The organism is Marisediminitalea alba, from assembly GCF_002993365.1.
In the GTDB taxonomy this organism is placed as follows: Bacteria; Pseudomonadota; Gammaproteobacteria; order Enterobacterales; family Alteromonadaceae; genus Alteromonas; species Alteromonas alba.
In genome coordinates this window covers 1,261-58,788 of sequence record NZ_PVNP01000220.1, presented here as the reverse complement: position 1 = coordinate 58,788, position 57,528 = coordinate 1,261, and the positions used below count along the sequence as shown (strand labels likewise).

The 57,528-nt window shown below is 49.5% G+C and carries 56 protein-coding genes; 30 read left to right on the top strand and 26 right to left on the bottom strand.

The annotated features are described in order from the left end of the window. Positions 1-343: 343 nt before the first annotated feature. Entirely contained in the window at positions 344-622 is a 279-nt protein-coding gene (locus tag C6Y40_RS24365) for a PfkB family carbohydrate kinase (protein ID WP_105936980.1), read from the bottom strand. Positions 623-772: 150 nt separating this feature from the next. On the opposite strand from C6Y40_RS24365, the gene C6Y40_RS24360 reads away from it, so the two are divergent. From C6Y40_RS24360 to C6Y40_RS24340, 5 genes are all read left to right on the top strand, one after another. Then, positions 773-1,708: a bile acid:sodium symporter family protein gene (locus tag C6Y40_RS24360; RefSeq protein WP_105937002.1), complete on the top strand. Its 936-nt coding sequence runs from the start codon at positions 773-775 to the stop codon at positions 1,706-1,708. A 134-nt stretch (positions 1,709-1,842) separates the two neighbouring features. Next, positions 1,843-2,721, top strand: a complete 879-nt coding sequence (locus C6Y40_RS24355) for a mechanosensitive ion channel family protein (RefSeq protein ID WP_240622072.1) — start codon at positions 1,843-1,845, stop codon at positions 2,719-2,721. Then, complete coding sequence (locus tag C6Y40_RS24350) at positions 2,721-3,692, top strand: zinc transporter ZntB (RefSeq protein ID WP_105936979.1); 972 nt, start codon at positions 2,721-2,723, stop codon at positions 3,690-3,692. Before C6Y40_RS24355 ends, C6Y40_RS24350 begins: the two co-directional genes overlap by 1 nt. A 114-nt stretch (positions 3,693-3,806) precedes the next feature. Beyond that, positions 3,807-5,285 (top strand): methyl-accepting chemotaxis protein, encoded by a 1,479-nt coding sequence (locus C6Y40_RS24345; protein ID WP_105936978.1) that lies wholly within the window; start codon positions 3,807-3,809, stop codon positions 5,283-5,285. After that, the gene (locus C6Y40_RS24340; RefSeq protein WP_105936977.1) at positions 5,285-5,812 is read left to right on the top strand and encodes a DUF6436 domain-containing protein; all 528 of its coding nucleotides are present in this window, start codon (positions 5,285-5,287) and stop codon (positions 5,810-5,812) included. Before C6Y40_RS24345 ends, C6Y40_RS24340 begins: the two co-directional genes overlap by 1 nt. An 8-nt stretch (positions 5,813-5,820) precedes the next feature. Here C6Y40_RS24340 and C6Y40_RS24335 read toward each other — a convergent pair whose 3' ends face one another. From C6Y40_RS24335 to C6Y40_RS24320, 4 genes are all read right to left on the bottom strand, one after another. Next, positions 5,821-6,753 carry a histone deacetylase family protein gene (locus C6Y40_RS24335; protein ID WP_105936976.1) on the bottom strand — a complete coding sequence of 311 codons (933 nt, stop codon included), beginning with the start codon at positions 6,751-6,753 and terminating at the stop codon, positions 5,821-5,823. Continuing rightward, entirely contained in the window at positions 6,743-8,623 is a 1,881-nt protein-coding gene (locus tag C6Y40_RS24330) for a bifunctional acetyl-CoA hydrolase/transferase family protein/GNAT family N-acetyltransferase (RefSeq protein WP_105936975.1), read from the bottom strand. The genes C6Y40_RS24335 and C6Y40_RS24330 overlap by 11 nt, the downstream gene beginning before the upstream one ends. Before the next feature lie 181 nt (positions 8,624-8,804). Further along, the gene (locus C6Y40_RS24325; RefSeq protein WP_105936974.1) at positions 8,805-11,930 is read right to left on the bottom strand and encodes an efflux RND transporter permease subunit; all 3,126 of its coding nucleotides are present in this window, start codon (positions 11,928-11,930) and stop codon (positions 8,805-8,807) included. A gap of 32 nt (positions 11,931-11,962) precedes the next feature. Then, positions 11,963-13,087 carry an efflux RND transporter periplasmic adaptor subunit gene (locus C6Y40_RS24320; protein WP_105936973.1) on the bottom strand — a complete coding sequence of 375 codons (1,125 nt, stop codon included), beginning with the start codon at positions 13,085-13,087 and terminating at the stop codon, positions 11,963-11,965. Between the two features lie 125 nt (positions 13,088-13,212). On the opposite strand from C6Y40_RS24320, the gene C6Y40_RS24315 reads away from it, so the two are divergent. After that, on the top strand, positions 13,213-13,821 hold the full coding sequence (locus tag C6Y40_RS24315; RefSeq protein WP_105936972.1) for a TetR family transcriptional regulator: 609 nt from the start codon (positions 13,213-13,215) through the stop codon (positions 13,819-13,821). Positions 13,822-13,868: 47 nt separating this feature from the next. Here the strand turns inward: C6Y40_RS24315 and C6Y40_RS24310 are convergent, their stop codons facing one another. The 4 genes from C6Y40_RS24310 to C6Y40_RS24295 form a co-directional block, all read right to left on the bottom strand. Then, positions 13,869-14,309 carry a hypothetical protein gene (locus C6Y40_RS24310; protein ID WP_105936971.1) on the bottom strand — a complete coding sequence of 147 codons (441 nt, stop codon included), beginning with the start codon at positions 14,307-14,309 and terminating at the stop codon, positions 13,869-13,871. An 87-nt stretch (positions 14,310-14,396) separates the two neighbouring features. Beyond that, complete coding sequence (locus tag C6Y40_RS24305) at positions 14,397-14,960, bottom strand: CBS domain-containing protein (protein ID WP_105936970.1); 564 nt, start codon at positions 14,958-14,960, stop codon at positions 14,397-14,399. A gap of 70 nt (positions 14,961-15,030) precedes the next feature. Continuing rightward, positions 15,031-15,339 (bottom strand): hypothetical protein, encoded by a 309-nt coding sequence (locus C6Y40_RS24300; protein ID WP_105936969.1) that lies wholly within the window; start codon positions 15,337-15,339, stop codon positions 15,031-15,033. A 199-nt stretch (positions 15,340-15,538) separates the two neighbouring features. Continuing rightward, positions 15,539-16,111, bottom strand: a complete 573-nt coding sequence (locus C6Y40_RS24295) for a YceI family protein (RefSeq protein WP_105936968.1) — start codon at positions 16,109-16,111, stop codon at positions 15,539-15,541. A gap of 472 nt (positions 16,112-16,583) precedes the next feature. Here C6Y40_RS24295 and C6Y40_RS24290 point away from each other — a divergent pair, with 472 nt between their 5' ends. The 3 genes from C6Y40_RS24290 (at position 16,584) to C6Y40_RS24280 (ending at position 19,381) form a co-directional block, all read left to right on the top strand. Further along, a complete protein-coding gene (locus tag C6Y40_RS24290; protein WP_105936967.1) occupies positions 16,584-16,862 on the top strand; it encodes a hypothetical protein in 279 nt (92 codons plus the stop codon). Continuing rightward, on the top strand, positions 16,841-17,887 hold the full coding sequence (locus C6Y40_RS25645) for a methyl-accepting chemotaxis protein (RefSeq protein WP_146129644.1): 1,047 nt from the start codon (positions 16,841-16,843) through the stop codon (positions 17,885-17,887). The genes C6Y40_RS24290 and C6Y40_RS25645 overlap by 22 nt, the downstream gene beginning before the upstream one ends. A gap of 135 nt (positions 17,888-18,022) precedes the next feature. Then, complete coding sequence (locus C6Y40_RS24280) at positions 18,023-19,381, top strand: 8-oxoguanine deaminase (RefSeq protein WP_105936965.1); 1,359 nt, start codon at positions 18,023-18,025, stop codon at positions 19,379-19,381. Between the two features lie 319 nt (positions 19,382-19,700). Here the strand turns inward: C6Y40_RS24280 and C6Y40_RS24275 are convergent, their stop codons facing one another. Beyond that, positions 19,701-20,993 (bottom strand): NAD(P)/FAD-dependent oxidoreductase, encoded by a 1,293-nt coding sequence (locus C6Y40_RS24275; protein WP_105936964.1) that lies wholly within the window; start codon positions 20,991-20,993, stop codon positions 19,701-19,703. A gap of 455 nt (positions 20,994-21,448) precedes the next feature. On the opposite strand from C6Y40_RS24275, the gene C6Y40_RS24270 reads away from it, so the two are divergent. The 8 genes from C6Y40_RS24270 to C6Y40_RS24235 all read left to right on the top strand — a co-directional run bounded on the left by C6Y40_RS24270 (position 21,449) and on the right by C6Y40_RS24235 (position 31,171). Further along, positions 21,449-22,612, top strand: a complete 1,164-nt coding sequence (locus tag C6Y40_RS24270; protein WP_105936963.1) for a porin — start codon at positions 21,449-21,451, stop codon at positions 22,610-22,612. 132 nt (positions 22,613-22,744) lie between these two features. Then, positions 22,745-24,262, top strand: coding sequence for an acetaldehyde dehydrogenase ExaC (gene exaC, locus C6Y40_RS24265; RefSeq protein ID WP_105936962.1), 1,518 nt, complete (start codon positions 22,745-22,747; stop codon positions 24,260-24,262). 98 nt (positions 24,263-24,360) lie between these two features. Beyond that, complete coding sequence (locus C6Y40_RS24260; RefSeq protein ID WP_105936961.1) at positions 24,361-24,633, top strand: DUF4242 domain-containing protein; 273 nt, start codon at positions 24,361-24,363, stop codon at positions 24,631-24,633. A gap of 13 nt (positions 24,634-24,646) precedes the next feature. Beyond that, complete coding sequence (locus C6Y40_RS24255; RefSeq protein WP_105936960.1) at positions 24,647-25,642, top strand: ABC transporter substrate-binding protein; 996 nt, start codon at positions 24,647-24,649, stop codon at positions 25,640-25,642. 6 nt (positions 25,643-25,648) lie between these two features. After that, positions 25,649-26,392 carry an ABC transporter permease gene (locus tag C6Y40_RS24250; protein ID WP_105936959.1) on the top strand — a complete coding sequence of 248 codons (744 nt, stop codon included), beginning with the start codon at positions 25,649-25,651 and terminating at the stop codon, positions 26,390-26,392. After that, positions 26,389-27,123: an ABC transporter ATP-binding protein gene (locus tag C6Y40_RS24245; protein WP_105936958.1), complete on the top strand. Its 735-nt coding sequence runs from the start codon at positions 26,389-26,391 to the stop codon at positions 27,121-27,123. Before C6Y40_RS24250 ends, C6Y40_RS24245 begins: the two co-directional genes overlap by 4 nt. A gap of 180 nt (positions 27,124-27,303) precedes the next feature. After that, entirely contained in the window at positions 27,304-28,512 is a 1,209-nt protein-coding gene (gene nosP, locus C6Y40_RS24240) for a nitric oxide-sensing protein NosP (protein ID WP_105936957.1), read from the top strand. Beyond that, a complete protein-coding gene (locus C6Y40_RS24235) occupies positions 28,481-31,171 on the top strand; it encodes a NahK/ErcS family hybrid sensor histidine kinase/response regulator (protein ID WP_105936956.1) in 2,691 nt (896 codons plus the stop codon). Before nosP ends, C6Y40_RS24235 begins: the two co-directional genes overlap by 32 nt. A 13-nt stretch (positions 31,172-31,184) precedes the next feature. Here C6Y40_RS24235 and C6Y40_RS24230 read toward each other — a convergent pair whose 3' ends face one another. The 9 genes from C6Y40_RS24230 to C6Y40_RS24185 form a co-directional block, all read right to left on the bottom strand. After that, positions 31,185-31,592: a hypothetical protein gene (locus C6Y40_RS24230; RefSeq protein ID WP_105936955.1), complete on the bottom strand. Its 408-nt coding sequence runs from the start codon at positions 31,590-31,592 to the stop codon at positions 31,185-31,187. Between the two features lie 320 nt (positions 31,593-31,912). Continuing rightward, positions 31,913-32,215 carry a type II toxin-antitoxin system RelE/ParE family toxin gene (locus tag C6Y40_RS24220; protein WP_105936954.1) on the bottom strand — a complete coding sequence of 101 codons (303 nt, stop codon included), beginning with the start codon at positions 32,213-32,215 and terminating at the stop codon, positions 31,913-31,915. Then, a complete protein-coding gene (locus C6Y40_RS24215) occupies positions 32,203-32,460 on the bottom strand; it encodes a type II toxin-antitoxin system Phd/YefM family antitoxin (protein WP_012841716.1) in 258 nt (85 codons plus the stop codon). The genes C6Y40_RS24220 and C6Y40_RS24215 overlap by 13 nt, the downstream gene beginning before the upstream one ends. 220 nt (positions 32,461-32,680) lie before the next feature. Then, entirely contained in the window at positions 32,681-32,989 is a 309-nt protein-coding gene (locus C6Y40_RS24210) for a hypothetical protein (protein ID WP_105936953.1), read from the bottom strand. A 176-nt stretch (positions 32,990-33,165) separates the two neighbouring features. Next, positions 33,166-33,834, bottom strand: a complete 669-nt coding sequence (locus C6Y40_RS24205; protein ID WP_105936952.1) for a response regulator — start codon at positions 33,832-33,834, stop codon at positions 33,166-33,168. A 113-nt stretch (positions 33,835-33,947) separates the two neighbouring features. Further along, entirely contained in the window at positions 33,948-34,739 is a 792-nt protein-coding gene (locus C6Y40_RS24200; RefSeq protein ID WP_105936951.1) for an ABC transporter permease, read from the bottom strand. Beyond that, the gene (locus tag C6Y40_RS24195; protein WP_105936950.1) at positions 34,740-35,477 is read right to left on the bottom strand and encodes an ABC transporter ATP-binding protein; all 738 of its coding nucleotides are present in this window, start codon (positions 35,475-35,477) and stop codon (positions 34,740-34,742) included. Continuing rightward, complete coding sequence (locus C6Y40_RS24190; protein ID WP_105936949.1) at positions 35,474-36,430, bottom strand: YVTN family beta-propeller repeat protein; 957 nt, start codon at positions 36,428-36,430, stop codon at positions 35,474-35,476. Before C6Y40_RS24190 ends, C6Y40_RS24195 begins: the two co-directional genes overlap by 4 nt. Before the next feature lie 16 nt (positions 36,431-36,446). After that, positions 36,447-37,565, bottom strand: a complete 1,119-nt coding sequence (locus C6Y40_RS24185) for an ABC transporter substrate-binding protein (protein ID WP_170308584.1) — start codon at positions 37,563-37,565, stop codon at positions 36,447-36,449. 348 nt (positions 37,566-37,913) lie between these two features. Between C6Y40_RS24185 and pedF the strand changes: the two genes are divergently transcribed. The 4 genes from pedF to C6Y40_RS24165 all read left to right on the top strand — a co-directional run bounded on the left by pedF (position 37,914) and on the right by C6Y40_RS24165 (position 43,624). Continuing rightward, positions 37,914-38,360 carry a cytochrome c-550 PedF gene (pedF, locus tag C6Y40_RS24180; RefSeq protein ID WP_105936947.1) on the top strand — a complete coding sequence of 149 codons (447 nt, stop codon included), beginning with the start codon at positions 37,914-37,916 and terminating at the stop codon, positions 38,358-38,360. A gap of 88 nt (positions 38,361-38,448) precedes the next feature. Further along, complete coding sequence (locus C6Y40_RS24175; RefSeq protein ID WP_170308583.1) at positions 38,449-39,297, top strand: substrate-binding periplasmic protein; 849 nt, start codon at positions 38,449-38,451, stop codon at positions 39,295-39,297. Between the two features lie 412 nt (positions 39,298-39,709). Continuing rightward, positions 39,710-41,404: a PQQ-dependent methanol/ethanol family dehydrogenase gene (locus tag C6Y40_RS24170; protein WP_240622073.1), complete on the top strand. Its 1,695-nt coding sequence runs from the start codon at positions 39,710-39,712 to the stop codon at positions 41,402-41,404. 108 nt (positions 41,405-41,512) lie between these two features. Further along, a complete protein-coding gene (locus tag C6Y40_RS24165) occupies positions 41,513-43,624 on the top strand; it encodes a NosR/NirI family protein (RefSeq protein WP_105936944.1) in 2,112 nt (703 codons plus the stop codon). A gap of 26 nt (positions 43,625-43,650) precedes the next feature. Here the strand turns inward: C6Y40_RS24165 and C6Y40_RS24160 are convergent, their stop codons facing one another. Continuing rightward, on the bottom strand, positions 43,651-44,664 hold the full coding sequence (locus C6Y40_RS24160; RefSeq protein WP_105936943.1) for a cytochrome-c peroxidase: 1,014 nt from the start codon (positions 44,662-44,664) through the stop codon (positions 43,651-43,653). Between the two features lie 20 nt (positions 44,665-44,684). Between C6Y40_RS24160 and C6Y40_RS24665 the strand changes: the two genes are divergently transcribed. Continuing rightward, a complete protein-coding gene (locus C6Y40_RS24665; protein ID WP_146129642.1) occupies positions 44,685-44,990 on the top strand; it encodes a hypothetical protein in 306 nt (101 codons plus the stop codon). Here the strand turns inward: C6Y40_RS24665 and C6Y40_RS24155 are convergent. The 3 genes from C6Y40_RS24155 to C6Y40_RS24145 all read right to left on the bottom strand — a co-directional run bounded on the left by C6Y40_RS24155 (position 44,968) and on the right by C6Y40_RS24145 (position 46,370). Further along, a complete protein-coding gene (locus C6Y40_RS24155; RefSeq protein WP_105936942.1) occupies positions 44,968-45,390 on the bottom strand; it encodes a GNAT family N-acetyltransferase in 423 nt (140 codons plus the stop codon). The genes C6Y40_RS24665 and C6Y40_RS24155 overlap by 23 nt on opposite strands. 3 nt (positions 45,391-45,393) lie before the next feature. Then, the gene (locus C6Y40_RS24150) at positions 45,394-45,681 is read right to left on the bottom strand and encodes a peptidylprolyl isomerase (RefSeq protein ID WP_105936941.1); all 288 of its coding nucleotides are present in this window, start codon (positions 45,679-45,681) and stop codon (positions 45,394-45,396) included. Positions 45,682-45,770: 89 nt separating this feature from the next. Then, positions 45,771-46,370, bottom strand: coding sequence for a pentapeptide repeat-containing protein (locus C6Y40_RS24145; RefSeq protein ID WP_105936940.1), 600 nt, complete (start codon positions 46,368-46,370; stop codon positions 45,771-45,773). Between the two features lie 198 nt (positions 46,371-46,568). On the opposite strand from C6Y40_RS24145, the gene C6Y40_RS24140 reads away from it, so the two are divergent. Then, positions 46,569-47,012 (top strand): DUF2721 domain-containing protein, encoded by a 444-nt coding sequence (locus C6Y40_RS24140; RefSeq protein WP_105936939.1) that lies wholly within the window; start codon positions 46,569-46,571, stop codon positions 47,010-47,012. A gap of 22 nt (positions 47,013-47,034) precedes the next feature. Continuing rightward, positions 47,035-48,747, top strand: coding sequence for a GGDEF domain-containing protein (locus tag C6Y40_RS24135; protein WP_105936938.1), 1,713 nt, complete (start codon positions 47,035-47,037; stop codon positions 48,745-48,747). Here C6Y40_RS24135 and C6Y40_RS24130 read toward each other — a convergent pair. Genes C6Y40_RS24130 through C6Y40_RS24120 form a run of 3 tightly spaced genes read right to left on the bottom strand, consistent with a single transcriptional unit; the run spans position 48,744 to position 51,356 of the window. Continuing rightward, positions 48,744-49,361, bottom strand: coding sequence for a flavin reductase family protein (locus C6Y40_RS24130; protein WP_105936937.1), 618 nt, complete (start codon positions 49,359-49,361; stop codon positions 48,744-48,746). The genes C6Y40_RS24135 and C6Y40_RS24130 overlap by 4 nt on opposite strands. A gap of 13 nt (positions 49,362-49,374) precedes the next feature. Beyond that, positions 49,375-50,322, bottom strand: coding sequence for a hypothetical protein (locus C6Y40_RS24125; RefSeq protein ID WP_105936936.1), 948 nt, complete (start codon positions 50,320-50,322; stop codon positions 49,375-49,377). Beyond that, positions 50,322-51,356 carry a 5'-methylthioadenosine/S-adenosylhomocysteine nucleosidase family protein gene (locus C6Y40_RS24120; RefSeq protein WP_105936935.1) on the bottom strand — a complete coding sequence of 345 codons (1,035 nt, stop codon included), beginning with the start codon at positions 51,354-51,356 and terminating at the stop codon, positions 50,322-50,324. Before C6Y40_RS24120 ends, C6Y40_RS24125 begins: the two co-directional genes overlap by 1 nt. A gap of 251 nt (positions 51,357-51,607) precedes the next feature. Here C6Y40_RS24120 and C6Y40_RS24115 point away from each other — a divergent pair, with 251 nt between their 5' ends. The 6 genes from C6Y40_RS24115 (at position 51,608) to C6Y40_RS24090 (ending at position 57,289) form a co-directional block, all read left to right on the top strand. Further along, positions 51,608-52,051, top strand: coding sequence for an Hsp20 family protein (locus C6Y40_RS24115; protein WP_105936934.1), 444 nt, complete (start codon positions 51,608-51,610; stop codon positions 52,049-52,051). Positions 52,052-52,243: 192 nt separating this feature from the next. After that, positions 52,244-52,549, top strand: a complete 306-nt coding sequence (locus C6Y40_RS24110; protein WP_105936933.1) for a c-type cytochrome — start codon at positions 52,244-52,246, stop codon at positions 52,547-52,549. Between the two features lie 135 nt (positions 52,550-52,684). Beyond that, entirely contained in the window at positions 52,685-53,740 is a 1,056-nt protein-coding gene (locus C6Y40_RS24105; RefSeq protein WP_105936932.1) for a DNA topoisomerase IB, read from the top strand. Between the two features lie 305 nt (positions 53,741-54,045). Further along, the gene (locus C6Y40_RS24100; RefSeq protein ID WP_105936931.1) at positions 54,046-55,230 is read left to right on the top strand and encodes a pyridoxal phosphate-dependent aminotransferase; all 1,185 of its coding nucleotides are present in this window, start codon (positions 54,046-54,048) and stop codon (positions 55,228-55,230) included. A 122-nt stretch (positions 55,231-55,352) separates the two neighbouring features. Next, positions 55,353-55,757, top strand: coding sequence for a GFA family protein (locus C6Y40_RS24095; protein ID WP_105936930.1), 405 nt, complete (start codon positions 55,353-55,355; stop codon positions 55,755-55,757). Between the two features lie 80 nt (positions 55,758-55,837). After that, a complete protein-coding gene (locus tag C6Y40_RS24090) occupies positions 55,838-57,289 on the top strand; it encodes an NAD-dependent succinate-semialdehyde dehydrogenase (RefSeq protein WP_105936929.1) in 1,452 nt (483 codons plus the stop codon). Positions 57,290-57,528 lie beyond the last annotated feature (239 nt).

The following is a 57,528-nucleotide window of genomic DNA, read 5'->3' as shown; positions in this document are numbered from 1 at the left end:
AAACAGTGTTCGGGTTTAGTCTGCCACTACAAACCTCGAAGATTAAATGCATGAAATTACGAATAAAAGAAAATTTACGCTATGCACTACCCACTGTGTCAGCTTTATTTAAGGCTAGTTGCACGTGTGTCAAATGGATAGTTTTCAAAAGTCAATGAAGTAGTTGTCGTCAAGATAGGCAATTAAACTGGTCTTTGGTAGTGAAGTACACAATGAGATATGTGAAAAGCCCTGATCTCAACATTTTGCATATTCAAGTGATGGTATGTTTTTATGCTTCATGCGCCAAAATCGAAGTCGCGTTAAATGTCTCGAATTCAGATAATAAGTGTACCACTCATGGTTAAAGGGTAACGTTTGTTGAAAGGTAACAACCTTTACTTCCCATGGTGACAAATATGACTCCCGCTCCTAGCTGGTGTAAAGCACTACAACCGTCTGGTATATTCAACTCTCCGGTAAGAAGCGCCAATTCCTCTTCACTTACTTTTACCACATCAGCCAATGCAAAAAACGCGTTACATTTTGCTTTAAACTTATCCAGTCTGCTTTGCCAAAGATCAACACGGTAATTAGGGTCGAAACAAACAATACTGCCGTTGTTTTGACAGCGTTCAGCCATGCACGGCAGGTACAGCCCGTAATGAAAAAAGACAAATCCAGAGGCGGCGAAGAAACTTCATTAGGCGACAGCAAGGTGATCCTCTGTTATTAAATAATTGCCGCTTAGCAATGTTAAACTTAAACCAGTCTGTTTTTATTGAGAGTTACAGTGGCCATTTATTTGTTTCCGGTACTGGCATTGTTGATAAGCGTGTTTGCTTATCTTTTTCCTGCTTTATTGGTTGGTTTAAAGGCGTTTATTGTGCCCTTGCTGGTTGTGGTGATGCTGGCCATGGGGCTCACACTGCAGTGGCGGGATTTCACTAAAGTATGGCAGTACCGCCGCATAGTCGGGGCCGGCGTGGCTATTCAGTTCATTATTATGCCCTTTGCGGCCTGGCTCATTGCTTTGCTACTCGGGCTCTCAGAGGCATTGATGACCGGCATGATGCTGGTCGGCGCTACCGCCGGCGGTACCGCATCGAACGTGATGGCTTATTTAGCCAAAGGCAACGTAGCGCTATCGGTTAGTATGACCATGATATCGACCCTGGTGGCCGTAATCCTGCTGCCTTTACTCACCTGGTTATATTTAGGCCAAAGCATCGAGGTACCTGCCTTGTCGATGCTGGGTATGCTGGTTAAAGTCATTTTGCTGCCGGTGGCTGCTGGCATGCTGCTAAACCACTTTTTTAAACATAAGCTGGCCGGGATTGCGCCAGCCTGCTCGGTGTTTTCCATGGCTGCCATACTGCTCATCATCGCCATTGTGGTTGCGCTTAATAGTGACAACCTCAACACCGTGGCCTGGCAGGTAGTGAGTGCTGTTATCCTGCATAACCTTATTGGTCTTGGCTGTGGCTACGGGCTGTCCCGCAAACTGGGTTACGACTCGGTAATTGCCAGAACGGTAGCGATAGAAGTAGGTATGCAGAACTCCGGATTGAGCGTCGCCCTGGCTTTAAAGTACTTCTCGGCGGCGAGCGCCCTGCCCGGCGCAATATTCAGTATCTGGCACAACCTTTCAGGCGCTCTGTTTGCCAGTTTCTGGGCCAAACGCAGCAGCCCCGGAGAGGGCCAGAATCAGGATAAACAACCCGGATAGCGGCATGTCATTTTTTATATCAATATTTTTCATCGTAAGGACAAAATTAAAGCGGGCTTGTTTACGCCTAAGTTATTTGCATTAATCAATAGCACACTTATTATGTGCGCCACCGATAAATAGGGATAGAACCAGTGGAAGAAACCTTAACGCTAGTAAAAAACTTTCTGTCGAAAGACCTGTTTACGCTGTTTGATATTACTTTCACCAGCGGCGATTTAATCGCTATTCCACTGATTTATGTGGTGGGTATCTGGCTATTTAAAAAGCTCGCGCACATTGCCACTTACCGCTTGCGCTCCTCCGGTGCCAGTGCCGACACTATTCACTTATTTAAACGGCTGTTCTACATCGTCGCCGGGGCAATTTTAATTGTTACCACGCTGGATGTAATGAACGTGCCGCTAACCGCATTTGCGTTTTTATCTGGTGCGGTGGCCATTGGTGTGGGCTTTGGTGCGCAGAACATCATAAATAACTTTATCTCCGGCTGGATTTTAATGTGGGAGCGGCCTATCCGCATTGGCGACTTTCTGGAAGTCGATGGTGCCCGTGGCAGCGTTGAAACCATTAATACCCGGTCTACCCGTATTCGCCGGGTTGATGGTGTGCACATGCTGATCCCCAACAGCAAATTACTCGAGAACACCGTGGTGAACTGGACTCTCATTGACAACCTGACACGTACATCAGTGCGGGTTGGGGTGGCTTATGGTTCAGACTGTAAACTGGTTGCGCGCCTGATTGAAGAAGCCACCCAGCACCAGGAAGACATCCTCACCGAACCCAAACCGGTGGTTATTTTTGATGATTTTGGTGACAACGCCCTGATGTTTGAAACCTTCTTTTGGGTGAATGCCACCAAAGAGCGCGACCTGCGGGTGATCCGCAGTCAGGTACGTTTCACCATAGATGAGCTCTTTGCTGAGCATGACATAGTGATAGCCTTTCCGCAGCGTGACGTTCATCTTGATGGCACTCTGCAATTGGTTAAACCTTCCAGGAATTCGTAATGGCACAATTAAACGATGCCTTTTTATGGGCTTATGATGTTAAGCAAACGGGTGAAACTGAAACGCTTGATGCAAGCCAACTTGCCTCCCCCCTGCCAGAACAGGGCTATCGGTGGGTACATATGCAATCTGATGCGCCCGAAGCGGAAGGCATGCTGCAAGCTCTGGGGTTATCTGAAGAAGTCAGAGACAGTCTCATGGCCCAGCAAACCCGGCCCCGGGTGATCCCGGTGAACCGCGGTGCACTGGTATTTTTACGCGGCATTAATGTGAACCCGGGCGCAGATCCGGAAGACATGGTATCCCTGCGCCTGTGGATTTCTGGCTCCCTGATAGTCACCTTGCGTCGCCAGGACCGTAAATTAATGAGTGTGCAGGATACCCGGACCAGCCTCGAGCAGGGCGACGTACCCGCAACCACTACTGAATTACTGATTGCGCTGTTAACCCGCATTGCCGATCGCATTCACGATAAAGTGGAAGACATTGATGAATCTCTCGGCGATTACGAAGCTCAGGAATCACTCAACAAACACGATCGTAACCAACTGGCTATGTTACGCCGCCAAACCGCCAGCATTCGCCGTCACCTCGCGCCACAGCGCGACGCCCTGGAAACCCTGGTGCGCGTGCCGGGTTTAATTCCCGACACCATGGCATTTGATCTGCGCGACCAGTCAGACCGTATGACCCGATCGATTGAGGACTTGGATCTTGCCCGTGAGCGCGCCATTGTGTTGCAGGATGAACTGCGCAACCAGATAGCCGACAAGCAAAACATCCGCATGTACGTGCTATCTATGATAACCGCCATTTTTTTACCTTTATCATTCCTGACCGGAGTATTTGGTATGAACGTGGCCGGTTTGCCAGGCACCGAAACGCCAAATGCGTTTACCCTGTTGATGTCATCTATGGGCGTGCTGGCAGTGTTAATGCTAATCGCCATGCTCTGGAAAAAGTGGCTGTAAGATAAAGGGAATTTATACTCCGACCGGATTATCTATTGCACTAAAGATTGATCTGGTTTACTGGCATGATTTAGTTCCTCGCCTACACTTAACAAAAATTCCGGAGTTTTTGCTATGTATTCATGGGTGTCCGAGGGGCATAAAATATTTCGTGGTGTTTTAGTCGCCCAGTTGGTAGCAGCCATCATTATCGGTTTGGTCACCGGGGAACTATTTATAGCCTTCTGGTTAGGTATCCCCATCATCGCGCTGCCGCTGTTCCTCAGTTTTAACAAGCCTGAAGCCGAAATAAGCGCGCATGCAATGGGTATTGGTACCCAGCTAATGACCGCGCTGCATATTCATCAGGCTTTTGGTCTTATCGAAATTCACTTTGAGATTTTCTCCTTATTGGCCGTGTTGGCAGTGTTTCGCAACTGGAAGGTAATCGCCTCAGCCGTTGTGGTTATAGCTGTTCATCACATTGGCTTTTTCCTGCTCCAGGTGAATGAAGTAGCAGTGTACGCGTTTGAAGAAGGCCACGTCACCTTTACCATACTAGTGCTGCATGCATTATTTGCACTAGTAGAAGGCGGCATTCTGATGTACATGACCAAGCGCAGCCACGAGGAAGGCGTTGGCGGCGCGGCACTGGAAGTGGCTATCAATAAAATTCTGGCCGATCGGCAGCACATTGATTTGCGGGTGGACGTCGACAAATCCATCCCTATGCTAAAGCGCTTCGACGAACTGCTCGCCTCACTGCGTCAGCTGGTTCACGATGCTTCATCGCTGGCTAATGATGTAGCCAGCGCCAGTGAGTTTATGCAGTCCTCCACCAAAGAATTAAACGAACACGTGCAGCAAAGCAGCACAGAAATTGGCGCCATCTCGGTTGCTTCAGAGGAAATTGCAGTAACACTACAAGACTCCTCAGAACGCACTACCGCAGCCAACGACATCACTAAAGACGCGCGCCATACTACCGGTGAGTCCCGTGCTGCGGTGGAAAGTGCCACTGCCACTATTAACTCACTGCGCGACAGGCTGAATAACGCGGCAAAAACCAATCAGGAACTTAACGAACGTTGTGCCAACATATCTGATGCCATGCGCTCAATTACGGCGGTGGCGGAGCAAACCAACCTGCTAGCACTGAATGCGGCGATTGAATCGGCCCGTGCTGGCGAACATGGCCGTGGTTTCGCGGTTGTTGCCGATGAAGTGCGAACGCTCGCTATACGGTCCAAAGAAAGCGCGGATGAAATCACCACGATCACCGAGCAACTGGTATCGAGTACTGCCTCATCGGTTACGCAGATGAATCAGTGCATTGAGCTGGTTGATGAAGCGGTTAACACCTCTGACAATGCCGCCAGCTTTATGAACAGTATTGAAGAGAAAATCCAGGCCGCCAGCGACAACATGATGGAAGTAGCTACTTCAGCGGTTGAGCAGGAATCGGCTTCAAGCTCAATTGCCAAAAGTACCGCAACCATTCACGAGTTAGCCAACCTGGAGGCACATACTGCCGAGGCACTCGAAGCCAAGTCAGTACAGCTGGCAGAGATGTGTCAGCGTATGCTGCAAACCGTTAAGCGCTTTGTGGTGTAATGAGCCAACGCACTATCGTACTGATTGTTGTGGTATGGGCGCTCGGCATTCTGAGCCTGCTCGGCTTCGCCAGCGTTAATCAGATAAAACCCTTCGATCCATCCATGTTACTGGCCCAGGCGGCCAGTAACCCGCAATTTGATAACGACTTTGCCAACGCATTAAGTCAGGCTGGAGTAACGCCGGGCACGCTGGTGCATATGGTTTCCAGCGGCAAGTGCTATTGCGATAAGCTCACTGAACCCCATCGTGAGGAACTATCCGGTGAATTGGCACATGAAGGCTATCAGCTTAAGCAACTGTCGTTAGCTGAGCATCCGGCGCTGAGCCGATATGTGGATCATTATCCGGCCCTGGCCGTGGTCGATAACGCCGGGCAGCTGCGCTACCTTGGGCCCTATGCCGTTGGTTACGGCTGCTTTACCGGCGCAAACCTGGTGAGTCAGATTAAACAAGCCGCCACCTCAGCCGAATACTACGGCGCCAGTATCAACAGCGATGTAAAAGGCTGCTTCTGCGCCGTATAAGCCGTGCCTCAGTGACTCTGCTCGTCACCGTGTAAGCCTTTGATATGCGCCACCACACTGCGCCCTAGAGCACTCTGGTTGTAACCACCTTCCAGCATACTCACTATTCGTCCGTGGCAGACGTCATCGGCCACATTGCGAAGTTGCTTGCTTACCCAGTGATAGTCATCTTCGCGCAGGCGCAACTGCCCCATGGCATCCTCAGCGTGGGCGTCAAACCCGGCGCTGATTAAAATGAGCTCAGGCATAAAATTACGCAACGCATCAAACCAGTAATTTACTTTTTCGCGGAACTCTTCACCGGTTGCACCGGCTTTCAGTGGCGCACTGAGTATATTGCTGGCCGATACCGGATGACCGGAGTGCGGGTAAAACGGATGCTGAAAGGAGGAGCACATTAAAATTTGTTTGTCCCCGGCAATGATATTTTCGGTGCCGTTACCATGGTGTACATCAAAGTCGATAATGGCCACGCGCGACAGTTCATAGTGCTTGAGGGCATAGCGAGCCGCCACAGCAATATTGTTAAACAAACAAAAGCCCATGGCATTGTCGTATTCTGCGTGATGACCCGGCGGACGCACCGCACAAAAGGCCTGGCGATCTTCTCCTTCCATTACCCAGTCTACCGCATCGCAGCCTGCACCAGCCGCGTACAATGCAGCACTTAAGGTAATCGGCGTCATGCCGGTGTCTTGCTCCAGCCAGATCACGCCGGTGCGCGGCGAACGCTGGAAGATACTATCAACGTAATAAGGATCGTGAGCCAGTGCTAAATTTTCCCGTTTGACCTGTTTGGCATCACCGTGCTGGCAAATCATTTCCAGACCGGAGGACAACAACTGATCGTCTATAGCGTACAGGCGGTCGGGGTTTTCCGGGTGCTCAGAAGACACATCGTGATGCACGCAATCTCTACCGCGATAAATTTTAATGGTCATTTTCTGTCTCCTGTTCCGCCCCTTCCGCTGCTTCGGGTTCCTGCAGCGGCAATTCCAACTCCACCTCACTGGGGTCGCCACTAAACAGGCGCTTGAATCCGTGATGTTCGAAAATGGCAATCATGGGTTTATTATCGGCCCGGCAAAACGCCAGCATCTTATTGATTTTCCGCTTACGGGCAATGTCGATAAGCTTGATCAGCAAACGGCTGCCCATCCCTTTACCCTGCTGCGTTTCGCGGGTAACAAAGGCCGCCTCACAGGAGTTATCGTGCTCGTTATAATAAAAACGCCCCACCGCATGGATGGTGATCCGCGAGCCTTCCTGACGCACAATACACAGCGCCGCATCGGAGTTCTGATCGACACTGACCAGGTTACAGGACTTCTCCCGCGACATTTGTTTGGGGTCGTAGTTATAGCGTAAGCGCAGGGTTTCCTTGGTATGCGAATAGAAAAACTCCTGTAGGCGTCGCTCATCGGCCGGATTCAACGGCCGCAGGTAAAAGGTCTCGCCCTGAATAACCATTTTCTGCAGCTGGATAGCGCCCAGCTCCGGAATATCCGTGGGGTACTTTTGCTGAAAATGCGGAACCCAGTAGTTTTTACGCACCTCGGCAAGCAGGTGGGCGCGAAATTTAGGATGAGCCACGCGGATAAGCTCCAGCGCCCGCTCACGAATACTTTTGCCTCGTAGCGAGGCAATGCCATATTCCGTAACAATGTAATGTACATTGCCTCGGGAAGTGGTTACCCCGGCGCCTTCGGCAATGCACGGAACGATGCGCGACACGGTTTCATTCTGCGCCGTTGAAGGCATTGCAATAATGGGTTTGCCGCCTTTACTCATCGACGCGCCCGACACAAAGTCCACCTGCCCGCCAATGCCGCTGTAAAAATCGTAGCCCAGCGAGTCGGCTACCACCTGCCCGGTTAAATCCACCTCCAGCGCACTGTTAATGGAAATCATATTGTCGTTTTTGGCAATATTGGTGGGCTTGTTCACATAGCTGCTGGGGTAAAATTCAATATGCGGATTATTGTGGACAAACTTATACAGGCGCTCACTGCCCATACAAAAACTGGTCACGATTTTGCCGGGGTGAAAGGTTTTCTTGCGGTTAGTAATGGCCCCCGATGCAATGATATCCATAATACTGTCTGACAGCATTTCACTATGGATCCCCAAATCTTTATGACGCTGGAGGTACTTTAATGTGGCGCTGGGAATCTTACCTACGCCAAACTGCAACGTGGCGCCGTCTTCCACCAGCATCGCCACGTACTGGCCAATCCGTTCAGTCACGCTGTCGATAGCCGGTGCTTCAATAGCCTGCAAAGGTTCATCGGCTTCGATACAGGCAGTAAATTCGCTGATGTGTATAAAAGAGTGACCAGCCGTGCGCGGCATTTGCGGGTTTATCTGGGCAATAGCGATGGTGGCATTACGTACCGCCGACATGGAGATGTCTACCGACACGCCTAGCGAACAATAGCCAAACTCGTCCGGTGGACTTACCGTAACCAGCGCAGCATCCAGCGGCAAGGTACCATCGCTGAACAGACTCGACATTTCAGATAAAAACACGGGCGTATAATCGGCCCGGCCTTCATCCACTGCGCGGCGAATTTCATCGCCCTGAATAAAAAAGGTATTTACCTTAAACAGCTGCCGGTATTCTTCTTTTGCCCAGCGGGTATCGCCAAGCGCCAGCATATGCACCAGTTCAATATCGCTGAACCCTTTACTGTGCTTAATTAAATCATCAATGAGTGCATAGGGCACTCCGGCATTCCCACCAACAAATACCCGGCTACCTGACTTGATCAGATGCGACCAGTCCGGTCGCGGCGGCAGAGCAACGGTCATAGTTCCAACTCCCAATCTCAACTCACTTCATAATGCCACAGTTGCTGCCCAATCATATAAGCAAGTGGTCTAACTTTGATCTGGTTGGACTTTGCGGGCTGAATTTCACACTAATGCTACCTGGCGGCAAAAACAAAAAACCCCGCTCGGAGCGGGGTTTCTATCGTAACAAGCTGTAAGTTTAGCTTTCTTTGCTGTATTCCTCGTGTGGATGACGCTTAGCGCCAAACCACTTAACTACCATTACGTAGAACATAGGCACGAAGAAGATCGCCAGGAAAGTTGCGGCAAACATCCCGCCCATCACGGCGATACCAATAGCGTTCTGACTTTCAGAGCCAGCACCGGTAGCAATTGCCAGCGGCGTTACACCCAGAATAAACGCCATTGAGGTCATCAGTATCGGCCGGAAACGCTGTTCCGCCGCTGTGATCGCAGCTTCAAATATAGGTGTACCGTTGTCGTAGAGTTCTTTGGCGAATTCCACAATCAGAATAGCATTCTTAGAAGCCAGCCCCACGGTAGTCAGGAAGGCAACCTGTAAATACACGTCATTCGGCAAGCCAAAGATGTACGCAGCCACTACCGAACCGAAGATACCTAAAGGCACTACCAGTAATACGGCAAAAGGCACAACCCAACTTTCATAAAGCGCTGCCAGACACAGGAACACCACGATAATAGACAGTGCATAAAGCATCGGTGCTTGTGAACCAGCCGCCTGCTCTTCATAAGACATGCCAGACCATTCCAGACCAAAGCCCGGCGGTAGCTGACCCACTAAACGTTCGGCTTCGGCCATGGCTTCACCGGTAGAAATGCCTTCAGCCGGACTACCCTGAATGTTCACTGAGGAAATACCATTGAAACGCTCAAGCTTGGGTGAACCGTAGTTCCATTCAACGGTAGAGAACGCGCTGAACGCCACCATGTCGCCTTCGTTATTGCGCACAAACCACTTGTCCAGATCTTCCGGATCCATCCGGTACGGTGCATCAGCCTGCATGTAAACCCGCTTAATTCGGCCTCTGTCGATAAAGTCGTTTACGTATGCAGAACCCCAGGCAATGCTCAGTGTATTGTTGATATCACTCAGTGACAGCCCTAACGCAGACGCTTTCTCATTGTCGATATTAACCTTAAATTCCGGCACATCGCTCAGACCATTAGGACGCACACCCACCAGCTTCGGACTCTGTGCGGCCATGCCAAGGAATTGATTCCGCGCATTCATTAATGCCTCATGACCATTACCGGCGCGGTCAACTAACTGGAAGTCAAAACCAGTAGCGTTACCCAGCTCACGAATAGGCGGCGGTAAAATGGGGAAGACGCTGGCATCCTGAATTTGTGATAACGCACCAAAGGCCTGACCGATAATCGAGAACGCACTCTGTGATTCGTCACGTTTTTCCCAGTCAACCAGGTGCACAAAGCCCATACCTGAGTTCTGTGCCGCGCCGGCAAAACTGAAGCCAACAATGGTAAAGATATCTTTAACCGCTTCGCTTTTTTGCTCAAGGAAGAAGTCTTCGACCTTTTTCACTGATTCCAGCGTACGACCAGCAGTAGCACCGGCCGGCGCGTTAACCAGCACCATAATGTTGCCCTGATCTTCATCCGGCAGGAACGCGCCCGGCAGCTGGGTGAAAATAGCGCCCATGCCCGCAACCAACAGACCATAAACCAACAGCGAACGTTTTACGCGATGCGCAATACCGGTAGAAATATTGCCGTAGTTGTCGCGGCCTTTGTTAAACACCCGGTTGAACCAGCCAAAAAAGCCTTTGTCTTTTTTGTTCTCAACGTCTTCTCTGCGCAGCAGGGCCACACACAGGGTTGGCGAAAGGATAATCGCTACCAGTACCGAGAAGGTCATCGCTGATACAATAGTGATAGAGAACTGACGATAAATAGAACCGGCCGAGCCGCTAAAGAACGCCATAGGGACAAATACTGTAGACAGCACTACCGCTATCCCCACCAGCGCGCTGGAGATTTGCGTCATGGATTTCTTGGTAGCCTCTTTGGCGTCGAGGCCTTCTTCTTCCATCAGACGCTCTACGTTTTCAACCACCACAATGGCATCATCCACCAACAGGCCGATAGCCAGTACCATTGCAAACATGGTCAGTACGTTGATACTGAAACCAAAGGCATAAAGTACGGCAAAGGTACCCAACAGTACTACCGGTACGGCAATAGTGGGAACCAGCGTTGCACGCCAGTTTTGCAGGAATAACAGCATCACGAAGAATACCAGCACCACCGCTTCAACCAGGGTTTTCACCACCGAGGTAATCGACAGCTTGATAAACGGTGACGAGTCTACCGGATATACAATTTCAACGCTGTCAGGCAGGTTAACCGCCAGTTCTTCCACCCGCTTTTTAACCGCCTCAATGGTATCCAGCGCGTTGGCACCACTGGCCAGACTGACCGCCATACCCGATGCAGGACGGCGCTTGTAACGGGCAATATAACTGTAGTTCTCAGAACCAAGCTCAACCTTAGCTACGTCTCTTAAACGCACCTGAGAACCATCGGTATTTACTCTGAGTACTATATTCTCAAAGTCTTCAGCGGTTTTTAATAACGACTGAGCGGTGATGGTAGCGTTGATTTGCTGACCTTCAACTGCTGGCATTCCGCCGAGCTGGCCTGCTGAGATATCAGTATTCTGGGTTTGTACTGCCGCCCGCACATCTACCGGCGTCAGGTTATAGCTGTACAACTTGTCGGGATCCAGCCAGATACGCATGGAGCGCTGCGCACCAAACACCCGCAGGTTACCCACCCCATTTACCCGGGCAATCTGATCCTGAAACTGCGACACCAGCATATCACTCAGGTCAAACTGAGAGAGGCTGCCGTCTTTGGAATAAAAGCCAACGACCACCGCAAAGGCATCATTGGACTTGTTTACGGTTACGCCCTGCTGTTGCACCTGGGTTGGCAGCAACGACATGGACGACTGCAACTTGTTCTGCGTTTGTACCTGCGCAATATCGGGGTCGGTTCCGGGCTCGAAGGTCAGGGTAATCGACATCCGTGCATTTTCACTACTGGAAATGAAATAGCGTAAGTTGTCGATACCGGTCAGACTCTGTTCGATGACCTGGGTTACCGTATTTTCGATGGTTTCGGCCGAAGCCCCGGGATAAGCGGCGCTGATCGTCACCGACGGCGGCGCAACCTTGGGGTACTGCTCAATGGGAAGCCCGCTAATTGACAGAATACCCGCCATCATAACGATGATAGCAAGTACCCAGGCAAACACCGGGCGGTCTATAAAAAAACGTGCCATATAAGATGATTTCCTGAATTAGTTAACGCGCGTTAGCCCTGAGGCTGCCATGGCTTGGTATTGACCTGAGCACCCGGTTTTACCTTCTGGTAACCGGCAACAATCACTTTATCGCCAGCTGCGACACCACTGGTTACGATGTACTGATCGCCGTAACTACCGGCAATGGTAATGGTGCGCGCTTCAACTTTATTCTCAGCATTAACAACCATCACTGAAAGCGAGGTGTCAGGCTGGCGCGTAGCGGCACGCTGAGGCACCAGTATCTCCTGGGTATTGGAGATATTCACCCGGGCTTTCGTAAACATACCTGGCATTAACAGTGAGTCAGGGTTAGGGAACTCGGCACGCAGAGCAACTGCACCGGTGGTTTCATCAACAGTCACTTCTGAAAATTTCAGTTCGCCGGTGTGCTCATAACTTTCGCCGGTCATGTCATCTAGCACTAAAGTCACTGGCAACGTGCCACTTTCCTGCATGGCGCGACGCAGTTTTAGAACACCTTTACCGGATTGCTGCATATCCACATAAATGGGGTCTAACTGGGTAATAGTTGCCAGTTGCTGCGTCTGGTTAGAGGTCACCAATGCACCCACTGTCATGTATGAACGGCTAATCTGGCCGCTGATCGGTGCATACACCTTAGTGAAATCAAGGTCCACCTGAGCAAGTTCTACCGCCGCTTTCGCCACGCTGATTTGCGCATCGGCCTGCTCGGCCTGGGCAATGGCATCGTCATACTCCTGCTGACTTACTGCGTTTTTGTCCAACAGTCCTTTATAGCGTTCTGCCCGGGCTTCCAGCGTTTTACGATTGGCTTCGGCGCTTTTAACGTCGGCCTTAGCGCTGGCTAACTGAGCGGCGTAGCGTGAATCATCAATCTGATACAACTGCTGGCCTTTTTCCACAAACGCGCCTTCTTCAAACAAGCGTTCGGTGATAACACCTTCTACCTGTGGACGCACCTGCGACTGCCGCAGCGGGCTTACGCGACCCGGTAAAGTAACGGTATTTTCAACGGGCTGCAGGGCAACCTCGAGAACAGAAACAGTAGGAGGCGGCTGCTGGCCACCACCAGCGGCTTGAGGAGCAGGTTCCTGTGAACAACCTGATATTGCAATAATCGATATTGCTGCTATTACCAATTTTTTGATCATAAATACTTTTACTTTAATGGTTCCTGAGGACTACTTGACAGGAATACTGGACAAAAGGCTCTTTAAGTTATAGTTTAAAATACATTCATGTATGTATGTTGTCAATCAGTCCAAAAAGTCAGAATATGCGACGAACGAAAGAAGAAGCCGAACAAACCAGAAATGCCATTCTGGAAGCTGCAGTAGACGTCTTTACCGAAAAAGGCGTAGCGCGGGCAACGTTAGAACAAATTGCTAAAGCAGCAAATGTTACCCGGGGCGCCGTTTACTGGCATTTCAAAAACAAAACTGACATCTTTATGGCCCTTCACGATGAGCTTCATCGCCCGTTTATACAAGACTTAGTAGACGGGCTGGAGAATACCGACGATGACCCGCTCGAAAGTCTCAAAAGCTACTGCATTGAGATGGTCACCCGTATAGAAGATGACCTGTACCTGCGCCGTGTGCTTTCACTTTTCTTGCTAAAATGTGACTACACCGGCAGTCTGCAGGTATGCCAGGAACGAACCATTGACGCCCGTCGGGAAAAGAGTGAAGTCCTGTCAAAATTTTTCGAAAAAGCACAGTCCCGAGGCACCTTATCGGCTGACCTGGATCCTAAGACACTAACTCTGGCACTTAGTTGTTTCATACGCGGTATTGCCATGGAATATCTGGAAAACCCCGACAGCTTTTCTATACGTGAGGAAGCCCCGAAACTGTTCAATGTTTTTTTCAGAAAGTGGAATTAACCGGCTTAGCGGGTTTTAGATAATGCAGTTAGAGGTTGGTAATTGAGTCAGGCAAAAAACGCCCGGATCTGTTGTGCATCAGCCGCAAAATCTGCTTGGCCGGCAAGCTCAATCGCCATATCCAGTTCAGTGACATACTCCACACGGATATTATAGGGCTCGTAGAGTTTTTTGATTTGCCTTACGGAGGTGGCCGCCGTCCGTGACTTTTCGGTAACAATATAAACCTGCACGAGCCCGGCGGCTATTGCTCTGCCGATACGCTCAGTGAGCGCGCGCTCTGCTTCCGGCACTAACAGGCTTTCACCATCAAGCACAACAATGTCGGCCCAGCGTAGCATGCCACTTTTATACACCGTGCCGGCATAGGTCAGGCCGAAGTTTTCCACACACTCGGTGTTCCATGGACCCTTGGCATTCACCAACACAATGTCATTTACCATGGTTAAGGCAAAATCACCGTGCTGTTTAATGTACCTGATATCCATATTGTCACTCCGTAAGCGAACCTCCTTCCAGTTTAGCAAAAACATGCCTGCCGCGACACAGGGTTGTCGCGAACAGGTAAGGAATGATTAGGCGGCAATGATATGTGAAAGTGCCGCAAAGGAAGGCTGGAATTGAATATCCAGTGGGATCCGCAAGATGCGGGCGATGTCGCTCACGCTGATTACACCACGAATTTCATGGGCCACCTTATCAATCACGAGGCAATGCATCGCACCATTCTCGCGCAAGGCGTTCACTACGTCAGACACGCTCGACAGTTTAAGCTCGTTGTAGTCGAATGCCTGCAATAGGGATTTAGGTTGCATCATATCCACCACCAGCAGCTCCGACCGCGGTATTCCCAATTGAACTACCCGTTGTAGTATTTTCTGCTCTGTAATATCAGCAAACGTGACTATACCAACAAACTGTTCACGCTGGTCGAGCACCAGTTTCATTTTAACGTGAGACTGACGCATCAGTTTTTCCAGCTCTACGGCTTTTACGTTGCCATCAATCACCAGCGGTTGGTGATCATGAAAATCGGTAAAAATACTCAGCGCGGAAGATGCTAACTCAACATGCTCATAGATATCCGGATGAGCGAGCGTATCAATAGATTCGGTTTTGCACAGAGTTAAATTATGCATGGATTTATCCTCTTTAAATTAATTTCTATGCGCCTGAATGCACCATTGCACGACGCAGATATCGGTGAAATTAACTTATTGAGGGAGGCGCTCTGATACCGTGGTGGGAGCGATAGGCGTGCTTGTTTCGACTCTGATAAGTGAATGCAGAATGGAACAGATGAACTTCAGAAGTCGAAGCGGACTGTGGCAGGTAGCCATCAAAATCGGTATCACTTTCATCGCTGATTTCGATGCTGTCCGGGGCATTAGCATCAACGACAACGTCCTGTAAATCAACACGCTGAACTCCGACGCTGTGATCATCATGCAGCACAGTGCTAACAGCGGGACAGCCCACCATTGCCACCATCACTACTAACAATCTTAACCAGTTCATCTGAGTACCACGAGCTAAAGGATATACACTAATAGACCTACAATGGTTCGTATTGGTTCCAAAGGAAAGTCAGCTACCGACCAACTGATGCTATTTTACGCCGAACTGCCAGGCTGGCGGCAAAATGCGGTAGCGCAGATCACGCCTTTGCTACCGCCCAGAGTGCTGAGGATGTGATGAAAAAGCACTCTGCGAAAAACTACTTAGCCTGGGCTTCGGTAGTCAGGCGCAGCGTAATTTCATCACCTACATAGGGCACGTACTGGTCGATGCCGAAATCAGAACGCTTGATAACAGTTTCTGCATCAAAACCAATGGCCTGCTTCTTCGACATCGGGTGCTCACCCATACCGTTCAGAGTCGCGTCCATAGTAACTGTTTTGGTAGTGCCTTTAATCGTCAGATCGCCAGTAACAGCAAACTTGTTATCGCCTTTTGGCACGACTTTAGTGCTTACAAAAGTGGCCTTAGGATACATCGCCGCATTAAACCAGTCTTCGCCAAGAAACTCTTCAGTCAGCTTGTCCACAAAGGTATCAACCGTTTCGATGCTAACAGAAATGGCGATATCACTTTGAGCCGGCTTTTCGGCGTCGTAGGTAATGGTGCCTTCAGCTCCGGCGAATACGGCGGTAGGCGTTGAAAAGCCAAAGTGACTCCATGAAGCCACTGCAAAGGTATGCGTAGGGTCTACCGAATAGCTGGTCGGTGCTGCAAAAGCTGATACGCTGAAAAGCGCGCTAAGAAGAATAGTAGATATTCGTTTATTCATCACAGATTCCTTTTGTTGTCTGAAAGAGTCATTGAATTTCGACTATTCTTACGTGATTAAAGGAATTTAGCTTTATCTATTAATTAAACGTTTCGTTCTGATTTATAGAATATGGCGGATAAAAATAATAAAAAACCGTCTCAACGTCCTCTGTCTGGCAAAAAGTCCCCCCCTCAGATAGTTATATTAAAGAATTTTCGTTCCCTCAGGTTTTAACCCGAAAAAAATATACGTGAGTATCTTTTTTAATACGTTTGATTAATCAATATACGAAATTAAATACTACTATTTATAAAACCCCGCAATGAACAGGTTTAATACAAACGCTGAGTACAACGACATTACTTTCGTTGCCTGCCAGGAACTTGCCAGCCAGGCGAAAAGTTCCTGCCAAAAGCGTAAGCTCACGGATTCAATTAGATCCGTATTGATGACTGTGGATTGGATCAAGCAACACAATAGAGCAACAGCCATGTTAGTACGTAAATCAGTTTACACGCAGCAAATTGAAGCGCTTGAACGCCAGTTGGCGCTGAGTAAAAGTTCGGAAAAAGAATGTCTGGCCATTAAGCGCCAGACGAACTATCTAGCCATCTCTGCTGCCGGTATGATCCTCGAATCCAGTCCTCAATTTGAGGCGCTGAGCGGGTACAGTAAAGCGCAGTTGACGTGTGAGCACATTGATAATCTGCTGAGTGAGTCACTAACCCAAACCAGCTTTTTCAGAGCTTGCTCCAGTCTGGCGCCGTAGATACCATGGAGCAGCTCGAGGTCAACCTTAAGCAATCAGGCGGGGCGCTGCGTCATATCAGCGCACAGTTTGTTCCTATCGCAGATGACAATCAGGGCATTACCAAGGTAATTGCCTTAATTCAGGACCGCAGTGACGATTTTAGGCAGCAACAAAAAAATAAAGTTCTGGCCGATACGCTGAATGCCTCCATGGCAGTCATAGCCTTTACCCCTGAAGGCGAGATTCTTGAGGCCAACGAAAATTTTTTGCAGGTAATGCAATATCAGGCCGGGGACATCATTGGCCAGCACCATCGTATGTTTTGCGAACCCGACTTTTATGCTGAAAACCCCAACTTCTGGCAACAACTGGCTGGTGGCGAACGCTTCACCGGGCGCTTTACCCGGGTGGATGCCAAAGGCAATAAAGTGGCACTGGAAGCCACTTATAATCCGGTTAAAGACAGCAACGGTAATATAGTGAAGGTTATCAAGTTCGCCACCGACATTACCGAACGTATCAACAAGACCCAGCAAGTCATCAATATGGCGGCCGCTACCTCGGAACAAACCTCTACCATAACCCGCAGTGCCGTAGAAGTACTTAGCGAAGCCATTAACTCAGCGGTAAAAATTGCTGATGAATTAAAGCAAATCGCGGAAGACGGCCGCCGCTTGTCAGAGCAATCCACAAAAGTGACCGACATGGTGGTTACCATTCAGGGCATTGCAGAGCAAACCAACCTGCTGGCGTTAAATGCCGCCATCGAAGCAGCCCGGGCAGGAGAGCACGGACGAGGATTTTCTGTGGTCGCAGACGAGGTGCGCAACCTTGCCGAAAGTACCGCCACCGTAACCAAATCGATTACTGACATCGTTAATAAAAACAGTGAGCTTACCGAAACTATGGATGGCAAGTTAGGCGTGTTATCTGAACAGGCGCTGGCGGGTACGGATAAATTTACGCTGACCTCCGAGGGGCTCGAGGATATCAGTAACGGCGTTAAACAACTGGTTGAACTGATGACGCAACTGGAAATCTAGGAACCAGCCAGGTGCCCGGGCTTTTCATTTGTGAATGATAGGGTAGAATATTCGGCGAATTTACTTCTCCTGGATCAGCAGACAGGACATAACTGAGCTGGCATTACCATTAACTTTATTATTGGAGCCATTGCTATGTCTGCAGCACAGCGTATCTGGATAAAATCGCCGTTATATGTTTTTGCCCCCGACCAGTCTCAACCGGTCACCGGTCTGATAGTTAATCAGGGTAAAATTGAAACGCTTCTGTTTAATCATGACGCCCCTGCATCGCCCTGCGATGAAGTTTTTGACGCGTCCGGCCTGGTGATTTTGCCCGGGCTGATTAACACCCATCATCATTTTTACCAAACGCTCACGCGCGCCTGGGCACCGGTGGTAAATGAACCCTTGTTCCCCTGGCTAAAAACCTTATACCCGGTATGGGCACGACTCACACCGGATGCCTTGCATCTGGCTACCCAGGTCGCGATGGCAGAATTGCTGCTATCCGGCTGTACCACTGCCGCCGATCATCATTACTTGTTCCCCCAGGGGCTGGATAACGCTATCGATGTTCAGGTTGATGTAGTTAAGCAACTGGGCATGCGTGCCATGCTCACCCGCGGCTCAATGAGTCTTGGTGAAAAAGACGGCGGCTTGCCACCGCAGCACACCGTACAAACCGGTGAAGCCATTATTCGCGACAGCGAGCGCCTTATTAGCCAGTACCACGAACGTGAAGCAGGCGCGCAAATTCAGATTGCTCTGGCCCCCTGCTCGCCATTTTCTGTCACCCGGGAAATTATGCAGGAAAGCGCTCAGCTGGCTAAACGCGAGGATGTGCGCCTGCACACACATCTGGCCGAAACGCTGGATGAAGAAGACTTTTGCTTGCAAACCTTCGGCATGCGTACCGTGGACTACCTGGAAAGTGTGGGCTGGCTGAGCGACCGCACCTGGCTGGCGCATGGTATTCACTTTAATGAACAAGAAATTGCCCGGCTGGGTGCCGCCGGTACCGGTATTTGTCATTGCCCGGTGTCGAATATGCGTCTGGCTTCCGGGATCTGCCCTACGCTTGACCTTATTGAGGCCGGTGCACCGATTGGCTTAGGAGTAGATGGTTCAGCGTCTAACGATGCATCCAACATGATGTATGAAGCCCGTCAGGCGCTGTATCTGCAACGTTTAAAATACGGCGCAGAAAAAATCACGCCGGAAGTGGTATTGCGCTGGGCGACCGAAGGCTCTGCCAGCGTATTGGGGCGCACAGATATTGGCGTCATAGCTGAGGGCACGCAGGCCGACCTGGCTCTGTTCAGTCTGGATGACATCCGCTTCAGTGGCTCCCATGATCCGCTTGCTGCATTGATTCTGTGTGGCGCAGAAAGAGCCGAGCACGTTATGGTAGGGGGCCAGTGGCGGGTGAGTCATGGCCAGATAAACGGTCTTGACCTACCTGCTCTGCTAGCTCGCCACCGGGCTGCCGCCAGCAAACTTATCGCCGGGTAATCAGCCTTACCCAAGGCACTGTGGCGGCCCCCACCACCACCTACTACTTAGGCATCAATTAGACGGTACTTTGGTAGCAATAAGGCCGCTAATTTACACCTAAAAGCCTTTAAACGAGTGAAAATTGTTTGTTAAACAGTCTTTACTGAATTGGCAAATAAAGCACATTATTTGAGCAATCAAAGCCGCTGTTTTTCACTTTTCAGCAAGCCAGATCACCTGGCTGTTTGTTACAAAAATCACAATTTTTTAACTGTGGTCAGAACGACCAGAGGCAGGATTTACCCGGTAACGGTATGCCGCTACCGGGTACTATTTGTTAGTGAAGTTTTAATTTAGGGGTAACCAGGTTACTGACTTTGCGCATAAGCAGCATTAAAAAGCCCTTAAACCAGCCATGCACGGCAAACAAATGCATATTATACAGGGATACGTACACCATCTTTGCCAGACGTCCCTCAATAAACATGGTGCTGTTGCTGAGTTTCCCCATCAGGCTGCCTACCGTTGAGTATTTACTGAGATGCACCAGCGAGCCGTAATCGGTGTAGGTATAGGCCTGCATGGGTTTATGCATAAACAGGTTTTGCAGGTTTTTGGCCAGCAGACTTGCCATCTGGTGCGCCGACTGAGCCCGTGGTGGTACCCAGCTACCGTCTTTTTGCAGCACTCCACAACAGTCACCGATGGCAAAAATTTTATTATCCACAGTACTTTGCAGAGCAGGCGTTACCAGGATCTGATTAGCCTTGTTAAGTTCAAACAGGTTTAAATCGGTGAGAAACTCAGGCGCCTTAACCCCTGCTGACCACACCATTAAGTCGGCTTCAATCAATACGTCTTCCGCAGTGACAAACCCTTCTTTATCCACTCTTTGTACCCGCGTATTCTCGCGTACTTCAATACCAAGCTTGGTAAGTGCACGGCGCGCAGAACCGGCAATCCGCTCGGGTAATGCAGGCAATATCCGCGGCCCCGCCTCGAGTATTGACACCTGCAGTTTGTCGGCCGACATTTCAGGCATACCATAGGCTCTGGCCAGGTTACTCACGTGGTGTAACTGAGCCGCCAGTTCAGTGCCGGTTGCCCCGGCCCCCACAATCGCAACATGGATCTTTTGCTTGGTAATACCTTCCTGATTGATCTTCAGTAACTGATTTAGCAGCGCACGGTGAAAGCGCTCGGCCTGAATCAGTGAGTCCAGACAATAACAGTGCTCACTAACGCCAAGGGTACCGAAATCATTGGTTATGCTACCGATAGCCATAACCAGATAATCATACTCCACAGTACGCTCCGGGAGGATTTCCAGGCCGTCTTCGTCGTATAACGGGTCGAGGTAGATACTTTGGTTGTCACGGTCGATATAGCTCATATTGCCGAGCTGAAACTGGTAATGGTGCTGGGCGGCGTGCATACGGTAGTCAACGCCGTCTGAGGCTTTATTAATGACCCCGGCAGCCACTTCATGAAGCAGGGGTTTCCAGACATGCGTGCGGCTACGGTCAACCAGTATTATCTCGGCCAGCTTGCGCTTACCCAGTGTTTTACTTAGCCGGGTAACCAGCTCAAGACCACCGGCACCACCGCCTACAACTACGATTTTTTTCATAACAGACCTACTTATTAAATGTGAATTGGTCTGCACAATGCACTGATGTGCACAGATCAATCGACACTCTGGGTCTTATCAACCACTAGCAGCTTACGCCTTTTACCGGTGAGGTAAAGTCAGACTCTGCCAGTGTAAAAGTATTTTATGTTAACAAAAACGCTAAAAAATACTCTCTGAACTGCCACTTTGCGCTAGCTTTTAGTAGCACTTCAAAGCAGTGCCAAAACCGCCCCTCCAAACCAGCACTTTGGTAGTAGGTCTTTCGGAGAATTTCCGCAGAGGACTAAAGTTGAATTCAAAAGGCTCCATTGAGGAGTACTCAAAATCCGGCCGCTCAACAATACTCAATGCAAAAGAGCAACGGCAAAGAATCGTTGTCAATTAACGTGAGTGACAGTGGGACGCAATAAAAGTGTTACTCCACGCAATAAACACAAATATGAGGGTTACACATGAAAAATAATAAATTTGCGTGCAAACCGCTAGCCGTTGCCTTACTTGCACTCTCTTCAGCTTCAGCCAATGCCGCAATCACCATTTACGACGATGCCGAAGTGGCTACCGTATCGGTTGACGCGTCATTCAACACATTCTACACCACAACGTCTGTTGATAACGGTCCAAACGGTGACCGTGACCAATCCCGCGTTAAATCGGGTTTCCTGCCTAATTGGCTGGGTATGAACTTCAGTAAGCAGATTGGTGACATGAAAGTGGGCGGTCGCTCATCTTTCTGGGTAACCATCAACGATTCTAACAGTGGTGTTACCTCAACCGGTATCGATGTTCGTCAGTTTTACGCGACGCTGGATGCCGACTGGGGTCAATTACTGATTGGTAAAGATTTCACACTGTTTAACCGCAGCAACGTTTTCTTAGACGAAGTCCTGCTTGGTTACGGCAATGTCAATGATACGCTGGGACTGGTTGATGGCCAGGGCGTATCATTCGGTAACCTCGGCAGCGGGTACACTTATCCGTTCCCAGCGTCGCAAATACGTTATACCTCGCCGTCTTTCGGTGGTGGCTTCAAAGTAGCCGTCGCGGCTGTCGATCCTTCGCCAGTCAATGGCGATGCTGACCGCGAAGAATCTGCACCTCGTTTTGAGGGTGAAGTGACCTACAGCGGCACTTTCGACGACGCATCAGTCACTGCATGGGTGGGTTTCCTGTCGCAAACCTCTGAATCTGATATGGGTGACGTTGACTCAAACGGCGCTTCATACGGTGTAAAAGTAGGCTTTGGTGGTTTATCACTGCACGCATCAGGCTACAGCGGTGAAGGTATCGGCATTCTGTTAGGCCCCACAGAAGCAGCACTGGGTTTAGCGCCGATCACCATGTATGACCCAACTACCTATAACGCGCTCGATAGCGAAGGCTACATCCTGCAGGCCTCTTATAAGATGGATGCGAATCGTTTCGTACTCTCTTATGGCGAGAACGAAATCGAAGACACCGACTACATCGGTCACGAAGGTATGCAAGCTGCCTGGTTCTATGGCTATAACAGCAACGTCACCTTTGCAGTGGAATATTCGACCAGCGAGTTCTCTGGAATTCTGGGTCAGGAAGAAGCTCAGACTCTTGCCGTTGGTGCCATCGTAAACTTTTAGTAACTGACTGTTTCCTTGCCAGAAAACAGTCTTGTCTTACGGCAGTCGGTGCCGGTCAGGGAGATACAGGTTATCTCCCTAAAAACCGACAATCTGGCAACGCTTTTATAATTGATTACCGGAGTAAGCAACATGATCTATGCAGCACCTGGAACAGAAAATTCTGTCGTCTCATTTAAATCAAAATACGGCAACTATATTGGCGGCGAGTGGGTTGCTCCCGTTAAAGGTCAGTATTTCGAAAACATTTCACCTGTTAACAACGAAGTATTCTGCGAAATTCCTCGCTCGACCGCAGAAGACATTGAGTTAGCATTAGATGCCGCCCACAAAGCAAAAGCGGCTTGGGGCAAAACATCAGTAACCCAGCGTTCTAATCTGATTTTAAAAATCGCAGACCGCATTGAAGCCAACCTGGAAGCTTTGGCTGTTGCCGAAACCTGGGATAACGGTAAAGCCGTGCGCGAAACGCTGAATGCCGATATTCCACTGGCCGCTGACCACTTCCGTTACTTTGCCGGCTGTATCCGTGCACAGGAAGGTGGCATCAGTGAAATCGACCAAAACACCATTGCCTATCACTTCCATGAGCCGCTGGGTGTAGTGGGTCAAATCATCCCATGGAACTTCCCGCTGTTAATGGCCGCCTGGAAACTGGCACCGGCTTTAGCTGCCGGTAACTGTATTGTTCTGAAGCCAGCTGAGCAGACACCTGCGTCTATTCTGGTACTGATGGAAATCATCGGTGACCTGTTACCGCCGGGCGTACTGAACGTGGTAAACGGTTTAGGCAGAGAAGCCGGTGAAGCACTGGCTACCAGCAAGCGTATTGCTAAGATAGCCTTCACAGGTTCTACGCCGGTTGGTGCACACATCTTAAAATGTGCTGCTGACAATATCATTCCTTCTACCGTGGAACTGGGTGGTAAATCACCCAACATCTACTTCAGCGATGTGATGAAGCACGAAGATGAGTTCCTGAGCAAGTGTGTTGAAGGGACTGTATTAGCCTTCTTTAACCAGGGTGAAGTTTGTACTTGTCCTTCACGCGCACTGATTCAGGAAGATATGTACGATGACTTTATTTCTCTGGTTATCGCTCGTACGCAACAAATCAAACGTGGTAACCCACTGGATACCGATACTCAGGTAGGTGCACAAGCGTCTGCTCAACAGTACGAAAAAATTCTTAGCTACCTTGAGCTTGGTAAGAAAGAAGGCGCCGAAGTACTTATCGGTGGCGGTCCTGCCAATGTAGAAGGCTTCAGCAATGGTTTCTATGTGCAGCCAACACTGCTGAAAGGTAACAACGACATGCGCGTGTTCCAGGAAGAAATCTTCGGACCGGTTGTTGGCGTAACCACCTTTAAAGACGAAGCAGAAGCACTGGCTATTGCTAACAATACTGAGTTTGGTTTGGGTGCGGGTGTATGGACTCGTGACACTAACCTTGCCTACCGCATGGGCCGTGGCATTGAAGCTGGCCGTGTATGGATGAACTGCTACCACGCTTATCCTGCACACGCAGCATTCGGTGGCTACAAGAAATCAGGTGTGGGCCGTGAAAACCACAAAATGATGCTCGACCACTATCAGCAAACCAAAAACCTGCTGACCAGCTACGACATCAACCCACTGGGCTTTTTCTAAAAGCGTTGCCATAACTGGCGTAAGCGAGGTTCCCGCATCTGCGGGGACCTTTTTCCTTTCTGTACCCTATAGTCAATAAAAAGAAGGATTTGTCTGCCATGCCAAAATTTATTATCGAACGCGAAATCCCCGGTGCTGGTGAACTTAGCGCTGAACAACTACAAAATACGTCACAGCAATCCTGCTGTGTGTTACGTGATGCCGGCCCGCATATTCAATGGGTGGAAAGCTACGTCACCGACAACAAAATTTACTGTGTTTACATTTCACCTGATAAACAGGCCATCCTCGACCATGCTGAACAAATGGGCATTCCGGCCAACCAAATTAATCAGGTCAAAACGATGATCGACCCAACAACCGCTGAATAGCTCCCAAAAAGACATGATGATTAGAGTTGTACTGTGTAGTGTCATCCTGTGGTGCAGCGCGCTGACGTCGGGCGCAAGAGCTGCTGATCTTCCGGAAATCCGGGTTGGTGTACTGAAGTATGGCACCCTCAACTGGGAGCTGGACCTGGCAGAAGCCAAACAACTTCCTGAACAATACGGTTTTAAATTAACCCGGGTGGCATTAGGCTCGCCCCAGGCCCTTTCGGTTGCTTTGCAAGGCGGCGCCGTAGACATGATTGTGGGCGACTGGTTATGGGCAGCACGGCAGTTCGATGAAGGGCGACTGTATCATTTTTATCCCTATTCCACGGCTGCCGGCGAACTGGTTGTTGATGCCAAAGCCAATGCTTCAGACATGGGTGATCTACAAGGTAAAACCATCGGCTTTGCGGGCGGTAAAGGCAACAAAAACTGGCTGTTGTACAGTGCCTATGCGAAGCAACATTTTAACTTCGACCTGGACCAACAGGCGACTATCAAATTTGCCGCTCCGCCTATGCTTAATCAGCTAATGCTGCGCGACCAGCTCGACGCTGTAGTTAACTTCTGGCATTACGCCGCAGAACTGAAAACTCACAACAAGCGCTCACTGCTGACCATGGACGAAGTACTCGCCAGCTGGCAAATTGGTGCCGAGGTACCAGTTATCGGCTGGCTCTTTAAGCAAGACTGGGCAAGCCGCAACAAAGCACTGATCGATCAGTTCTTTGCGATGTCTTTCGACACCCGCGCGCTAATGGATACCGACGATAACGTGTGGCAACTAATTCCGTCGTTTACCAACAAGTATTCAGAGGGTGCCCGCCCTGTACTCATTGAACACTACCGAAGAGGCATCCCAACCCGCTTCGATGAAAATATCACTACCGATTTGCAAAAGTTATTCAGGGTGCTTAAGCAAAACGAAGGGACCACCCGCGTAACCGGTTCACTGGAAAGTCTGCCACAGAGTCTGTTCTGGCAAAGTCCGGCTTTAGGCGAGCATTAGACAGCAATGCATAATCATCCGGCCCTGACTCGTGTGCTGTCGATGGTGGTGTTTATGCTGCTTTGGCAAGCCGCAGTGATGCTTCTGAAGCCTGATCTGCTGCCAGCCCCATTGGCAGTGCTCACTAACCTGCTTGAACATATTAACAGTGGCGAGTTACCCCATCACCTGGCCATTACATTGCGGCGTATAGCTATCAGCTTTTTATTCGCTATGCTGCTTGGCAGTTTGCTGGGGTTATTGATGGGGCACTTTAAACGTCTGGATTTATGGCTCGACAGCCTGGTCACCCTGGCGCTGAATGTACCGGCACTGGTTACCATCATTTTATGTTTTATCTGGTTTGGCTTAAATGAAACGGCCGCACTGATAGCCGTAATAGTGAATAAAACCCCCAATATCGCCGTCACTATGCGCGAAGGTGCCAGAGCCATTGATAAACGTTTGCTGGATGTGGCCAGGGCCTACCAGGTTCCCGCAGCCAGAACGATGGTAAAAGTGTACTTGCCCCAGCTTTATCCTTATTTCCTGGCCGCCGCTCGCGGGGGCCTGGCACTGGTCTGGAAGATTGTCCTGGTGGTAGAACTTCTCGGCTGTAGTGATGGCGTGGGTTTTCAGCTTTCGTTATTCTTTCAGTATTTTGATATTACCAGTGTACTGGCTTATACACTGGCCTTTGCCTGTATTATTTTTGCCCTGGAAGCCGGCGTTTTACGCCCCTGGGAACGGCGGGTACTGAAGTGGCGATGACTTACACAGTAGATATTATCAACAAGGCATTTGTAAACGACGCGGGGATTGCCACCGCCGTTATTCGCAACCTCGGCCTGACTCTTAGCAACGGGGAGTTTGTCACCCTGCTCGGTCCATCAGGGGCGGGTAAAAGCACACTGCTCAACCTGATTGCCGGCCTCGACAACGACTTTGAGGGTGAGATTCGCCTCAGCAAACCAGACGGCAAAACGGCCAGGGTGTCGCTGATGTTCCAGGAACCCAGGTTGATGCCCTGGCTGAGCATTTGCGAAAACGTGATGTTGGTATGTGACGGCAGCACATCACAGCGCCGCTCCAGCGCTTTACACTGGCTCAGTCTGGTGGGTTTAAGCGGCGCCGAATATCAGTATCCAGCCCAACTTTCAGGCGGTATGCTGAAACGGGCAGCGCTGGCCCGGGCGTTTGCCTGTGAGCCGGATATTCTGCTAATGGATGAACCTTTTTCGTCGCTGGACATTCCCGCCGCCGACTCGCTCAGACAACTGCTCAGTGAACTGTGGCAAAAACGCCGGACTACCGTAGTTTATGTGACCCATGATATAACTGAAGCACTCACCTTATCTGACCGTATCCTGCTACTCAGTAGTCATCCTATGCAGGTGCTGGAAGATGTCCGCTTAACCTCACAACGCCCCCGTAATCCTCTCGAAAATGAACTTTTAGCCCTCGCCGAACGTTTTAAACAGTCGTTAGCTGATCCGGCCTGATCGTTAGTTGTATGACCAACGGCCCAATTTATGCTACTAATGGCCGAGTTTTGTGCGTAAATCACTCTTGCTAATCTTGTTAAACAATTGTGAATTATATAGAATCGACAGCGGTGAATTGGTATCTCAGCCCTTTGGCACAGCGTAATGCAACCAGTCACCCGAGTTTAGGGAGTATCCATGCTGTCGCAACAAATTAGTCAAACCGTTGAAGTTTTCGACTCACCTTCTGTGGCCAGAGCCGGATCGGAAAGTCTTGACCCTGTCATTGCAGCACGGGACATCTACAATGCACTGGCGCCATGTGAAGCAGCATGTGTCGTTTTTTATTGTTGTACCCGGTATCCGCTGGAACAACTGTCGAAAGAATTAAACCGCTATTTTGGCGACATCCCGGTAATTGGCTGTACTTCTGCCGGCGAAATAACGCCCGATGGTTGCCGCAAGCACTCCATCTGCGCCTTTGCCCTCAGTAAACAGCACTTCGCCGTAGAAACCGTGCTGATCGAAAATCTGGCGGCCTTTTCAGAGCACGATGCCGATGAACTGGTTAACTCCATGCTCGACAAGCTGCGCAGCAAAGCCGTATCCCCCGGACCGGTAGAACAACATTCTTTCGGCATGACCTTACTGGATGGCTTATCTATTCGGGAAGAGCTGGTTATCGATGTACTCAATATGAGTATGCAGGATATTCCGCTGGTAGGCGGATCAGCCGGGGATGATCAGCACTTTGTCGATACCCAGATTTATTGCAACGGTCGCTTTTACAGTAGCGCAGCAGTTTTTATGCTGATTAATACCAACTGTTATTTTGATGTATTCAGCCACCATCATTTAGCGCCCGAAAACGACAAGCTGGTGGTTACCCAAACCGCACCGGGACAACGGGTGGTGGAAGAGTTTAATGCCGAACCGGCTGCGCTGGAGTATTGCCGCATAAACGGCTTAAAGCTCGAGGAACTAACCTCAGAAGTTTTCGCCATGCACCCTCTGGCAGTGCAAATTGGCGACCACCTGTATATCCGCAGCATCCAGCAGGTGAACGATGATTTAAGCCTGACTTTTTTCTGCGCCATTGACGCCGGGATTGTGCTGACCAAGATGAAGTCGAGCGGGCTGCATGCTCACTCCACCATGATCCTTAATGATATTCGCCGCAACGTAGGCGAGATTGATTTACTCATTGGGTTTGACTGTGCTCACCGCCGCGCTGAAATCGATAAATACCAGTTGGAAGATGCCATGTCAGAGCTTTACCGTGCCAATCATATGATCGGATTTAATACCTACGGTGAGCAAATAAATGGGTTACACTTGAACCATACTTTTACTGGCGTAGCGATTGGAGCGCCCATTGAAACCGACCTCAAGTCCACTGACGCCTGAAGTAGCCGTTGAGTCGCCGGAAATAGCCGGCGAAGATGAGCTCGAACGGCTGCGCTACGAAAACGAGAAGCTGCAGAAAATAAACCGCGTGCTGATGCGTCGGGTAGAAATGGGGTGGGGCAATCACAGTGATGCCTATCAGTCTTTTGAAGACGCAGCCATGCTCGCCGATAAGGTAAAAGAGCGCACCTACCGCCTGCAGCAAACCCTGCATCGTCTGGAAGAGTCCAACCAACAGCTCGAACTGGCCCGCCGGGAAACAGAGAAAAGCCAGATTCAGGCCGAACAGGATCGTCAGCGTCTGCGTGACGCTATTGAGAGTATTTCCGATGCCTTCGCCCTGTTCGATGCAGACCGCAAAATGGTAATGGTAAACAGCCGCTGCGCCGAATTCTGGCAACAGCACAATATTACCTACGAATTGGGCAAAACCTCTTTTCAGGAAATCACCGCCGCCTCGCTGGTACTGGTTGATCACAAAGCCAAAGCGCAGAAAAAAGTGGGCGTTTATCCCGATCCGATTGCCCAGACTATCTTTAAATTGCGCGATGGCACCTGGATCCAGATGCAGGAGCGTAAAACTAACGATAACTGCCTGGTGGTGGTGTATACCGATATCACCAATATAAAATTAGCCGAAGAGGTCCGCTACGAGACCGCCATGGCTGAGCAGGCAGAGCTACTCAAAGCCACCCTGGAAAACATGAGCCAGGGCGTTGTACTGATTAACGCTGACAGGCAAATCGAAACCTGGAATCAGCGCTTTTTCGAGCTGTTAGGCTTGTCGGACAGCGGTGTTCAACGCGGCGATGTATTTGCCGAACTCATGCAACAAAACGTGTTTGCCAAAGCCCTGTTTGACGCCATTTCCTTTGATGTGGCACCGGATAAGGACTTCCTGGAAGTCGAGATGATGCTCGATGAAAACCTGGTATTACTGGTGCGGCGCAACCTGATCCCCGGCGGCGGCATACTAATCACCTTTGCCGATATTACCGAACGCAGTCGCAATCAGATTGCCCTGCGCGAAAGTGAACAGCGTATCCGCCTGATCACCGATGCCATGCCAGCACTGATTTCCTATGTTAACAAAGATCTGTGCTACGAATTCGTTAACCGCGAGTTTGAAAAGTGGTTTAACCGCTCACGGGACGAAATTATTAATCATCACCTCAGTGACGTGCTTGGCCATAAAGAGTATCAGACCCTCACCATCCATATTGCCCGTGCCATGCTCGGCCAGGCGGTTAACTTTGAGCTCGAACACAGCCGTGATCCGGATAACGTGCGGATCTCAAACAAAACCTACATCCCCCATTTTGACGAGCAGCGCAACGTCATTGGTTTTTTTGCTCTGGAGCAGGATGTTACCGAGCAGCGACGCACCGCCCGGGCCCTTAAGCATGCCTATGATTACATGGAGCAGCGGGTAAACCAGCGCACCAAAAAGATTTCTGAAATTAACCTGCAGTTACGCAACGAAATTGAAGAACGACAACTGGCCGAAATTAAGCTGCTGGAGGCAAAACGGGAAGCCGACCAGGCCAATGAGTCGAAATCGAAATTCCTCGCCGCCACCAGTCACGACTTGCTGCAACCCATGAACTCAGCCCGTTTATTTGCCGATGCCTTAAACGATCTGATACTTGGCGAAGAAGCACAGAAACTTATTCGTTCATTAAGCTACTCACTGGAAAACCTCGAGTCGCTAATCAGTGCGCTGGTAGATATTTCAAAGCTTGAGGCCGGATTGATTGAACCGGTTCTGGATGATTTTGAAATCGACGACTTAATTACCAATATGGTGAATGAGTTTACCCCTCAGGCAGAGGGTAAAGGCCTCAGGCTGAGAGTAAAGACCACTCAAACCCTTGTTCATTCAGATACTTATCTGCTGGCGCGGATCCTGCGCAACCTGCTCAGCAACGCAATTCGCTACACCAACGAAGGCAGTATTCTGATAGGGGTAAGGCGGCGCAAGGCAGGCTTACAAATTCAGATTTTTGATACCGGTATTGGTATCCCGCAGGACAAACTGAGTGAAATCTTCCACGAGTTTAATCGACTTGATGCCAAGAAACGCCGTCATGATAAAGGCCTCGGTTTAGGCCTGTCCATTGTAGAACGGCTCGCCAGTGTGATGAACCATACCATTAATGTTCGTTCAGTAGAGGGCAAAGGCTCCTGCTTCAGCATCACCCTGCCCTATGCAGATAAGCTTGCCCAGCGGGTTAAACCGACTCCAGCACCGTTAATCGACCGCTTCAACGATCAACTCGAAGGGGCGCGAATTTTACTTATCGATAACGACGATGAAATTTGTAAAGGCATGGAAACGGTGCTGGGCAGCTGGAATTGCAACATTACCTCGGTACAAACCCTGGAAGAATTGCAAGAACCGGAGTTCTTAACCGAGCTGGACCCACAGCTGATCATCGCAGATTATCACCTCGACGATGGCGATACCGGCTTTGACGCGTTGGAAATTACTCACCAGCATTTAGATCCGCACCCACCAGTAATTATGATCACGGCAAACTACACCAACGAGCTGCGCCAGATGGTCAGGGAAAAGGGCTATTCGCTGTTAAACAAGCCCGTGAAGCCTCATAAGATGAAGCTGGCGTTATCTAACCTGTTGTCCAATGCAAAAGCCTAGTTGTTGGTACTTACTACCACCATAAACTAGACAGAGTTAGACCAAGCAAAACAACATAGGGATACATTACTGTGGGTCTGAGACACTGTTTTAAGTACTCTTTAATCAGACCCACACCGCTGTTAGCGGTTTGCTGATATTGCTGATTAAACTGGCAGCCGGTTTCATTGTGATTGGCAGCTAAAGCCGCCTCAACAATTAGCAAGCGGCTTTCAAAACGCCCCTGAAAGGTTTTCCAGATACCGTCCTGCAACCAGAATACCCCAACCATTAACACCGGCACAAAGAGGTTAAATTCAAACCCTAAGGCAAAAGACGTAGTAAAAATAGCGACCAGCTTAATGAGCAGACTGTATTTCTCATAGCTATCGAATTGGTTTTGCAGCGTCTGCCATTCCAGTGATAAATAATCCGTGGCCATTGGCTAATCCTAATTCCAAAGTGTTGATGATCATCGCTTGCTTAGCATAACCAGTGGGGGCCCTCTGCGCGACTAAAATCGTCATGCGCGATACCGGCAACGTCTGCCGTTCATGGGCACTACCACCGAACGCATAGGACTAGACGTAATCACAACTTTCCTAACTGAGCCGAAGGTCAAATAAGCGTATCTCCCTGTGAGGGTGTGAGCAGCGCAATACCAACGCCACCGCATACTACCTGAAACACCACAGCCTATGGTGAAAATGCCACGCGTTGCGAATTACTCTTAAACAGATTGTTAGCCCTCACTCCAAAAGGTTACTGTTTATTCAACAGGAACTTACGTAAATCTCTCTCCCCGCGCATAACAAACAAAATAAACACGCTGTCACCATCTTGCTTATAGAAAACACGACATGGATTCACGACAACTTCACGATAAATTAAATGTTCTAGTTCGGGTGGAATACGACCTGATTCAGGGAAAGTTTGTAAGCGTTCGACTTTGGAGAAGATCGTTTGTACTAACTGCCTTGCCGCAACAATATTTTCTAGTGCGATATATTCAGCGATATCATTAAGGTCAGATAACGCGGACTCAGTCCAGATTATTTCAGCCATTTTGACATTTTGTCTTTGGCTTCATCATGACTTACCGCTTTACCGTCAGCTAGTGCGCGTTCACCTCGCGCGATCCCCTCAAGGATAACCAATCGATTTTGCATAAACTCATAATCATCGACATCAACCAGATACGCGGATGGCTTACCATGCTCGGTAATTAGCACTGGTTCTTTAGTGTCATGAAGATCGGCAAGGATCTTAGTTGCCTGGCGTTTAAGTGATGTAACTAGTTCTACTTTCATGAGAGCCGCACCAAAGGAATACCAAAGTGATACTATTCTATCACTTTGAACATAATAAACTCTACAACGGCTAACCTCTTATTATGGGGCTTTACTTGAAGTGACGTCTAATTCTGGAAAAACTAATACGTCATAGGAACACGAGCTTCAACTGAACTTGCTGATGGTCTTGCATTGATTTCTCCTTGTCCTACAAAACGACAGTCCATAAGCGTAGGCATTAAGATTCTATTTTAAGATACTTATGTTTACCAAACGTCACGTAATAAAGCGGAAGTAAAAGCGCTTTAAGTGGGTTAGAGGCGAATGCGTTTTTGACTATGATGCGGCTATCCTGAATATCACTCACGGCAAATTCCGGGCTGTAACACCAGTCAATGCAGGCCGTGAGTATTTTACTGTCGGCCGGCAGAGTAACCCTATGTATGGTACCGCGTTCGATTAACGCCACTTCTTTGCCATCGGCAAGCAACCGATAACTGCGGGTAAAATCAGTGAATTGTTTTGGTCTGGTGACTTCGATATCCATATCAACCTTTGCAAAGCTAGCGGGCGAGGCCAAAACAATACTTAATCTTCAGTGTTTTTTAAAGCACTTGCAATAAAAGACCACGTCACAGGTGGGAAGTTGGTAGTAAGGAGCATCGAGCACACCATGGGCAACAGGATACCCATGGCTTACTAAGCACTATCAGTCGCTAACAGCTAGTTGCGCATCAGATACTGGTTAAAATCGATACTGGCGGCACACAGCGCTGCCTGGATGCGGTTATGTACATTCAGCTTAGTAAGAATGGCCGACACGTGAGCCTTCACTGTGGTTTCAGCGATATTCAGCTCATAGGCAATCTGTTTGTTAGACTTACCTTTGGCGATACACTCAAACACCAGTAACTGGCGGCGGGTCAGAGCGCCAATCAGCTTAGGATCGATTTGCTGCTGAGCAGAATCTTCCTTGGGCTTGCTGCTACCACCATTACGGATGATATCCGGTGGCAGGTATACCTGACCGGACAGTACCTGCTGGAGCGCACCCACAATCTGCTCACAGCTGGAAGACTTGGTGATAAACCCTACCGCGCCATAGGTAAAAGCCTGCAGCACGACGTTTTTATCTTCTTCTGCCGACACAATAACAATAGGAATTTCAGGGAACTGATTACGAAAACGCACGATACCGTTAAGGCCATCCATGCCTGGCATATTCAGGTCGAGTAGCACCAAATCAATGTTGGGGTTTTCTTCTGCTGTATTGAGTGCTTCTTCAAGGTCGATACAACTGATGGTTTTAGTGTCCGGAATATTACGCTCAACGAAATCGGTGATTGCATATTGAAATAAGGGATGGTCATCAGCGACGAGAATTTCTACCATTTTTATCACCCTGTAAATGCTATGTAAGTTATATTAGTGGATGTACTGTCATTCAGCTAGCCTTTATTTACCGCGGCTATCAGGATAATCCATCCGTTTGTTAATTCAGCGAGCTAACCGCCCACCTTGCGTTTTACCATGCCCCTTTTGGGGTCGTAGCCCCAAATAGCCAGACTGGTAAAAATCAGCGTACAAAGACCGGTTACCAGCGCTGCCTGTCCGTTAAACTGGCCATAAAGCGCAAAACGAATCAGTTCTACCGCGTGTGTGAACGGATTAAACTGGCATATCCAGTAAAGCCATTCGCTCGACTCGCGCATTTTCCACAACGGGTATAATGCCGAAGAGAGGAAAAACATCGGAAACACCACGAAGTTCATCACCCCGGCGAAGTTTTCCAATTGCTTGATAAAAGACGACAGCAATAGTCCCAGCGCTCCCAGTAATAAGGCGGTAAGGAGTAAAGCCGGAATAACCAGCAAGTAACCGATTGGCTCAGCTTCCACCTCCAGCAGCCAGGCGATGGCAAAAAAGGCATACACCTGCAACATGGAAATACAGGCACCGGCCAGCAGCTTACTGACCAGCAGAAACGGTCGGGGCATGGGGCTGGTGAGAAGCACCTTCATGCTGCCCATTTCCCGGTCGTACACCATAGAAAGCGAGCTTTGCATGCCGTTAAACAGCATGATCACGCCGGCCAGCCCCGGAATAATGTAAACCTCATAAGTGATGTAGGTTTCATAGGGAGGAATAATCGCTACCCCCAGCGCAGCACGAAAGCCTGCCGCAAACACCACCAGCCATAATAAAGGGCGTACCAGCGCGCTTATCAGCCGCGAGCGCTGTTGCCAGAATCTCAGCAGTTCCCGTTTTAGAACACCAACAAAGCAGGTCCAGTACATCTATTGCTCCCCCTGCTGATGGAAGTGTCGGTAAAGCGCCTGCACCGAGTCCAGTTGCAGGGCCTGCATGGCCTCCTCACAACGTTGCTGCAGTTGAATCTGGCCTTTGATCAGCACAATCAGTTCGTCAGTTGGTCGTACTTCGTCGATCAGGTGGGTCGACGACAAAATCGTGATACCCGAGTCACTGCACAACTGTCGCAGGTGATCATTAATGGTATCACGGGTGGACTGATCCAGGCCCACGGTGGCCTCATCCAATAACAAAATAGCCGGTTGATGCAGCAGCGCACGAGCGATCTCCACCCGGCGGCGGTGACCGCCGTTTAGCGAGCGGACTTTATCTTTGCGTCGTTCGCTCAACGCAAAACGCTGCAACTCTTCATTAATACGCTGTTTTGTATAAGCGCTTGATAAGCCGTGCAGACTGGCGTGATAAGCCAGGTTCTGCTCAACACTCAAATCTAAATCCAGAGTGGGTTGCTGAAACACCATACCGATTTGCTTTAACACCTGACGCGGCTTTTTCGCGGCATTAATGCCATTAACTGTTACGCTACCGGTTTGCGGCTGCAGTAACTGACAAAGAATCGAGAACAGCGTACTCTTGCCCGCGCCATTAGGCCCAAGCAAGGCATAATACGACCCCGGCGACAGTGAAAACGTCACCTCAGACAGTGCCTGTTTGGCCCCGTAGTTAAATCCTACTTGCTCTACAGCCAATACCGGAACACTCATGGTTTAACCACAACGCCCCATGGATAGCGGCCGGCTTTAATCGTTTTAATGACTTTCAGATCTTCCACATCAATCACCGACACATCGCCGCTAACACCATTAGTGGTGAACAATAAAGACTGTTCTTTGGCAAAAGCTAACTGCCATACACGGCGACCTACCAGCAGATAATCAAGCACTTCATAGGTGCTGGCATCGATTACCGCCACATGGTTTGCCGGGCCGAGTGCCACAAAGGCATATTTGCCATCATCGGTAAGTTTAATGCCCACCGGCTGTATTTTATCGCGGTGTACGCCAGGAATTTTAAAGGTGATTTTTTTAATCAGTTCCCGGGAGGCTGTATCAATAACGTCCACTGTGCCGCCAATCTCAGCCGACGCCCAGACCTTTTCACCGGACTTGCTGAATTCCACATGGCGCGGACGCTGATCGACCAGGGTGTTATCCACCAACTCGTGGGTACTGGCATCGATCCAGTGCAGCATGTTGGTGGTTTCCGAGGTATTGATAACCCATTTTCCATCGGGGCTCACTGCCATACCTTCCGGTTCAATGCCCACATCAATTTGTGCGATAACGGTACGGTCTACGGTATCGACAACGGTAACCACTGCGCTGTCTTCATTAGCAATATACAGATGACGGTTGTTTGGATGCAGGGCGAACTGCTCCGGATCTTCACCGGAAGGCAGATTGTGAATCACCTTGTGGGTAGCCAAATCCATTACCTGCACGGCATCAGATTCGCTGGCACAAATATACAGGTATTTATAATCCTGGCTGAAGATAATGCCGCGGGGACGCATTCCTACCTCCAGCGTATCGATGACTTCCAGTTTATCCACATCGATGAGGGTTAACGTATCGCTTTTCTCATTGGAAACGTAAGCCACCTCGGCCTGACTCACCAGTGCCGTTAGCAAGCCGGCTGCTAAAACTAATAAACGCATACTTCTATACCACCTTTTAGTAAGCCATATCACAGCGTGATTCTGGCTTGTCGAATCCCAGCGTATCTAAATCAGTGCTCGGGTGAAGATACCCTTCCTGCGGCGACAGAGAGGTCAAACCTTTTGGGTGCACCAATGGAATCGGTTGCCGCAACTGGCCGTTCCAGGGCCGAAAGCTCAACTTGCGACCCTTAAACGCGGCCAGCTCAAAATCATTGCTCATCAGATACGAGTAAAGGGCTTTAGGATTATTGGTTTGGGTGCGGGTAACCGCCTCACTGATGCTGCGCACTGCCAGCCATGCTGCATAATCTTTGTCGAGCATTTCGCGACCAAACTGTTCGTAAAAACGGTTTTGTAACTGGGTAGCGCCCCACTGCTCAAGGGCCCAGTGCCAGGTTGTTGGGGTTAACCCATGGGTGCCCGCAACCGGTCTGGGTAACCAGGTATTATTAGGAATATAGTTACCAAACAAATCAGACTCATCGGCCACCAGCACAACATCATAATCGTCGCCCTGAGTGAATAGCGGCACCTCGCGCTGAGCACTGCGGCGCAAATCGGTATCAAAGCTCCAGGTTTTCTGCTCGGTTATTTTTGCACCAAAGCGTTTGGCTGACCGGTTAATTGACTCAGCATAGGCTTTGTCGGCGTCAGATTTACCACTGATCACAAACCACTCCCGCCAGCGTCTGGCCATAAAGAACTGGGCCATGGCATCGGTTAACATAGCGCGACTCGCCAAAGTGTGTAACAACCCACCACGGCACTGAGATATACGTAAATTATTGTCGGCTTCACCGGCATTTATGATCACGCTGCCGTTAGCGAGTACCAAATCAGCTACTACTTTTAGCGTAGTCGTGGGCAGGTCTGTGAGGAGGATAGCCGGCTGTCCGTTCAGCCGTTGCTTAAGGGCCGTTAAAATTTCCTCGCTGTTAGCGCCGGTTATGCCCCAAAGGCCGTACCGATGTTTTAAAAACCGCCCCGTGGTATTGCTGTCTTCTATGGCCAGTTCCGCACCGGCTGTGGTGAGATTGTCGGGCGTTTTTTTAAGTAATAAGGGCTGCGCAGCCTGGTTTGATGATTGCTGAACATAAATCACATCTATATTTAGTGCCTTCGCATTAGCCATTGCAGGCATCAAAATCACACATGCAAAAAACGCGAACAGGACGCGAACGTGCTGCGAAAACTGCGTTAAAAAGGTGTAAAACTTGTAACCTTTCCGTTTTTTTATGTTCAAAAACAAAACCCTTTTTTAACCTTATGGTGCAATAGTAGAGCATGATTGTACACAGTTGAAATGAGCAAAAAGGATGAAAGGTTTACTACCTAAGTACAATTGGAAGGAAACCCCAGATCTCCTAACTTTCACCCTGTGCTTTGTTGTAGACATGAAAACTTATTGATGACTATTTTTACTTCCCTGCAACATTTAACGGCATGACAACTCAATGTGGCAGCTTTTGGAGAAACCGAGATGAAGATGTATTTAACTATTTTGCGCAGCGCGATGCTGGCGGTACTGACCCTGGTAACCGCTAATGCAATGGCTCACGGTGATGTAACGCCGCAAGCAGTAGATACCAGTGAATTACCACAATTAGGTGATGAGTGGCTGAAGACTAACCCTTACACTGGCAATGAGCTGGCGATTAAAATCGGTGACTCAGCTTACAACCAGAATTGTGCCCGTTGTCACGGTCTGGAAGTTATCTCTGGCGGAATCACGCCTGATCTGCGTAAACTAAACGATGAGTTTGAATTCTTCAGCCAGGAAGAAGCCGACGGTTGGTTTATGACACGTATCCGTAACGGTGCGGTAGATGATGGCCGTGTTTACATGCCTCCGTTTGAAGGTATTCTTTCTCAGGAAGCAATGTGGGCAATCAAAGCGTACATCGAAACTCGCGGCGTGCCAGAGTAAGCCGCATACCTGATCAAGACATAGTTAAGGGGCAGTAATGGTAGTAAGAGTTGTTCTTCTGATTTGTAGTTTAATAGCCACGTCTGTTATGGCTAAAAGTTATGAGGATATTCTTGAGCAAGGCCAGATAACCATTGCTGTCTACAACAACTTCCCCCCGTACTCCTATCTCAAGGACGGCGAACCTGCCGGTGTAGATATTGAGGTAGGTAAACGCATAGCGGCGGGACTGGGCGTTGATCTGGAGTGGATGTGGATCAACGCTGACGAAAACCTCGAGGATGACCTGCGCAACGCGATCTGGAAAGGGCATATCATTACCCGCCAGAAAGCCGACTTAATGCTCCGGGTGCCTTACGATCGTAAATTTGCCTACGCCATTGACGGTTACGGCTTGCCCAAGAATGACCTGGTAGTGATGTTCGGCCCCTATCAACAGGAAAGCTGGGCACTATTGCGTGACCACGAAAAAACCAATGATATTCGCACCCTGGCCATATTCCAGTACGAACCGGTTGCCGTAGAGCTTGATTCATTACCCAGCTTCTTCCTCGGTGCCACTATTGGTGGCCGCCTGCGTGACAAGCTGGTTCATGTGGACTCGGTTTTTGACGGCATCAAACTGCTGCAGGAAGGTAAAGTGGCTGCAGTGGCCGGAATGAAAGGTCAGTTGCAATGGGGCATGAGTACCTCGGGAGACGTTAACAAAACCGAATTTGCACCGCTTCCCGAGCAATATGACATCAGTGCTGACGGCCTGGCCGCTATGAGCATTAAGTCTTGGGATATTGGCATGGCAGTTAAGACAGATTATCGGGAGCTGGCTTATGCAATCCAGGCAATCACCGAACCGATGATTAAAAACGGCGAAATGGAAGCACTGTTTTTAGAGTACGGCCTGAGCTACGAAATCCCCGATTACCATCGCACCGAATAAGCATTACATTTTTTTTACAAGATTTCGAAAGGCCGCTATTTTTCACTTTAAAATTCGGCCTTTTTTATTATTTATCGCTCCTCTCATACACCGCCAAAGCCACGAGATATAAGCCCTTCAGCGAAGTATTACTACCAACGAACTAAAAATGATAACCCAAGGTTTAATGGTTGTTAACAAAATGATGACTGATACTAATTCTGAGGACTCTTAGGTAAGTATGGTGTTCTATACTCACCTAGTGGACGAAAACAACACTCAACAGTCGCATGCTTTTTGATGAACAAGCCGCGGACGTTGTAACAAAGGGTACCAAACCCCGTTGAAACACTGGAGAAATCTGATGAAAAGTAAAAGAGTTTCAGGCCGCTTACTCAGCTCTGCGTTCTGTTTAACCCTGTCACTAGGTGCTATGACTGGCATGGCCCAGGCCAAAGTGACAGATAAAGATATCGTCAATGACCAGGCAACCCCAGGTGACGTGGTCAGCTATGGCCTTGGTCCACGTGGACAGCGCTTTAGTCCAATCGACACAATGAACACTAGCAACGTTAAGAAGTTGAGTCCGGTTTGGGCCTTTTCTTTCGGTGGTGAGAAACAACGTGGTCAGGAATCACAGCCACTGGTTAAAGACGGCATTATGTTCGTTACCGCTTCTTACTCTCGTATCTACGCTATCGACGTAGAAACCGGTGACGAATTATGGCAATGGGAAGCTCGTTTACCAGACGGTATCATGCCTTGCTGTGACGTAATCAACCGTGGTGCTGCACTGTACGGCGATTTAGTTATCTTCGGTACCCTGGATGCAAAATTGGTTGCATTGGACCAGAAAACGGGTAAGCCAAAGTGGCGTAAAACGTTAGGCGACTATAAAGCAGGTTACTCTTTCACAGCTGCACCGATGATTGTTAAAGGTAACGTAGTTACTGGTATCTCTGGTGGTGAATTCGGTATTGTGGGTAAAGTTGAAGCCCGCGATGCAATGACCGGTGAACTGGTTTGGTCTCGTCCTACTGTTGAAGGCCACATGGGTTACCTAAACGGTAAAGAAAACGGTATTACTGGTGGTAAAGCCAACAAAACCTGGACCGGCGACCTGTGGAAAACAGGTGGTGCAGCAACATGGTTAGGCGGTACTTACGACCCTGATCAAGACCTGATCTTCATGGGTACCGGTAACCCGGCTCCTTGGAACTCTCACTTGCGTCCTGGTGATAACCTGTACAGCTCTTCGCGTCTGGCTATCGACCCTGACACTGGCAAAATCGTATGGCACTTCCAAACCACTCCACACGATGGTTGGGATTACGACGGTGTTAACGAGCTAATCGCGTTTGACTATAAAGATCGCGGAAAAACAGTTAAAGCAGCAGCTACTGCTGACCGTAACGGCTTCTTCTATGTTCTTAACCGTGAAAACGGCGACTTCATCCGTGGCTTCCCATTTGTAAGCGGTATTACCTGGGCGAAAGGTCTGGATAAAAACGGTCGTCCAATCTACGACGAGTCAAATCGCCCTGGTAACCCATCTGATAGCGAAGATGGCAAAAAAGGTAAAACTGTATTTGCCGTACCTTCTTTCTTAGGTGGTAAAAACTGGATGCCTATGGCATTTAGCCAGGACACTGGTCTGTTCTACGTACCTTCAAACGAATGGGGCATGGTCATCTGGAATGAGCCAGTTAACTACAAAAAAGGTGCTGCGTACATGGGTTCTGGTTTCACTATCAAACCTATCTACGACCACATCGGTTCACTTAAAGCCGTTGACCCTAAAACCGGTGAAATTGTTTGGGAATTCAAAAACAACGCGCCTCTGTGGGGCGGTGTGTTAGCCACTGCAGGTAACCTGGTATTTACTGGTACACCTGAAGGCTACCTGTACGGCTTCAACGCCAAAACTGGTGAAGTGGTTTACAAGTTCAATACTGGTTCAGGCATCGTTGGTTCTCCAATCACTTGGGAACAGGACGGTGAGCAATACCTGAGCATCGTATCTGGATGGGGTGGCGCCGTTCCTCTGTGGGGTGGTGAAGTTGCCAAGAAAGTTAAAGACATTAACCAGGGTGGTACTGTCTGGACGTTCAAATTGCCTCGTAGCTAAGAGGCACCGCGACAAACCGTTTTAGTCCCACCGGGTTTGTCGCGTTTTTTCTCCTCGGGGCTGGTAGTTTAGTCATCGCTACTTGCCCCACCCACTGCAGGGAGCCCAATGAAACGTTTCACATTTGTTCTCGGTATTTGGTTAGTTATCTGCTGCAGTATTTGTTCTGTCAGCCACGCCGAAGAAAGTATTACCCCGGAACGCATTCAGCAACTGTTTCCCAAAGCCACAGTGATTGGCGAAAAGCAAGCTGACTATCCCGTTTACCCCGTTTATCAGTTACAGGAACTCCTCGGTTACGCCTTTCAAAGCAACGACCTGGTAGAATTACCCGGTTTTTCCGGCGACCGCATTAACCTGCTGATTGGTATCGATGTGCAAGGCAACATTGTCGGCATCGATATTCTGCACCACCACGAACCTATTTTTTTACACGGCCTGGGGCCAGAACCCATGCTGAAATTTCTCGACCAGTACATTGGTCAGAATGTGTCTAACCGCGTCATAGTCGACAGCGCGTCTAACGACACTAACCCGAACGACAACACCGTACACGTAGACGGCGTTACTAAAGCCACCGTGTCGGTGATTGTTATGAGTGACACGGTGTTACTCTCTGCGCTACAGGTTGCCAGAAACAAGCTCACCGGCTTTGCCAGCGCGCCTGCGGCCACCGCTAAGCAGGATAACTACGAGCCCCTTACTACGGCCCAACTGCTCGAGAAAGGTTACCTTAAAGCGTGGCAGATCAGTCGCGAGACCTTTGAAAACGCACTCGGCAGCGACCTGGATGATTACCCAACTGAGACCTTTGACACCGATTTTAACGACACTTTTACAGTGTATTACGCGTACCTTAATTCACCGCTTATCGGTCGCAATCTGCTCGGTGAGGACGCCTTTAACCGTCTGCAGTCAATGCTGAAGCCCAATGAGCAGGCGTTTATGGTAATGTCGGAGGGCTACTTCAGCTACCTCGATGCCGACTTTAAGCCCGGCACGGTGCCCAGCCAGGTAAGCCTGACGCAAAATGAACTGCCCTTCGCCATGCGCGACCTTAACTTTTTTAGTTTCGAGCCACAGGCGCTGGAAGGTGATCTTGCCGCTACAGAAGATTTGCAACTGTTCGCAGTTAATACACAATCAGGCTTTAACCCCAGTGTGCCAATGCAGCTGAATCTGAATATCGAGGTGGCGAAGAACCACCTCATCAAACAACAAGCGCAGTTTTCTAGCGACTATGCGCTGCCAGAGGCCCTGTTTGATATCGCCGAAGTAGAAGTAATGGAAGAGCCGCAGCCTGCATGGGTCAGAGTATGGAAAATGCGCTGGCATACCATTACCATTTTAGTGCTCAGCCTGATTACCGTTACCGCCATCTTTGCCTTCCAGCACAAGTTGTCTGCTAACCAAGCACTATTTCGTAAGGTGCGCTGGGGCTTTATGTTTTTCACCCTGTTCTTTATTGGCTGGTATGCCCAGGGGCAACTGTCGATTGTCAACATCTACCCCATTCTGCAAAGCTTTATCAACGGCTTTGATTTGCAGGTGTACCTGATGGATCCAGTGCTGTTTATTCTGTGGTTATATGTGTTTATCAGCCTGTTTATTGTTGGCCGCGGGATTTTCTGTGGCTGGCTATGCCCCTTTGGGGCCCTGCAGGAAATGGTCGGCTGGGTTGCTAAGCGCTTCCGCATTCGCCAGTATAAAATATCCTTCTCCTTGCACCGCCGCCTGTGGTGGATTAAATACGCCATTTTAATCGGCCTGGCCGCTACGTCTTATTATTCTCTGTCGGCTGCCGAAGTGCTCTCCGAAGTAGAACCGTTTAAAACCGCCATTACCCTGCATTTTGTGCGCTACTGGCCATTTGTGCTCTACACCCTGGTATTGCTCGGGCTCGGTTTGTTTATTAATAAATTCTATTGCCGTTACGTGTGCCCGTTAGGTGCCGGACTGGCAGTACTTGGCTACTTCCATAAATTTGAATGGTTAACCCGCCGCAAGGAGTGCGGTAAGCCCTGTACCATGTGCTATCACAAGTGCGACATTAAGGCGATTACGCCTGAGGGTAAGGTAGACTATAACGAGTGTGTGCAGTGTCTGGAGTGTATTGTTTATTACAATAATGACGACTTGTGCCCGCCCCTGAAAAAGGCGAAAAAGACCAAACGAGCCAAACCTGATATCGCCGACTCGCTGGCGACAGAGGTAAAGTAGCTCCCTGAAGGGAGCTACTTTAAGCCTTACTGACCAACCTCAGCGCCGTTGTTTAAGTATTTAACCGTGATGGTATGGGTATCTTCCAGCGCCCCAAGGAAAGCCACAATTTCAGAGACTTCCTGATCGCTCAGCTTACGACCTAACTGCATCCATGCCATCTGTGCAACCGCCTCATCCAGCCCGGCTACTGCTCCATCATGAAAATAGGGCGCGGTTTTAGTGATATTACGCAGGCTTGGCACCTTGAATACATATTTATCAGCCGGGTTGTTGGTAACTGTAAAACGCCCCAGGTCATGGGTGTTTTCATAAGCGTTAATCAAGCCCATTTTCATGTACATTGAACCACCAAACAGCGCGCCATTGTGACAGGAAGCACAGCCCGACTGCACAAAGGTCTGATAGCCCTTCAGTTCAGTTTCGGTCATAGCGGTATCATCGCCGGCGAGGAACTTATCGAAGCGATCCACGGTAATCAGCGTACGCTCAAAAGCGCCAATGGCTTTAGCCACATTGTCGTAGGTAAGTGGCTCTTCTTCGTCTTTGAAAACGTCTGCAAACAGCGCTTCGTAACCTTCCTCTTTGAGGTTGCTTACCGCGGTTTTCTCATCCGGCACCGCCATTTCTACCGGATTAAGAATGGGCCCTTTCGCCTGCGCAGCGAGATCGGCAGCACGGCCATCCCAAAACTGCGCCATATGAAAACCCGCATTCCACACAGAAGGCGAATTACGCTCGCCACGAGACCCTTTCACTCCGAGTGAGGTCGCCTCGTTATCGACGCCGCCCCGACCACCATCGATGCGGTGACAGGTGTTACAAGACTGAGTACCGTCGGCTGATAACGCCGTTTCGAAGTACAGGCGTTCGCCCAAATCGATTAGTGCCGGGGTATCCAGCTCTGCACCAGGCATGGTTGCCGGGATCGGTCCGTGCATCATTTTAGCCTGAGTACGAACCGCGTTTTTATCCACCGCCATTGCTGTGGTTGTCACGCCGCCAATCATGACGGCCAGGACGAGTTTTTTAATATCCATAGTATGTGTATCCGAGAATAATGAAGAAGAAACACATACTACAAAGCAACCTTTATGCCTGTTCAATGCAAACTAAAAGCAGCTTGTATTTTTGGTTTAAAGTCACTGTTTTGGCTGATTTCAGAGCAAAAACTGCTGCTTTACCAACATTTTATTTACATCTGCATGGAAAGTTAACTGTCAATAATGGCAAGCAGCATGACAAGTTTGTCAGACTGCTTTATTGCAGCTCACTGCGTTTTTCGAGGGGCGATGGGTTTATCGATGACGATCATCAGGATAGATGCTTTATCCCTTCAGGGGTCAGCGAGTTTCAGGCCAGTTAACGCTCATCCGAACGTAGCTTACCCCTGATTTAATAAACTCTCTGCCTTCCACTGCCAGTCCGAATTTCTCATAAAACGCCGTTGCCGTTGTTAGTGCGTCGCACCAGAAGCGTCTGATATGTTGTTGTTTGAGTTGTTCTATGGCCTTTGCGAGTACCTCACTGCCAATTCCCCTGCCCTGATAATCCGGCAGCGTCGCAAACTTTCTTAACCTGGCACTATCTTCGCTGCGGTAAATCGATGCCACACAAACCAGTTTCTCCTCGGTAAAAGCGCCATAGTGGGTAGCGCTTTCATCTCCATCGACCCGGGAAAACAAAACGGGTTTATCGGGCCACAGTACCTCGTGCCTGACTGGTAACGCGTCCTGCCAGTCAATGTCGCGGATGGTTAGCGCCATGCTTTAGTCATTGCGATAAAGGGTTTTGATCAGGTGATAACCAAACTTGGTTTTTACCGGGCCATGAATGGTGAGGATGTCTTTTTTAAACACCACGTCGTCAAACTGCTTTACCATCTGGCCACGTTTGAACTCACCTAAGTCACCGCCGCGTTTGGCAGAGGGGCAAATAGAAAACTTACGGGCCAGGGCAGCAAAGTTTTTACCCTTGGCTTTTTTGAGCTGGGCTAAAAGTAGCTGCGCTTCTTTTTCGGTTCTTACCAGAATGTGTACTGCGGCGGCGGTGGCCATAAGGTGTCCTTTAATACAGGTTTACCGTCATTATACCTCTAAGCAACAGATATTTGGATAGGTAGTCTGTAACGCTGCCAGGACTTGCCCTAATCCACCAGCACGATGCCTAAAGATTCGAGTAAGTGCACCGCCTCGAAACTGGAAAACGTGGCACCCTTTATCTCGTTAGCCAGCACGTCGATGGAGCACCCTGTGGAGTTGCTAAAATCAACGCGCTCAAGGTTAGTGTGCATAAACAAACTGCGATCAAAGGTGCAGTGTGTCATCTGGCTGTCGGTAAAGTTACCTTCGCGAAAGTCTGCATCATGCACCCTGCATTCATCCATTACCAGTTCATTCAGAGTGAGGCCGTAAAAGGACGCATCATTAAGTAAGCAACGCTGAAACTTAAGCTCAAAGTCACGATAGTATTGTGGCCAGTCAGCTTTCGTCCAGTCGACGCCCACCAGTTTGCAATCCTTAAATGTCAGGCCATATAGCTGACTATTGGCCATGTCCGTCAGGCTAAGGTTACAGCGAACAAACTCACATTGGGTAAATTTACAGCCATGAAACTGGCTATCGGAAAAGTCACAATCGATAAACTCGCACTCTTCAAAGCTTGCGCCGGATAGCCGCTTTTCTATCCATAGCAGGCCTTTAAAGGTGTCTTCAAAATAGTCGCCCGCGTCGGTTAATGTATCCATATTCTTCCGTTTTCACTGTGTAGCTGCCAGCAAGCCGGCAGAGTGCTTTATCCCAGATATGGGGATGCATTATGACGGCTGCGCTACGCGAATCAAAGCCTGATTACCTTATCCACGACAACTCACCACGCGCTAAACTGCCAACCGTCTGCTTATCTGTGATATAAAAGCGAAACTGTGCGCTTGAATTAAGAAAAGATGGAAGCTCTGATCCCCTCACTGTCGACCCTGATTGAAATTGCCGTTGCCCCGGTATTTTTACTGGCTGGTATAGCCGGTTTTCTAAACGTCATGTCCGGACGTCTAGGGCGTATTACCGACCGGGTCCGTTCAGCCGAAAAAGAAATGAACAGTCAGACAGAAGCTGAGCAAAACACCCGCCTACGCCGGGAAATCATATTGTTGTGGCGCCGGGTTAAGTTGATTAACTGGTCCATCGGTTTTTGTACTGCTTCGGCGGTAATGGTGTGTGGCGTGATAATGAGTCTATTTGCCGGGGAGTTATGGCAGGTCAAACTTAATGTACTGGTTGTCACCCTTTTTATTCTGACAATGTTATTGTTAATTTCAGCACTGACGTTATTTCTTGCAGAAGTGAAACTGGCGACTGCCACCATTAGAGTCATTAGGACAATTAAGTAAACAGTACCCAACGGAGAGAGCTTTGTTGCGATTTGGTTGTTTTGTCTTTGCTGCATTGGCGCTGTTTAGCAATCAGGCTGCTGCCCAGGCTACAATTTCCCACTGTTTAGCCGCGCCTCAATTCGCCAGCCATTTAACGGTCGCGTTGGACTCTATGAATCTTAGCGAAGTAGAGGCAATCAGCAGTACTATTGCTCAACATTGCGCTAGCACCAAGTCGCCCGACATTGATGTTATTGCCGACGCGGCAACCTTGTTTACTTTCATCCATCGTCGTAGCAACAGGGATTCAGCCCAACAGTCGTTTAACCGATTACTACAAAAGGATTTCTCTCCACTGTCTCGCCAGCAACAGGCGGCTTATTACCACCTGATGGCCCTTTATTCGTTGCATACCGGCGAATACAAACAAGCTTTGTCGATTAGCCATATTATCAGCACAGAGCTTCTTCCGGCGGCTCTGAGCGCCACTGATGATATGGCGGCTATTAACCTGGCGGTTGCCGATATTCACTACGAGATAGAGTTTTATCAGTCAGTGAGGGAATTACTGCTGCCATTGCTGACGCATCCTGTTCTATACGTCCGGGTTCGCGCTGCATCGGTGTTATGGCATATTCCGCAAACGCAGCGACAGCTTGAAGACACTCTTGCCGTGCTCGGTGATTACTCAGCCCTGCCGCAAACGCTGGTAAAACTGCATGCCCTGGAAGCACTCATTCGCCAGGCGCTGGAGGAGAATAACCAACCGGCTGCTCAAGTATTGCTCGAAGAAGCATACCTTTTAGCTAAGGCGTTAGACGCAAAAGCGATGCTAATTCGTTTATATCTGCTGGAAACAGAAAACCCGCCGTCACCACATGCTACAGCACAACTGCTGGCTTTTTCTGCCAAACAGTTCAGCCTTAAAGAACAGTTGCCGGTACTTAAGCTAGAGGTCGAGCGAGCCACTGCCAGCCAGAACTGGCAACAGGCTACAGCAACACTGCAGCAGGCCGTCGCGCTGAACCAGGAGCTTGCCCGCAATAACGCGCTGGCCAGAGAGTACGCCGGTTTTCAGATGGTTAGCCAGGCCCGGGAGCTTGAGCAGGCACGCCAGCAATCACGTTTACAGGCACTGGCAGCTGAGCAGCAAAACCAGCAGCGACTCATCTATCTGCTGGCTCTGGTATCAGCCATTCTGGCATTGGCAGTACTCACCTTATTGTTTGTTAAAAAACGTAAGGCAGCCGTGCATTTTGAAAAACTCGCCAATACCGATGGCCTGACGCAGGTATTAAATCGTCGTGCGATTCAGTTGTTTGCCAAACAGGTAGCTGACCGCAGCAAACCGCTTGGCCAGCCTTTTGTGGTGGCTTTGGCTGACATCGATCACTTTAAGACAATCAATGATACTTACGGTCATGATGCCGGCGATATAGTGTTAACCGAGTTTGCCCGGCGCACCAATGCGCTGATCCGCCAGCAAGACAGACTTGGGCGCTGGGGCGGCGAGGAGTGGCTTATCATTATGACCAATACCCGCCTCGATGCAGTAGACGGGCTATTTACCCGTATGCAGGAAGAAATCCGCGAGATAAGCACCGGTGAACATAAACTTACCGTCACGTTCAGTATGGGGGCAGTAGCCGGTAACGGCGAGCAGACTGTTGAAGCGCTGGTTCAGGCCGCTGACGAACTGCTCTATCAGGCAAAACACAGTGGCCGTAACCGTTTATGCAAAGGCAGGGACTAAGGCCGTCCCATAAAGAATTTTGCCTGGGCCGACACCCCAAAATAATCACCGGGTCCGCCGGCTCGCATAATCGAATCAGCAGCCGCTGTATCGAACACGCCGTCGTTTAAATACGCTTTTTGAATATGCACCGCCACTACTTGTCCGAGCACCAGCCAGGTATCGCAAGCCTCACCGTGCATATCATTGAGTTGAATGATTTGGGTAACCTTACATTCCATTGAAGCCGGGCTGGCTGCAACATGGGGCACCTTTACCAACGTGGATGAACGCTTCTGCAAACCGGCCAGCTCGAATTCATCGACCTCAGGATCCACACCGGCACTTGAGGCATTCATTGCATCCGCCAGCTCCCGGGTTGCCAGGCTCCAGCAAAATTCACCGGTTGCCTTAATATTACACACGCTGTCTTTAAAGCCAACGCTGGCGAAGCCAATAATCGGCGGCGCACCGTTAAAGGCATTAAAGAAGCTGTATGGCGCCAGATTGGCAATCCCGCTTTGATTTTCAGAAGCAATCCAGCCTATAGGTCGCGGCGCTATAATGGCTTTAAATGGGTCATGAGGTAGCCCGTGGCCGTTACTTAACTGATAGGAATAAAACGTATCAGACATGTGTATTTCTCCTTTAGTAAACCCAGCCGTCCAGACAATTCGTTGGTTCACCCAGTGCCTTTATTTCGCTAATAATGTCGTCGATAAATGAAGCTTCATCGGGCTCATTTTGCCTGGCCTTATTAAGCCATTGCAGGGCTTGTTCAGTATTTCCCACACATGCCTGGTAGTTGCCATACCAGCGCTGGGCAACAAAGCTGCCCTGCTCCGCCGCCTCGCCAAACAAGGTGACAGCTCTTACACGGTCGGTAAAGCGCAGGCTGTCGGCCAGTTCGTATAAATCACCGGCCGTGTTGGTCTGTTGATACACATACTCCCGAAGCGCTACCGATTGCGGGTAATCTTTGGTGATCTGATTAGTAAAGGCAACCATGCTGTAGCGGTACATACCACTTTCCAGCGCCATGGCCAGACCGCGTATTTCTGCTACCGATAACTGCTGGTAACGAGCTAACTGATGAATAAATACTCTCACCAGTTGCTCTTCGTCTGGTTTATCCCTGGATATGCCCAGCAAATCGGGCAATTCGGTTAATTGCTCAACGAAGGGCTGCAACATATTTTGTAGCATCCCGGCAAACCACCGTTGAACGGCGCTCTCCTCACAGCCGCCGATATCGGTGAGGGTGCTGCTCATCAGTTGTTTTACCAGCTTCGCTTCCTGAGCAGGATCGCTAAACTGCTTACGCCACTGAAAGAAGCTCATGTTGGTTTGCATCCGCAATGCGTAATCGATTGCCGAATAAGACTGGCTGGGCATGGCAACTTTGGTATCGCACTGCTCAGCCATCGCCGCGAATAACTTATCGGTTAATGCCAGTCGACCGACAATTTCAGCGTAACTGCGCGCCAGTGCCTGCCTCTTCGTTGGGTCGCCGGTCGCATCGCTGGTTTGTGCGCGTAGCACCACCGGCGCCATTGCACAAAAACAAACCAGTAATAAGCTGATAATGCGCTGCATTAGTGAGCTGCCAGCTCGTCCATCACAGCAAATAACACATTGGCGCCTACCCGTGACACTTCTTTATCGTAAATATGCTCTACGTTAACGCCCTCCTGACCACCGGCCAGATCGCTGATGGCGCGGATAATCACCCAGTCGACTTCGTTAACCGTACACACCTGGCCAACCGCGGTGGACTCCATTTCAGTAACTTCGGCATTAAACACTTCGCGGGTCCATTTACGGTATTCACGGTTATCGAGAAATACTGAGCCGGTAACACCGTTACCACCAACGCTTAACTTCGCTTTGCGTTCACCGAGAATCATTTGTGCCGGCATTTTTGTCATGGCACTTTTTGCTGCGCTTAATAAACGGGGCGATGCTGAAAAATACGCAGTATCCTGTGGTTTATCCATGCCGTCTTTGATAATTAACACTTCGTCGGGATGCACAAAATGGAACGGCTTATAGTTTGGATAATGCGGGTCAGCCGCTTTACGAGCCGGTTGCTCGGCCATAAAGCGCGCATAATAGGCTGGTAACACTGATTTGCCGGGGTTGTTCGGATCCGGGTTCGCATACACGCTTTCGTCGTGGTAATACCAACGCTCAGGCACAATCACGTCACCGGGCTGCCACTGGGGATTCACCGCTCCGGCAATCCCCATGTACACCACCTGTTTAACCGGGAAATAATCAAACGCCATTTGCATACTCATCGCCGCATTGGCAATGCTCATACCGGTAGCAAAAATCAGAATCGGTTCATCATGATATTTACCAATGCGGTACTTAATCCCCTTGTAAGTCACCATTTGCGTAATACTGGCATTGGGATCGGCTTCGATGCGCCCCAGAATGCCTTCCATCTCCGGTGCATAAGCCACCACAACCACGGTAAAGCCTTGATCATGCTCAGCAAACTTTGGTCCGTAAGCAGTGGCAGCAGGAGACGACGTACTCTGACACGCCGTGGTAACCACCAGCAGCACAGCAACAATGACCAGGCGAACCGATTGGACCTGGCGGGTAAAAGGTCGGTAAGACATGTGATATCCCTTAAACAAAACGACTTAGATAGGTTAATACTGACCATGCTATCAGGCTTTGGCCTGAAGCAGTGAGGCCCTTTCTCGTAGGGTTTGGCAAACTGGTCGAAAAAAATTTAATTTTTGCCTTGAATAAATTTAACCCGGCCCTACTTTAGAATTGTCGGTGCTTAACAGTAAGGCCGACAACACCGCCGCCGATTATCGGGGCACTTAACTTTTAAACATATTGCTTAATAAAGGATATGACTATGCGTTCTATCGATCTATCTCCACTTTACCGTTCATTCATTGGTTCTGATCACCTTGCATCATTAGTTGATGCTGCCAGCCGTGCTGAAAAGCAAAGCACTTACCCGCCGTACAACATTGAATTACTGGCGGAAGACAAATACCGAATTACCATGGCGATTGCCGGTTTTAGCAAAGACGACATCAATATTGTTGTAGAAGACAACACCTTATCGATCACTGGCACTAAAAACAGCGACGCCGATAAACAAGAGCGGAAGTTCCTGCATAAAGGCATTTCCGAGCGCAACTTCGAGCGCAAATTCCAGCTTGGCGACCACGTTAAGGTACTCGCGGCCGACCTGGAAAACGGCTTATTACATGTTGATCTGGAAAGAGTGATCCCAGAAGCTAAAAAGCCACGTAAGATAGAAATAGGTGGGCGCTTATTCGATAGCGAATAACACCTCCCTCACCTTGTGTTTTCATGTTCGGCGCCTTCCTGGCGCCGCTTTTTTTTGGTGCACACCAGCTACTCTTAACACGCCATCGCTGCGCACATATAGCCAAAATCGCCACTGGTTATTTTACTTTTCATTTACAAGAAATGTACGATACTCAATCTTAAGCATTGTGCTTTTTTTGGAGTTAGAAAAATGAAAAAAATCGTATCACTTGGCGCTTTGGCCTTTACTCTTACGCTCGCCAACTTTTCAGTTGCTGCAGCGGACATTGAAAAAGGTAAAGCACTGTCAGGACAATGTGCCGCCTGTCATGGTCCGGCGGGGATCAGCCCCAGTCCTATGTGGCCTAACCTGGCCGGTCAGAAAGCCGCCTACCTGGAAAAGCAGTTAAAGGATTTTCGCGCTGATGTACGAAAAGATCCCATGATGGGCATGATGGCTAAACCACTATCAGATGAAGATATTGCTAATCTTGCCGCTTACTTCGCCTCACTGTAATCACTCTTAGTGGGTCACAGCAGTCTGGCTGCGACCCAACCTTCAGCCTTACTTCCCGCCTTCCCTGATAATTCTGAACCTCTTCACAGTCTGACCGTACAAGCTTAAGGACAACCATCCAGACCACAAGGACTTATGCATAACCGAACAACGCCAGTCAACGTGAAGCAATACTGCTGCGCCGTGGCCACCAACAGCGGCGAAGAAATTCACGAATGTGAGAGTTTTCATGTAACCCGGCGTAAACGCGGGCGAGGTTTTCAGTATCTGCTGACTGATAACGAAAAAGTTACCGAACAAACGTTGCTCAAGCGCTTTAAAGGTTTGGTTATTCCTCCTATGTGGCAGGATGTTCGCATTAGCTTGTGTGAACTGTCTAAGGTACAGGCTTTTGGTTACGACCAGCGTCAGCGCAAGCAATATATTTATCATCAGCAGTGGGAAGCTCAGCAGCAGGCTGAAAAGTTCGCCCGCCTGAAACTGTTTGCCCGGGTACTGCCGCAGATCCGTAAGACCTATGTGCAACACTTAAATCACGAAAAGTGGGATTTACAGCGCTCCTGCGCACTGGCAGTTATGCTGCTCGACAGAACCGGCATTCGCATTGGCAATCGCGCATATCAGCAGGAAAATGGTACGGTTGGCCTGACAACGCTCCGTCGCAAACATATGGAACAGGAAGGTGAGGAACTTGCCTTTCACTTTACCGGCAAGCATGGCAAGACCCGGCATATCGATATCAGCGACCCAACCGCCTCACAGCTAATTTGTGATAGCGCAGCCCGGCCCGGCTACCCGGTTTTACGCTACAAGCAAGGCGGACAATGGAAGGATTTGCTCAGTGACGACGTCAATGAGTACCTTCACTCACTCACCGAAATAGCTGTCTCTGCCAAGGACTTTCGTACCTGGACGGGCACCCGACTGGCGGTACAACAAGCCCATGAAGCTGCAGCGCTGGTTGCTGAACACCCGCGCCGAAAGTTTAATGCTACGCTGGTAAAACTGGTGGCAGAAACACTGGGGAATACCCCGGCGGTGTGTGAGAAATACTATATCCACCCCAAAGTACTCACCGCCCTGACCGAGCGTTTTGAGAGAAAAAGCGCCCTCCCTTATTTTGACGAAGACACCGACTGGCTGTCATCCGATCATTCTGATTGCGAACAAGCCACACTAAAACTGCTGTAAAAGGCACTTATCGCTAAACCTGAGCCACAGTGCTTTTTATCCCTGATTTTCGACAACTGAACGCTTTATGTACGTTTCATCGTCACCGGTTATTTGCCGGATTAATCACTCCTGAAACCGCAAAAACTGGTGCACCAGCTGCACTTTTTCAATTTTTTGTTCACGCCCCGTTTATCTCTTAAACCATTCAGATCACCCAACTACCTGATTTACGCCTTTAAATCGCCCTATTGCATCAACCTCAAATACCCTTTAATGTGGATACTCCGTATACTTTATATATTGAAGACAGAGTGACCTGACCTATGAAATCTGATATCCAAAACATGCCACCAGTGGATTCCTCACGCCGTAAATGGTTAAAAGCAGTTGGACTTGGAGCCGGTGCAACAGCCCTGGCCGCCTGCGTAGATTCCGGGGTTAAAGAACTCAACGCAGCGGGCATGAAGACTGAACACTTTCCGTCTGCCACGCCCAATCTGAATGATGGATTAATCAGATTATCGTCGAACGAAAATGCCTTTGGCCCGTCTGCCAAAGCGGTAGAAGCCATGCAGGGCGAACTTTATAACCTGTGCCGCTATGCCGATCCCACCACGTCAGTACTAAAAGAAAAAATTGCCAAACAAGAAGGCGTTTCGGTGGATCAAATTGTAGTGACTAATGGCTCATCCCCAATCCTGTTTGGCTATGCCGACTGGATCACACAAAATGGCGGCAAGCTGGTTACCTCTATGGCCACCTACGAAGGCGTGCCTCGTGGCGCGGAATTTATGGGTGCCGATGTGACTTACGTACCACTGGATGCCAACATGGATTTCGACCTGGACGCTATTGAAGCGGCTGTTACCGAAGATACCACTGCGGTCTATATCTGTAACCCGAATAACCCAACCGGCCGCGAGCTGGATCCTGCCAAACTGAACGCATTTGCCAAACGCGTATCGCAAAAAACTCAGGTATTCATTGATGAAGCCTATATCGAAATGTCTGCGGGATACCCTGGAAACGTGCAGTCGAGCCTGGCTGCTGAAGGTTACAATGTGGTTATTTGCCGCACCTTCTCAAAGATTCACGCCATGGCGGGTCAACGTCTTGGCTACGCCATTATGCCTGCCGAACAGGCTCAGGTTATCGGCCGTAAACTGCGTATGGGTGGGGTTAACTACCTTGGTCTGGTTGCCGGTATGGCAAGCATGGACGACCACGAAAACCTTAACACCATGCGTGAGCGCGTAGCGACCGAGCGCGCCAAGCTAACTGCCGTAGCAGAAGAGTTAGGCCGCCCTTACGCGAAAAATCCACAAGGTAACTTTATCTACGTGGATACTGGCATGCCACACGATCAATTTGCCGCAAAAATGCGCGAGCAAGGTGTCAAAGTGGTAGGCAGAACCTGGCCTGGTTATGACTCGTGGTCACGCATCAGCGTGGGGACTCCCGACGAAACTGATGCCTGTGTTAGCGCTCTGAAAACCGTTTTAGCTTAATCTTCAGGCTATACCGGCTCTGCTCCTCCAGGTCAGAGTCGGTATCACCTCCCCCGGTTATTCCCGGCCCCATTCAAAATATGCTTTAATTAGTCTTATTATTTCCCTTCACGGAGAAGCGCATGGCTATACAAGGCAGTTGTTTATGTAAAGCGGTAACCTTTACGGTAGCCGACAATTTTGACCACTTTTTTATCTGCCACTGCCAGCATTGCCAGAAAGATACCGGCTCTGCATTTGCTGCAAATTTGTTTATCAACGCAGACGCTGTTACCTGGCTCACGGGTAAAGAACATATCCGTCATTTCCAGCTTCCTTCAACCCGACACGCCAGAAGTTTTTGTACAACCTGTGGTTCTGCGCTGCCTTATGTTATGACAGACAACCTCACCGCTGTAGTGCCAGCCGGCAGCCTTAACTCGTCTCCGACTAAACAACCCGATGCGCATATTTTTACCGCCAGCCAGTGCCTGTGGGAGTCTTCACTGGCAAGTATTCGCTCGTTTGAACAGTTCCCTGAAGAATAGACAGAGTTGATCTACGCACCGACCGTTACCAGTACAAAGTAGAGGACACCTCTTATTTTTAACCAAAATGGACACAGTTTATGACCCTGAATGATATCGACATCTTTAAACAAGCCTGCCTGATCAACGGAGAATGGGTGACGACATCAGATAGCCTGGAAGTGGACAACCCGGCTACGGGAGAAGTGATAGCGACCATTCCACAGCTGGACGCTGATGCGGTTAATCAGGCTGTAACGGCAGCCAACGACGCCTTTAAGCTGTGGCGCAAAAAAACACCCGCTGAGCGTGGTGAGCTGGTTCGCAAATGGTACGAACTCATGGTGGAGCACACCGACGAGCTGGCCACTATCATGACCACGGAACAAGGCAAGCCGCTGCCCGAGGCAAAAGGCGAAATTGCCTATGCAGCCAGTTATGTTAAATGGTTTGCCGAAGAAGCCATGCGCATTAATGGTGAAATTCTGCCGGCCGGTACACCCGACACGCAAATTCGGGTGTCCCGCGATCCGGTAGGCGTGTGTGCAGCCATTACGCCGTGGAACTTCCCCGCGGCAATGATTACTCGTAAAGTGGCGCCAGCTCTGGCGGCTGGCTGTACTATCATAGTGAAACCGGCCAGCCAGACTCCACTTACGGCTCTGGCCCTGGGTGAACTGGCCATTCAGGCTGGCATTCCAAAGGGCGTTATTCAGGTAATTACCGGCAAGGCCAGTGTTATCGGCGACGCGTTGTGCGAGAACAGTATAGTACGCAAACTTACATTTACCGGATCCACCGAAATTGGCTCGCAGTTAATGAAAAAATGCGCGCCCGATGTGAAAAAGCTGTCACTGGAACTCGGTGGTAATGCTCCCTTTATCGTCTTCGAGGACGCCGATATCGACCTTGCCGTGGATGGCCTCATGAAAGGCAAGTTCCGTAACGCCGGGCAAACCTGTATATCACCCAACCGGGTCTATGTGCAGCGCAGCGTGTTAGAAGAGTTTCAAACCAAACTGGTCAAAAAAGTAGAAGCACTCAAAGTAGGTAACGGCCTCGACGATGGTGTGGATATTGGCCCACTGATTGACGCAGCCGGTGCCGACAAGGTGACCGAGCACGTGGACAACGCACTCAGCAACGGTGCAACACTGCTGACCGGAGGCAAACGCCTGCCAAACGGCGACAACTGGTATACCCCAACGGTGCTAACCAATGTGCCGCCGACGGCGCAGTGCACCTGCGAGGAAACCTTCGGCCCGCTGGTACCCATTATTCCTTTCGATACGGAAGAAGAAGTGATCGAATACGCCAACGATACGCCGTTTGGACTGGCAGCTTATTTCTTCAGCGACGACCTGCACCGTGCCCAGCGCGTGGTAGACGCCATAGAATCCGGCATGGTAGGGGTTAACACCGGTGCCATCTCGGCGGCAAACGCCCCCTTCGGTGGTGTTAAAGCCAGCGGCCTGGGCCGCGAAGGCGCCCATGCAGGAATCGAAGAATACCTGGAAATGAAATATCAGTGTTATGCAATTAAACAGGCCTGAGCCTGTTTAATTGTCCCGGAAAGTCCAAAGGACTTATCCGGGACCTCCATAACAGTCTGGCTACTCATTTACCGTCACAACACACAGGAATAGCGAGGAGATCCCGGATAGTTTCTCCGAAACTTACGGGATGACAGGTTCAAATTCCCGTCGTCCCGGAAAGTCCGAAGGGCTTGTCCGGGACCTCCATAACAGTCTGGCTACTCATTTACCGTCACAACACACAGGAATAGCGAGGA

Bases quoted from the DNA above. Each gene is read 5' to 3' on its own strand.
- C6Y40_RS24365 (WP_105936980.1), bottom strand. From the start codon at position 622: ATGGCTGAACGCTGTCAAAACAACGGCAGTATTGTTTGTTTCGACCCT.
- C6Y40_RS24350 (WP_105936979.1), top strand. From the start codon at position 2,721: ATGGCACAATTAAACGATGCCTTTTTATGGGCTTATGATGTTAAGCAA.
- C6Y40_RS24345 (WP_105936978.1), top strand. From the start codon at position 3,807: ATGTATTCATGGGTGTCCGAGGGGCATAAAATATTTCGTGGTGTTTTA.
- C6Y40_RS24340 (WP_105936977.1), top strand. From the start codon at position 5,285: ATGAGCCAACGCACTATCGTACTGATTGTTGTGGTATGGGCGCTCGGC.
- C6Y40_RS24335 (WP_105936976.1), bottom strand. From the start codon at position 6,753: ATGACCATTAAAATTTATCGCGGTAGAGATTGCGTGCATCACGATGTG.
- C6Y40_RS24330 (WP_105936975.1), bottom strand. From the start codon at position 8,623: ATGACCGTTGCTCTGCCGCCGCGACCGGACTGGTCGCATCTGATCAAG.
- C6Y40_RS24325 (WP_105936974.1), bottom strand. From the start codon at position 11,930: ATGGCACGTTTTTTTATAGACCGCCCGGTGTTTGCCTGGGTACTTGCT.
- C6Y40_RS24320 (WP_105936973.1), bottom strand. From the start codon at position 13,087: ATGATCAAAAAATTGGTAATAGCAGCAATATCGATTATTGCAATATCA.
- C6Y40_RS24315 (WP_105936972.1), top strand. From the start codon at position 13,213: ATGCGACGAACGAAAGAAGAAGCCGAACAAACCAGAAATGCCATTCTG.
- C6Y40_RS24310 (WP_105936971.1), bottom strand. From the start codon at position 14,309: ATGGATATCAGGTACATTAAACAGCACGGTGATTTTGCCTTAACCATG.
- C6Y40_RS24305 (WP_105936970.1), bottom strand. From the start codon at position 14,960: ATGCATAATTTAACTCTGTGCAAAACCGAATCTATTGATACGCTCGCT.
- C6Y40_RS24300 (WP_105936969.1), bottom strand. From the start codon at position 15,339: ATGAACTGGTTAAGATTGTTAGTAGTGATGGTGGCAATGGTGGGCTGT.
- C6Y40_RS24295 (WP_105936968.1), bottom strand. From the start codon at position 16,111: ATGAATAAACGAATATCTACTATTCTTCTTAGCGCGCTTTTCAGCGTA.
- C6Y40_RS24290 (WP_105936967.1), top strand. From the start codon at position 16,584: ATGTTAGTACGTAAATCAGTTTACACGCAGCAAATTGAAGCGCTTGAA.
- C6Y40_RS24280 (WP_105936965.1), top strand. From the start codon at position 18,023: ATGTCTGCAGCACAGCGTATCTGGATAAAATCGCCGTTATATGTTTTT.
- C6Y40_RS24275 (WP_105936964.1), bottom strand. From the start codon at position 20,993: ATGAAAAAAATCGTAGTTGTAGGCGGTGGTGCCGGTGGTCTTGAGCTG.
- C6Y40_RS24270 (WP_105936963.1), top strand. From the start codon at position 21,449: ATGAAAAATAATAAATTTGCGTGCAAACCGCTAGCCGTTGCCTTACTT.
- exaC (WP_105936962.1), top strand. From the start codon at position 22,745: ATGATCTATGCAGCACCTGGAACAGAAAATTCTGTCGTCTCATTTAAA.
- C6Y40_RS24260 (WP_105936961.1), top strand. From the start codon at position 24,361: ATGCCAAAATTTATTATCGAACGCGAAATCCCCGGTGCTGGTGAACTT.
- C6Y40_RS24255 (WP_105936960.1), top strand. From the start codon at position 24,647: ATGATGATTAGAGTTGTACTGTGTAGTGTCATCCTGTGGTGCAGCGCG.
- C6Y40_RS24250 (WP_105936959.1), top strand. From the start codon at position 25,649: ATGCATAATCATCCGGCCCTGACTCGTGTGCTGTCGATGGTGGTGTTT.
- C6Y40_RS24245 (WP_105936958.1), top strand. From the start codon at position 26,389: ATGACTTACACAGTAGATATTATCAACAAGGCATTTGTAAACGACGCG.
- nosP (WP_105936957.1), top strand. From the start codon at position 27,304: ATGCTGTCGCAACAAATTAGTCAAACCGTTGAAGTTTTCGACTCACCT.
- C6Y40_RS24230 (WP_105936955.1), bottom strand. From the start codon at position 31,592: ATGGCCACGGATTATTTATCACTGGAATGGCAGACGCTGCAAAACCAA.
- C6Y40_RS24220 (WP_105936954.1), bottom strand. From the start codon at position 32,215: ATGGCTGAAATAATCTGGACTGAGTCCGCGTTATCTGACCTTAATGAT.
- C6Y40_RS24215 (WP_012841716.1), bottom strand. From the start codon at position 32,460: ATGAAAGTAGAACTAGTTACATCACTTAAACGCCAGGCAACTAAGATC.
- C6Y40_RS24210 (WP_105936953.1), bottom strand. From the start codon at position 32,989: ATGGATATCGAAGTCACCAGACCAAAACAATTCACTGATTTTACCCGC.
- C6Y40_RS24205 (WP_105936952.1), bottom strand. From the start codon at position 33,834: ATGGTAGAAATTCTCGTCGCTGATGACCATCCCTTATTTCAATATGCA.
- C6Y40_RS24200 (WP_105936951.1), bottom strand. From the start codon at position 34,739: ATGTACTGGACCTGCTTTGTTGGTGTTCTAAAACGGGAACTGCTGAGA.
- C6Y40_RS24195 (WP_105936950.1), bottom strand. From the start codon at position 35,477: ATGAGTGTTCCGGTATTGGCTGTAGAGCAAGTAGGATTTAACTACGGG.
- C6Y40_RS24190 (WP_105936949.1), bottom strand. From the start codon at position 36,430: ATGCGTTTATTAGTTTTAGCAGCCGGCTTGCTAACGGCACTGGTGAGT.
- C6Y40_RS24185 (WP_170308584.1), bottom strand. From the start codon at position 37,565: ATGGCTAATGCGAAGGCACTAAATATAGATGTGATTTATGTTCAGCAA.
- pedF (WP_105936947.1), top strand. From the start codon at position 37,914: ATGAAGATGTATTTAACTATTTTGCGCAGCGCGATGCTGGCGGTACTG.
- C6Y40_RS24175 (WP_170308583.1), top strand. From the start codon at position 38,449: ATGGCTAAAAGTTATGAGGATATTCTTGAGCAAGGCCAGATAACCATT.
- C6Y40_RS24170 (WP_240622073.1), top strand. From the start codon at position 39,710: ATGACTGGCATGGCCCAGGCCAAAGTGACAGATAAAGATATCGTCAAT.
- C6Y40_RS24165 (WP_105936944.1), top strand. From the start codon at position 41,513: ATGAAACGTTTCACATTTGTTCTCGGTATTTGGTTAGTTATCTGCTGC.
- C6Y40_RS24160 (WP_105936943.1), bottom strand. From the start codon at position 44,664: ATGGATATTAAAAAACTCGTCCTGGCCGTCATGATTGGCGGCGTGACA.
- C6Y40_RS24665 (WP_146129642.1), top strand. From the start codon at position 44,685: ATGAAGAAGAAACACATACTACAAAGCAACCTTTATGCCTGTTCAATG.
- C6Y40_RS24155 (WP_105936942.1), bottom strand. From the start codon at position 45,390: ATGGCGCTAACCATCCGCGACATTGACTGGCAGGACGCGTTACCAGTC.
- C6Y40_RS24150 (WP_105936941.1), bottom strand. From the start codon at position 45,681: ATGGCCACCGCCGCCGCAGTACACATTCTGGTAAGAACCGAAAAAGAA.
- C6Y40_RS24145 (WP_105936940.1), bottom strand. From the start codon at position 46,370: ATGGATACATTAACCGACGCGGGCGACTATTTTGAAGACACCTTTAAA.
- C6Y40_RS24140 (WP_105936939.1), top strand. From the start codon at position 46,569: ATGGAAGCTCTGATCCCCTCACTGTCGACCCTGATTGAAATTGCCGTT.
- C6Y40_RS24130 (WP_105936937.1), bottom strand. From the start codon at position 49,361: ATGTCTGATACGTTTTATTCCTATCAGTTAAGTAACGGCCACGGGCTA.
- C6Y40_RS24125 (WP_105936936.1), bottom strand. From the start codon at position 50,322: ATGCAGCGCATTATCAGCTTATTACTGGTTTGTTTTTGTGCAATGGCG.
- C6Y40_RS24120 (WP_105936935.1), bottom strand. From the start codon at position 51,356: ATGTCTTACCGACCTTTTACCCGCCAGGTCCAATCGGTTCGCCTGGTC.
- C6Y40_RS24115 (WP_105936934.1), top strand. From the start codon at position 51,608: ATGCGTTCTATCGATCTATCTCCACTTTACCGTTCATTCATTGGTTCT.
- C6Y40_RS24110 (WP_105936933.1), top strand. From the start codon at position 52,244: ATGAAAAAAATCGTATCACTTGGCGCTTTGGCCTTTACTCTTACGCTC.
- C6Y40_RS24105 (WP_105936932.1), top strand. From the start codon at position 52,685: ATGCATAACCGAACAACGCCAGTCAACGTGAAGCAATACTGCTGCGCC.
- C6Y40_RS24100 (WP_105936931.1), top strand. From the start codon at position 54,046: ATGAAATCTGATATCCAAAACATGCCACCAGTGGATTCCTCACGCCGT.
- C6Y40_RS24095 (WP_105936930.1), top strand. From the start codon at position 55,353: ATGGCTATACAAGGCAGTTGTTTATGTAAAGCGGTAACCTTTACGGTA.
- C6Y40_RS24090 (WP_105936929.1), top strand. From the start codon at position 55,838: ATGACCCTGAATGATATCGACATCTTTAAACAAGCCTGCCTGATCAAC.